This is a genomic window from Salmonella sp. A1325, assembly GCF_056991255.1.
Map to the genome: position 1 here is coordinate 426710 of NZ_JAMLWO010000001.1, position 57671 is coordinate 484380.

Sequence of the window (57671 nt, forward strand, 5' to 3'; positions counted from 1 at the left end):
TTTCGAGTCTGCTGCACGCAGCAAACTAAAAAATAAAATCAGTTAGCACAGCGCATTGCGCCAGCTCAGGCAGAAGTGAGAGACTAAAGTGCGTTACGCCAGTGCTGCTCGCCGATAAGCAGGAAAAAGGAGGTAGAGTGAAGATGCGTTTGCGTGGAGAAAAAAGCGCTGAACATATTGTCCATAATATTACAATTATCCGCAGTGTTGCTTCTCGTCATCGCGGATGATAATTGTCCTCGGTAGTTGAACACGCCTGATTTGTATCATAAGCCAGGAATTAACTCAAAATATTTTCACTTCTTTACCTGAAGTGTTTGATTTTAACCAGAACAGGTCGACCGACATCACATTATTATTCGTGTCGGCATCAGAAAACAGGGACTGATATGGCAAAACCGATCATCACGCTCAATGGTCTAAAAATCGTCATTATGCTGGGAATGCTGGTGGTTATTCTGAGCGGTATCCGCTTCGCCGCAGATATCATTGTTCCCTTTATTTTGGCGTTATTTATTGCAGTCGTTCTCAATCCCATTGTGCAACGGATGACCCGGTGCCGAATTCCGCGCGTTATCGCCGTATCATTGCTCATTGTGATTATTGTTATGTTAATGGTACTGCTACTGGCCTATTTGGGGACATCATTAAATGAACTGGCTCGTACCCTACCGCAATATCGCTCCTCATTGGTGATACCGTTGCAACGTATTGAACCGTGGTTACAGCGAGCAGGCATTGGCGTGTCGGTTGATGAGCTGGCGAAATATATCGATCCAAACGCCGCCATGACTCTGGTAACGAACCTTCTCACCCAGCTGTCCAATGCCATGTCGTCCATCTTTTTATTATTATTGACTGTGGTATTTATGCTGCTGGAGGTCCCACAATTGCCTGAAAAACTGCAGCAGATGATGAGCCGTCCGGTGGAGGGCATGGCGGCAATTCAACGCGCGCTTGATAGCGTTTCCCATTATCTGGTGTTAAAAACAGCTATCAGTATCGTGACGGGGCTGGTCGCATGGGGAATGCTGGCCGCGCTGGATGTCCGCTTCGCCTTTGTCTGGGGTCTACTGGCCTTCGCGCTGAACTATATTCCTAATATTGGATCGGTGCTCGCTGCCCTGCCGCCCATTATTCAGGTGCTGGTATTTAACGGGTTTTATGATGCGCTGCTGGTGCTGGCAGGCTATCTGCTGATTAATCTGGTCTTCGGCAATATCCTTGAGCCACGTATCATGGGACGTGGTTTAGGCCTTTCAACCTTAGTGGTATTTTTGTCGTTAATTTTCTGGGGCTGGCTATTAGGTCCGGTGGGTATGTTGCTCTCCGTTCCGTTAACCATCATTGTCAAAATCGCCCTCGAACAGACCACCGGCGGGCAGAGTATCGCCGTTCTGCTTAGCGATTTAAACAAAAGATAAAATGCAATACATACACAAAATCATTCAAGATGCCTCGCGGCGGCAAGGGAAGAAATCCCCGGGAGCATAGATAACGATGTGACCGGGGTTTCTGAGCGCAGCCAACAAAGAGGCGGTTTAAAGGATGAAGTGTATAAAAACGGCCTCCGAAGAGGCCGCCGCACGTTTAAAAGATTAAAGCGCTTTCAGAATTGCATCCACGCTGGCTTTGGCATCGCCAAACAGCATTTGCGTATTCTCTTTAAAGAACAGCGGGTTCTGCACACCAGCATAACCAGTATTCATTGAACGCTTAAAGACCACGACATTCTGTGCTTTCCACACTTCGAGAACCGGCATACCGGCGATCGGGCTGCGGGGATCGTCTTGCGCCGCCGGGTTCACCGTATCGTTCGCGCCAATCACCAGCACGGTATCGGTATCGGCGAAATCATCATTGATTTCGTCCATTTCCAGCACGATGTCATAAGGCACTTTCGCCTCCGCCAACAGCACGTTCATATGACCGGGCAAGCGCCCCGCCACCGGATGAATGCCGAAACGCACGTTGATACCGCGCGCACGCAGTTTTTCGGTGATTTCCGCCACCGGATACTGCGCCTGCGCCACCGCCATCCCGTACCCCGGCGTAATAATGACGGAGTGGGAGTTTTTCAGCATCTCAGCGGTCTCTTCCGCTGTGATTTCGCGATGTTCGCCAGCTTCCTGATCGTCGCCCGTTGAGGAGCCGTCAGTACCGAACCCACCAGCAATAACGCTGATGAAAGAGCGGTTCATCGCTTTACACATAATGTAAGACAGGATCGCGCCTGACGAACCGACCAGCGCGCCGGTCACAATCAGCAAATCGTTGCTCAACATGAAGCCAGCCGCCGCGGCAGCCCAACCGGAATAGGAGTTCAGCATTGAAACAACCACCGGCATGTCCGCCCCGCCGATAGAGGCGACCAGATGCCAACCAAACGCCAGCGCGATAATGGTCATCAGCAGTAGCGCCAGTACCTGTAGACCCACGCTTTCTGTGCGGACAAAAACCAGCAGCAACAGGAAAGAAACAACCATCGCCGCCAGGTTCATTTTGTGACGGTTAGGCAACATCAACGGCTTAGAAGAGATTTTGCCGCGCAGTTTACCAAACGCTACGATCGATCCAGTGAAAGTGACTGCGCCAATAAAGATACCGAGGAAGACTTCGGTCAGATGGATATTCACCAGCACCGGCGCCAGACTGGCGTCATGGTACAGATAGCTGTTAAAGCCAACCAGTACCGCCGCCAGGCCCACGAAACTGTGCAGAATCGCGACCAGCTCCGGCATCTCGGTCATCTCAACTTTTTTCGCCATGCGGATGCCAATCGCGCCGCCAATAATCATGGCGACCAGAATCCATGCCACGTTGCCGGTATCCGGCCCAAAAATGGTCGCCAGCAACGCGATCGCCATCCCGGCAATACCGAAGTTATTCCCCTGGCGGGACGTTTCATGCTTTGAAAGCCCGGCAAGACTGAAAATAAACAGGATCGCGGCAACAATGTATGCAGCTGTAACTAATCCTCCAGACATGTGTTACCCCTTAGTTTTTCCGGAACATTTTCAGCATACGCTGAGTCACGGTGAAGCCACCGAAAATATTAATGCTGGCGATAAGCACCGCGATAAAGCTCAGGAAGCTGACCCAGCCGCCCTGACCAATTTGCAATAATGCCCCGACAACAATAATCCCTGAAATTGCGTTGGTCACCGACATTAATGGCGTATGAAGCGCATGAGACACGTTCCACACCACGTAATAACCAACCACGCAGGCGAGCGCAAACACGGTAAAATGGCCGAGGAACTCTTTTGGCGCGACATCGGCCAGCCAGCCAAAAAGAATGATCGCCAGCGCCATTAACGCATACTTCCGCCAGGGTGAAGCGGGCTTTTCCGGCTCTTTTGGCGCAGGTGCTGCTTTAGGCGCGGCCTGTGGCTGCGCGGAAACCTGGATTGGCGGCGCAGGCCAGGTAATGTCGCCGTCGCGAATCACCGTCACGCCACGGATCACGACATCGTCAAAATCCACGTCAATATTGCCGTCTTTCTCTTTGCACAGCAGCTTCAGCAGGTTAACCAGGTTGGTGCCATAAAGCTGGGATGACTGCGTCGGCAAACGCCCCGGTAGATCGGTGTAGCCAATCACTTTCACGCCATTGTCCGTCGTCACAACCTGATTAGCGACGGTATATTCGCAGTTACCGCCATTCTGCGCGGCCAGGTCGACAATCACGCTGCCGGCCTTCATAGAATCGACCATATCGCGGGTAATCAGCTTCGGCGCTGGTTTGCCCGGAATCAACGCGGTGGTAACGATGATATCGACCTCTTTGGCCTGGGCGGCAAAGAGCGCCATTTCCGCTTTGATAAACGCCTCGGACATCACTTTGGCGTAACCATCGCCGCTACCGGCTTCCTCTTTAAAATCCAGTTCGAGGAACTCAGCCCCCATACTCTGGACCTGCTCTTTGACTTCAGGACGAGTGTCAAACGCGCGGACAATCGCCCCCAGGCTGTTTGCCGCGCCGATAGCCGCAAGACCGGCTACGCCCGCGCCAATCACCATCACCTTCGCCGGCGGCACTTTCCCGGCGGCGGTGATTTGGCCGGTAAAGAAGCGCCCAAATTCATGCGCAGCCTCTACAATGGCGCGATAACCCGCGATATTCGCCATTGAGCTTAACGCGTCGAGCGACTGCGCGCGGGAAATACGCGGCACGGAGTCCATCGCCATCACCGTGACCTTACGTTCGGCAAGTTTCTCCATTAACCCAGGATTTTGCGCAGGCCAGATAAAACTGACCAGCGTAGTCCCGGGGTTCAGTAAAGCGATTTCCTCTTCTTCAGGCGCATTAACCTTGAGAATAATTTCCGACTGCCAGATAGCATTGCCGTCTACAATATCCGCGCCAGCCTGCGCAAACGCTTTGTCGTCAAAACTTGCCAGTTGACCCGCCCCGCTTTCGATAGCGACGCTAAACCCCAGCTTCAGTAGCTGCTCTACCGTTTTCGGCGTCGCAGCGACACGGGTTTCATTGGGTAACCGCTCTTTTGGTATGCCAATTCGCATAAATGTTCCCTTCCATCGGTATTTTTGATGATGGTTTGTCAGTAAGCGCGAGAAGCGTACGCCTGCCCGCGTTTGAGGTAAATGTTACCCCAGCAGAATAAAACCGTTACAAACTCTCTATAACCTACTGAAAATAACGCCTGTGATCTAGCGCCAAAAAACAGAATTTTTTATCAAATTTGCAAAACATGAACGATTCAGCCGCTAAGCAGCCATAATGCCTTGAAAATGGCCTGCGAGGGCTGATAATTCGCTCAAATTTGACAGTAAAACATCATTAAACCACTGTCGATATCAAGAAATTAACATTAAATTAACTTATTAAATTCATGCGCTTCATGAGCTTAGCCGCCCGGACGCCGTTTTTTTCGACATATCGGTAAATGTTATCATCAAAGATAGGATACATGACACGATGCGTGAAAAATCCCGCAGACATCCATATGGTTTAAATGCAATAATCAGCCACGTTTCTAGTCAATAACAATACCAGTACCTGGTTTGCGCAAGGCGAAGGATTATTTTTATGAAGCTTAAGAACACTCTCCTGGCGTCGGCACTGCTTTCTGCGGCTGCTTTTTCTGTCCATGCAGCAACAGAACTGACGCCGGAGCAAGCGGCTGCACTAAAACCTTATGACCGCATCGTTATTACCGGTCGTTTTAATGCTATTGGCGATGCGGTCTCCGCCGTGTCCCGCCGCGCAGATAAAGAAGGCGCAGCCTCCTTCTATGTTGTCGACACCTCGGAGTTCGGCAACAGTGGTAACTGGCGTGTTGTGGCGGACGTGTATAAAGCCGACGCGCCGAAAGCCGACGCGCCCAAAAATCGTGTCATTAATGGCATCGTGGAATTACCGAAAGACCAGGCCGTACAATTAGAACCGTATGACACCGTCACCGTTCAGGGCTTCTACCGTAGCCAGCCGGAAGTTAACGATGCCATTACGAAAGCGGCGAAACAGAAAGACGCATACGCTTTCTATATTGTTCGTCAGGTGGATGCGAATCAGGGCGGAAACCAGCGCATCACTGCATTTATCTATAAACAAGATGCGAAAAAACGCATCGTCCAGAGCCCGGACGCTATTCCGGCAGACTCTGAAGCTGGCCGCGCCGCGCTGGCTCAGGGCGGCGAAGCTGCGAAGAAAGTCGAAATTCCAGGCGTCGCTACGTCAGCCTCGCCGAGCGCCGAAGTAGGCCGTTTCTTCGAAACGCAATCCACCAAAGGTGGGCGTTACACTGTCACACTTCCGGATGGCACAAAAGTTGAGGAGCTGAATAAAGCGACGGCTGCGATGATGGTGCCTTTCGACAGCGTTAAGTTCACCGGCAACTACGGCAATATGACAGAAATCTCCTACCAGGTCGCCAAACGCGCGGCGAAGAAAGGCGCTAAGTATTATCATATTACGCGTCAGTGGCAGGAGCGCGGCAATAACATCACCATCAGCGCCGACCTCTATAAATAAGGCGCGCGTCGCCATCAGGCTTTCTCGCCGGATGGCGGCATACCTGCCTTATCAGGCCTACACGATCGTTCAACGGCAGGCCTGATAATCCACCATCCGGCACTTTCTCGCGGGATGCCCGTTCCGTCAAATATCGCGATGAATCTCACTTTTCGCTTTTTTGGCGATAAATCTTATCCAGGCCGTTGCATGCGGTCCCTTCTCTCCGTAAAATCCCGCGCCTTAGTGGCTTTCACCATTTTTATGCGTTTTGCCATAATAATTATTCTTCCAATTTCATTTTTATAGCTGGATACCAATGGAAAAAAAACTGGGACTGAGCGCGCTGACCGCGCTGGTTTTAAGCTCAATGCTTGGCGCAGGTGTTTTCAGTCTGCCCCAGAATATGGCCGCCGTTGCCAGTCCGGCTGCGTTGTTAATTGGCTGGGCCATTACCGGCGTGGGGATACTCTTACTGGCATTCGCCATGTTAATCCTCACGCGCATTCGCTCCGAGCTTGACGGCGGTATCTTTACTTACGCCCGCGAAGGCTTCGGCGAACTGATTGGCTTTTGTTCTGCCTGGGGCTATTGGCTGTGCGCGGTCATCGCCAACGTATCCTATTTGGTTATCGTTTTTTCAGCGCTGAGTTTCTTTACCGATACGCCTGCGCTGCGTCTGTTTGGCGACGGTAATACCTGGCAGGCTATTGTTGGCGCTTCAGTCCTGCTCTGGATTGTCCATTTCCTCATCCTGCGCGGCGTACAAACGGCAGCCAGCATCAATCTGGTTGCGACTCTGGCGAAACTGTTGCCGCTCGGCGCGTTTATTGTGCTGGCTATCATGATGTTCAAACTGGATACCTTCACACTGGACTTCACCGGTGTTGAACTCGGTATTCCCGTATGGGAACAGGTCAAGAACACCATGCTTATTACGCTGTGGGTGTTTATTGGCGTTGAAGGCGCCGTCGTCGTCTCGGCCCGAGCGAAAAATAAACGCGATGTAGGCCGCGCCACGCTACTGGCGGTACTCGCAGCGCTGGGAATATATCTCCTGGTCACTCTGCTTTCTCTTGGTGTTCTTGCGCGTCCAGAACTGGCGGAGATGCGCAACCCGTCGATGGCCGGACTGATGGTAAAAATGATGGGGCCGTGGGGAGAAATTATTATTGCGGCGGGACTGATTGTGTCTGTCTGCGGGGCTTATCTAAGCTGGACTATCATGGCGGCGGAGGTACCGTTTCTGGCGGCAGCCTATAAATCCTTCCCGGGCATCTTCGCGCGACAAAATGCGCAAGGCGCGCCTTCTGCGTCGTTATGGCTCACCAATATCTGTGTGCAAATCTGTCTGGTACTGATCTGGCTTACCGGTTCAGACTACAACACGCTATTGACGATTGCGTCAGAAATGATTCTGGTGCCCTACTTTCTGGTCGGCGCATTTCTGCTGAAGATTGCAACGCGTCCCCTCCATCGGGCGGTCGGTATCGGAGCCTGTATTTATGGCTTATGGTTATTATATGCGTCGGGTCCCATGCACCTGCTGCTGTCCGTCGTACTGTACGCGCCTGGATTACTGGTTTTCCTGTATGCGCGTCGGACGCACAAGCATGACAATGTATTAAATCGTCAGGAAGTCGTGCTGATTGGTTTATTGCTGGTCGCAGCGGTTCCGGCTACGTGGATGCTGGTGGGTTAACAACCTCCCCATCGTAATATCCGTCTGTATTACGATGGGGAAACCACGGTCTTTGCCAATATTAATGCCATTTAATCCAGCAAAAAATCAGCAGCCACGCGCTTAGCCCCCAGCAGACCACCGCACCGCCAAGCGCGACGGGCAGGCGCATCACGCCGCTGAAATACCATAGCGTTGCAAGATAAATGAAATAAGGAATGATCGACCACATGCTAAAGACGATGGTGGTACGCATCGCGTCGATGCCCCGCTCGCTGGCCACGATATAGTGCGCGATAAGCGCAAACGTTGGAAACAGAGGAATTAATCCGGCGATATAATAATTTTTCGTTTTTGACAGAAGACCAATCAATACGACGACCAGCGCCCCCAGGGCAGCTTTAATCACGAGTCCCATTACCTTGCCTTAACACGCTAATAACAACAGCGTGTAGCATAACGGAACCTCTCTCGTTTAGAAAAGATTTATGGAAGGGAAAACAGAGGCGGTGTATGTTGGCGTTTTCTATTCTCCATTTATAATATGAACCGCATTGTATTTGTTGAAGACGACGCTGAAGTGGGTTCTCTCATTGCCGCTTATCTGGCGAAACATGATATTGATGTCATTGTTGAGCCGCGTGGTGACCGGGCGGAAGATCTTATCCTCACCACTCAGCCCGACCTGGTTTTACTGGATATTATGCTTCCAGGTAAAGATGGCATGACGATATGCCGCGATTTACGCCACCGCTGGCAAGGCCCGATTGTCCTGCTCACCTCGCTGGACAGTGATATGAATCATATTCTGGCGCTGGAGATGGGCGCCTGCGACTACATCCTTAAAACCACGCCTCCGGCCGTTTTGCTGGCGCGTCTGCGCTTACACCTGCGGCAAAGCGAACAAACGCAACAGGCAAAAAGTCTTCAGGAGAGCGCGCTTACGCCGCATAAAGCGCTGCGTTTTGGCGCGTTAACCATCGATCCCCTTAACCGGGCGGTCCAGCTCAACGGCGATTTCATATCGCTCTCCACCGCCGATTTTGAATTGCTCTGGGAACTGGCGACACACGCCGGACAAATTATGGATCGCGACGCGTTGCTAAAAACGCTGCGCGGCGTCAATTATGATGGTCTGGATCGCAGCGTGGATGTGGCGATTTCCCGCTTGCGTAAGAAACTGCTGGATAGCGCTGCTGAGCCCTATCGTATAAAGACCATTCGCAATAAAGGCTATCTTTTTGCCCCTCATGCCTGGGACGAAACGACGGGATAAGTTAGCCGATAGATTTTACCTGCCTTTATCAAGTCATAGTGGCGATGCTCATCACCGCCACTGTTCAAAAAACAGACATTGTATACATGAATGCTATTTTTATTAGTCGAAACGGCCCCTTTATTACCGTTTTCTCTGCGTTGTGGTTCATCATTACGTCTTTTTCGCTCAAGAAAATTAAATTAAAAAAACTCGAAGCCAGTTCACAAAATTGATAACAGAATGTCTGCCCGGCGCTATATTGCCGTCTTTTTTCACAAATTGTGAAATCAAACAAATCATAATCATGAATATATAATAACAAATATATTCACCGTAAATATATGCGTTTCCGATAGTAACTTTTGTATTAATTAATAACATATAAGAAAAGTTAGCATTTGCTGAAATAATATTATTCAGATTAGGATGCCTTTGATTCAACGAATCTGTAGAAGTTCAATCTTTTGCAAATAAGTTAAGTTTTTAAGGATAAAAAAATGAAAAGAAAAGTATTGGCACTTGTCATCCCGGCTCTGCTGGCTGCTGGCGCGGCACACGCCGCTGAAGTCTATAACAAAGACGGCAATAAGCTGGACCTTTACGGGAAAGTAGACGGCCTGCACTATTTCTCTGATGACTCTTCTAAAGATGGCGATCAGACCTATATGCGTTTCGGCTTTAAAGGCGAAACACAGATTAACGACCAACTGACCGGTTACGGCCAGTGGGAATATAACGTTCAGGCTAACACTACCGAAGGCGAAGGTGCTAATTCCTGGACTCGTCTGGCATTCGCCGGCCTGAAATTCGGCGACTACGGCTCATTCGACTATGGTCGTAACTACGGCGTCCTGTACGACGTGGAAGGCTGGACCGATATGCTGCCTGAGTTCGGCGGCGACTCCTATACTTACGCTGACAACTACATGACCGGTCGTGCTAACGGCGTGGCCACCTACCGTAACACTGATTTCTTCGGTCTGGTAGACGGTCTGAACTTCGCGTTGCAATATCAGGGTAAAAATGAAAGCCAAAGCGCTGACGATGTAAATATCGGTACCAATAACCGTAATAATGGCGACGATATTCGTTACGATAACGGTGATGGCTTCGGTATTTCTACTACCTATGATATTGGCATGGGCTTCAGCGCAGGCGCTGCGTATACCACTTCCGATCGTACTAATGAGCAAGTCAATGCTGGCGGCACGATTGCTGGCGGCGACAAAGCGGATGCCTGGACAGCTGGCTTGAAATATGATGCCAACAACATCTATTTAGCGACTATGTATTCTGAAACCCGTAATATGACGCCTTATGGTAAAACGGACACGGGTTATGCTGGCGGCGTAGCAAACAAAACGCAAAACTTCGAAGTTACAGCCCAATATCAATTTGATTTCGGTCTGCGCCCGGCGGTTTCTTTCCTGATGTCTAAAGGTAAAGATCTGACCTATAACAACGTTAATGGCGATGATAAAGACCTGGTTAAATATGCTGATGTAGGTGCTACCTACTATTTCAACAAAAACTTCTCCACCTATGTTGATTATAAAATCAACCTGCTGGATGATGACGACCAGTTCTATAAAGATGCCGGTATCAGCACTGATGATATCGTCGCGCTGGGTATGGTTTACCAGTTCTAATTATTCATTAATTCTTCCCAAGCCCGCCGTTTCGGCGGGCTTTTCTTTTTCTATCACCACCGTTCTAAAAACAGAACGCACTGTTCCCTGGGCACAGATTGAACAATTCTTGTTCGCTCTCTATGGTTTGCTTATCGCCCGACAAAAGGAACATGCTAATGATCAGTCTCGTCCCGCCTCTGCTTTCCAGAACCGCGCTTCTCTTTCTGCTCATGGCCACAGGCGCAGCCACCGCCGCCCGCCCGGCAGCGGATATTATTTTGCATAACGGTAATATCATCACTCTGAATGATGCCCAGCCGCAGGCCAGCGCGCTGGCGATTTCCGGCTCGCGGATTGTGGCGATTGGCGATGATACGGCGACAAATGAATGGCGCGGCGACCATACCCGTACCATCGATTTACAGGGTAAAACCGTGATACCCGGCCTGACCGATACCCATATCCACGCCATTCGCGGCGGACAAACCTGGACATTCGAAACCTACTGGTACGACAGCCCTTCGCTTAAAGACGCGCTGGATAAATTACGCGCCGACGCGAACCGTCGTCCCCACGATCAATGGTTAGCCGTAGTGGGATCGTGGATACCGGCGCAATTTGCAGAAAACCGGGCGCCGACGGTAGCCGAATTGAGCCACGCCCTTCCCGATCATCCGGCTTATATTCAGTATCTTTACGACTATGCGTTAGTGAATCAGCGCGGTATAGACGTACTTGGCCTTAACGACACCCCTCCTCCTGATTTAGCGGGAATCCGCGTAGAGCGCGACGCAAAAGGTAGCGCCACGGGGAAATTATTTGGTGACATCGCCGCGTTCAATCAGCTTTTTGCCAGCATAAGTAGTAACGCCGATCGTGAGGGTGGTCTGCGGCAATTTTTCGCTGATATGAACGCTCGCGGCGTGACCGGCATCATTGACCCCTCTGCCGGGCCTGCCGCCGCTTATGAGCCTTTATTTGCAATGCGAAACCAGGGGGATTTACCGCTGCGCGTGGGGTATCGCATTCCGGTACAGCCAGAAGCGAAAGGTCATGAAGCGCAGTGGTTCAGCAACCTGATGGCCTTTCGCCCGGCGCGTGCCGATGACGGGCAACTGGCTTTTCTTGGCCTGGGGGAAAGCCTGGTGGCCGGAATGAATGACGGCGTGCGGATGGCCCCAGGTTTTTCTTCCTCAGAGCAAGACAAAACCGCGCTTCGCCAGGTCGCGACGTTTGCGGCAAAACGGGGAATACCGCTTGAGATCCATGCATATACCGATGACAGCGCCGACGCGATATTGACGATTTTTGAGCAGGTAGCGCAGCAGTACGATCTGCGCCCTCTGCGCTGGTCTATTGCGCACCTGAATACCGGTTCGCCACAGACGCTTGAGCGAATGCGTAAGCTGGGTCTGGCATACACTGTGCAAATGGGGCCTTACTTTGAGGGGCTTGCCATCCGTGACGCCAACCCACCCGGCACGACGGACAATTCGCCGCCGGTTCGACTGGCGCTGGATAAAGGACTTGTCGTAGCTGGCGGCACCGATTCGACGCGTATTGGCATTGCCGGTGTCTGGCACGCCATCGAATATCATATCACCGGTATAGCGTCAGGCGGTTCCGTGCGTAAACCCGCCAGCGAGCGGCTCACGCGTCTGGAAGCGCTAGCGTTATATACACGTCATGCCGCCTGGCTCGCCTTTGCCGAACAACACCGCGGCCAGCTTAGCGTCGGAAAACAGGCCGATCTGGCGGTACTCAATCAGCCATTTATGACGATGCCGGAAAACAGGATTGATACCATTCGCGCTGTTTTGACGCTTGTCGATGGACGCATTGTTCACGAAAGTCCGGACCTTAACGCCGGACAATGAGGTTGTCAGTTGACGCAAAGCCTGCTTTTATAACCCACCAGCGGCGCTGACGGGAAATCTTTTCCGCCAGCGCCGCGATAGAGTTAATGTATTGATATCCGGTGGGCGTTGATGAAAAAGCTGTTTGTGCAGTTTTACCTTTTGCTGTTCGTCTGTTTTCTGGTCATGACCTTATTGGTCGGGCTGGTGTACAAATTCACCGCCGAACGCGCGGGCAGGCAATCGCTCGACGATCTGATGAAAAGTTCGCTCTATCTGATGCGCAGCGAACTGCGGGAAATTCCGCCGCGTGAATGGGGGAAAACGTTAAAAGAGATGGACCTGAACCTCTCTTTCGATTTACGCGTTGAACCGTTAAATCACTATAAGCTTGATGCCGCCACCACGCAGCGACTGCGTGAAGGCGATATTGTCGCGCTTGACGATCAATACACCTTTATTCAACGTATCCCGCGCAGCCATTACGTCCTGGCGGTTGGCCCGGTTCCCTATCTCTATTTCCTGCATCAAATGCGACTGCTGGATATCGCCTTAATGGCGCTCATTGCCTTTTCTCTCGCCTTTCCTGTGTTTATCTGGATGCGCCCGCACTGGCAAGAAATGCTCAGGCTCGAATCCGCCGCGCAGCGCTTTGGCGAGGGTCATTTGACTGAACGCCTGCACTTCGATAATGGTTCCAGTTTCGAACGTCTGGGCGTCGCGTTCAACCAGATGGCGGATAATATTAATGCTCTGATCGCCAGTAAAAAACAGCTGATTGACGGTATCGCCCACGAACTTCGCACGCCGCTGGTACGTTTACGCTATCGGCTTGAAATGAGTGAAAATCTGGCACCGCCGGAATCACAGGCGCTCAATCGCGATATTGGTCAACTGGAAGCGCTGATTGAAGAACTGCTCACCTATGCGCGCCTTGACCGACCGCAAAATGAACTGATGTTGACCGAACCCGACCTCCCCGCCTGGTTGCTCGCGCATTTGCAGGATGTGCAGAGCGTGACCCCGGAACGCGCCGTAAACCTTGTCACATGTGTAATCGGCGATTATGGCGCGCTTGATATGCGGTTAATGTCGCGAGTGCTGGATAACCTGCTGAATAATGCGTTGCGCTACAGTCGTACCACCGTTCAGGTCAGCCTGTTACTCGACGGCAGTCAGGCAACGCTGATAGTCGAAGATGACGGCCCCGGCATTGAAGCGGATGCGCGTGAGCGCATATTTGAACCTTTTGTCAGACTCGACCCCAGTAGAGACCGGGCGACAGGCGGCTGCGGGCTGGGACTCGCCATCGTACACTCTATCGCCCTGGCGATGGGCGGTAGCGTCGTCTGTGACGAGAGCGAACTGGGCGGCGCAAAATTTAGCTTTCACTGGCCGGTCTGGCACGCGATGCCCGACATGACCGCTGCCTGACGTATTTTGCACGCTGGTTGAGCGGCGGGAACTGTGCTATACAGATAGTATGTTGTAACTAAAGTGAGTAATACCATGTCACGCTACGATCTCGTTGAACGCCTGAATGGCACTTTTCGCCAGATAGAACAACACCTGGCGGCGCTGACGAATAATCTACAGCAGCATTCGCTACTTATCGCCCGTGTCTTTTCACTGCCGCAGGTGACCAAAGAGGCGGAACATGCGCCGCTGGATACTATCGAGGTAACGCAACATCTGGGAAAAGAGGCCGAAGCGCTGGCGCTACGTCACTATCGCCATTTGTTTATTCAACAGCAGTCCGAAAACCGCAGCAGTAAAGCCGCCGTCCGCCTGCCTGGCGTCTTATGCTATCAAGTGGATAATGCGACACAGTTAGATCTGGAAAATCAGGTACAGCGCATTAACCAGTTGAAAACCACCTTCGAGCAGATGGTTACGGTAGAGTCCGGTCTTCCCTCAGCGGCACGTTTTGAGTGGGTGCATCGGCATCTACCCGGCTTAATTACGCTGAACGCTTACCGCACGCTGACGCTTATCAATAACCCCGCCACCATACGTTTCGGCTGGGCAAATAAACATATTATTAAAAATTTAAGCCGGGATGAGGTTCTGAGCCAGTTGAAAAAAAGCCTCGCGTCGCCGCGCAGCGTCCCGCCGTGGACGCGCGAACAATGGCAATTCAAGCTGGAACGGGAATATCAGGATATCGCTGCCTTACCGCAGCAGGCCCGACTCAAGATTAAGCGTCCGGTTAAAGTACAGCCGATCGCCCGCATCTGGTATAAAGGCCAGCAGAAACAGGTGCAACACGCCTGCCCCACGCCGATTATCGCATTAATCAACACGGACAACGGCGCTGGCGTACCGGATATTGGCGGGCTGGAAAACTATGACGCCGATAATATTCAGCACCGTTTTAAACCACAGGCGCAGCCGCTGCGACTGATTATTCCGCGACTGCACCTGTATGTGGCGGATTAACGTCCCGGCGTCATACTGCCAACCATCAACTCCGGACGTACCCAGGCGTCGAACTCCTCGTCGCTAAGGTATCCTAATGCCACGGCTGAGGCTTTGAGCGTCAGCCCTTCTTTATGCGCCTTCTTCGCAATCTCCGCCGCTTTATCGTAACCGATGTGCGTATTGAGCGCAGTGACCAGCATCAGCGACTCATTCAGCAACTGCGTAATACGCTCGCGGTTTGGCTCGATTCCTGACGCACAGTGTTGATTGAAACTCGCCATGCCATCGGCCAGCAGGCGCACCGTTTGCAGAAAATTATGAATAACCATCGGACGATAGACGTTGAGCTCAAAGTTGCCCGATGCGCCCCCCATATTGATGGCCACATCGTTACCCATCACCTGGCAACATAGCATCGTTACCGCTTCACACTGGGTCGGATTCACTTTACCAGGCATAATGGAACTGCCTGGCTCATTCTCCGGGATAGCAATCTCGCCAATACCACAGCGCGGGCCGGACGCCAGCCAGCGAACATCGTTGGCGATTTTCATCAGCGAGGCCGCCAGCCCTTTTAATGCGCCATGCGCCTGTACCAACGCGTCACAGGTCGCCAGCGCTTCGAATTTATTCGGGGCGGTAACAAACGGCGCTGCGGTAATCGTCGCCAGTTCCTCGGCCACGCGCCGGGCATATTCCGGGTGGGTATTAAGCCCTGTCCCTACTGCGGTTCCGCCGAGCGCCAGTTCCGCGACGTGCGGTAAACTGTGCTCAATGTGCCTGAGGTTATGTTCCAGCATGGCTACCCAACCGGAAATCTCCTGGCCTAAGGTGAGCGGCGTCGCGTCCTGCAGGTGAGTACGGCCAATTTTGACAATATCGGCGAAAGCGTGGGATTTATCGCGAAGCGTATCCGTTAATGCGGATAATTGCGGGATAAGGTGTTCGCGTAACGCCAGTAACGCCGCCACGTGCATGGCGGTTGGGAACACATCGTTTGAGCTTTGACTCTTATTGACGTCATCATTGGGATGCACCTTGCGTTCCATACCGCGAACGCCGCCCAAAATTTCACTGGCGCGGTTCGCTAACACCTCATTCATATTCATGTTGCTTTGCGTACCGGACCCGGTCTGCCAAATCGCCAGCGGAAACTCATCAGCATGTTTTCCCGCCAGCACTTCATCAGCCGCCTGGATAATCGCGCTGGCTTTTTCCGCCGCCAACAACCCTAAGTCCTGGTTGACCTTCGCAGCAGCGCGCTTGGTCAACGCCAGAGCGTGAATGAGCGAGACGGGCATTTTCTCCGTGGAAATCCGAAAATGCTCCAGCGAACGTTGAGTCTGCGCCCCCCACAGTTTATCTGCCGGGACTTCAATCGCGCCCATTGAATCTTTCTCGCGGCGTACCGTTACCATTACCTGCTCCTTACTCAAGTTGATGAGATCATGTGTCGACATTGCTCACATGTTTGCGGTCTTATGAGTATTAACGATAACAACACAACGGTGTAGACCGGATAAGGCGCTTGCGCCGTTCTCCGGCAAAATAGCGAATCATGTTACCGCCCCGCAGGGCGGCGACATTACTTAACGCAGCGCGCGCACTGCGATGACTGAATCTGCTGGAAGAAATCGTTACCTTTATCATCCACCAGAATAAAGGCCGGAAAATCCTCCACTTCAATTTTCCAGATAGCCTCCATACCCAGTTCAGGATATTCCACGCACTCCAGGCGCTTGATACTGCCCTGCGCCAGAACGGCTGCCGGGCCGCCGATACTGCCCAGGTAGAAGCCGCCATGTTTCTTACAGGCATCGGTCACCTGCTGGCTGCGGTTGCCTTTCGCCAGCATGATCATACTGCCGCCCTGCGACTGGAGCTGATCAACATAAGAGTCCATCCGTCCTGCGGTAGTCGGCCCAAGCGACCCGGAGGCGTACCCTTCCGGCGTTTTTGCCGGCCCCGCATAATAGATAGGATGATCTTTGATGTACTGCGGCAAACCTTCGCCTCTGTCCATCCGTTCTTTCAGTTTAGCGTGCGCGATATCGCGGCCCACAATAATCGTGCCGTTCAGCGACAGGCGCGTTGATACCGGATACTGCGACAGTTGTTGCAGTATCTCGCTCATGGGACGGTTAAGATCAACGCGCACCGCCTCGCCCTCTCCCGCCTGGCGCAGCGCCTCAGGAATATATTTACCGGGATTGCGCTCCAGCTTCTCGATCCAGATCCCTTCCCGGTTGATCTTCGCTTTAATATTTCGATCCGCGGAGCAGGACACGCCCATACCTACCGGACACGATGCCCCGTGGCGCGGCAATCGGATGACACGAATATCGTGAGCGAAATATTTGCCGCCGAACTGCGCGCCTAAGCCAAGATTTTGCGCCTCAAGCAACAATTCTTTTTCCAGTTCAATATCGCGGAAAGCCTGCCCGTGTTCATTGCCTTCGGTCGGTAGCGCATCATAGTATTTTGCCGAGGCCAGCTTAACGGTCTTCAGGTTCGCTTCCGCCGAGGTGCCGCCAATGACAAACGCGATGTGATACGGCGGACAGGCGGCGGTGCCCAGCGTACGCATCTTATCAACGAGATAATTTTTGAGCTTACCCGGCGTCAGAAGCGCTTTTGTCTCCTGATAGAGGTAGGTTTTATTCGCCGATCCGCCGCCTTTAGCGATACAGAGGAATTTATATTCATCGCCATCGACGCTGTAGAGATCGATCTGCGCCGGCAGGTTAGTACCGGTATTGACCTCTTTGTACATATCCAGCGCCGCGTTTTGCGAATAGCGCAGGTTATCTTCGATATAGGTGTTATATACGCCGCGAGCCAGCGCTGCTTCATCACCTCCACCAGTCCAGACGCGTTGGCCTTTTTTGCCGACAATAATGGCCGTACCGGTATCCTGGCAGGTGGGCAACACGCCCTTGGCCGCGATATCGGAGTTTCGCAGGAATTGCAGCGCGACATATTTGTCGTTTTCACTGGCCTGCGGATCGCGCAGAATATCCGCCACCTGCTGCTGATGCGCGGGACGTAGCATAAAAGACGCATCGTGGAAGGCCTGACGCGCCAACAACGTTAGCGCTTCCGGCGCGACTTTCAGGATCTCCTGTCCTTCAAATTCGGCGACGGAAACATGTTCGCTGGTCAACAAGTAGTACTCGGTATCGTCCTTTTTGAGGGGAAAAGGGTCTTGATAAAAGAAGGGTTTGTTTGACATTGTGCTCTCACTTACCGCTCGGTATGGTTATTCTCTGGGCAGGTGTTCCATTGCCCGACTCAAAGCGAGTAACACTATCCTACACAATTTTTTAACAAAAACTGAGACAAGTACGACTTTTTACGCCCGGAGGTTACTTCATGCGGGTTTCTTGGTTTAATACCTCCCATTAATCTCCACATTGAAACAGGGCTTGATAATGCAAAAACTCATTAACTCAGTGCAAAACTATGCCTGGGGAAGTAAAACTGCGTTAACGGAACTTTATGGCATCGCCAATCCGCAGCAGCAGCCAATGGCTGAACTCTGGATGGGCGCGCATCCCAAAAGCAGCTCGCGAATCACCACCGCCAACGGCGAAACCGTCTCCCTGCGTGACGCCATCGAAAAGAATAAAACCGCCATGCTGGGCGAAGCGGTAGCCAACCGTTTCGGCGAACTGCCGTTTCTGTTTAAAGTACTGTGCGCCGCACAACCGCTCTCTATTCAGGTGCACCCGAATAAACGCAACTCCGAAATCGGTTTCGCGAAAGAAAATGCGGCGGGTATCCCCATGGATGCCGCAGAGCGGAACTATAAAGATCCTAACCATAAACCAGAGCTGGTTTTTGCCCTGACGCCTTTCCTGGCGATGAACGCGTTCCGCGAATTTTCTGACATTGTCTCTTTACTGCAACCTATCGCCGGCGCGCATTCCGCTATCGCCCACTTTTTGCAGGCGCCGAACGCTGAACGTCTGAGCCAGCTTTTCGCCAGCCTGTTGAATATGCAAGGCGAAGAAAAATCCCGCGCGTTAGCCGTACTCAAAGCGGCGCTTAACAGCCAGCAAGGCGAACCGTGGCAAACGATCCGCGTGATTTCAGAATATTATCCTGACGACAGCGGGCTTTTCTCTCCTTTGTTGCTGAATGTGGTCAAACTGAATCCCGGCGAAGCGATGTTCCTGTTTGCCGAAACGCCTCACGCTTATCTGCAGGGCGTTGCGCTGGAAGTCATGGCGAACTCCGATAACGTTCTGCGCGCTGGCCTTACGCCAAAATATATCGACATCCCTGAGCTGGTCGCGAACGTGAAGTTCGAACCTAAGCCTGCCGGCGAGTTGCTGACTGCCCCGGTAAAAAGCGGCGCGGAGCTGGACTTCCCAATTCCGGTTGACGATTTTGCTTTTTCACTGCACGACCTGGCGCTTCAGGAGACGAGCATCGGCCAACACAGCGCCGCGATTCTGTTCTGCGTTGAGGGTGAGGCGGTGTTACGTAAAGATGAACAGCGTCTGGTACTGAAGCCGGGTGAATCTGCCTTTATCGGCGCGGATGAGTCTCCGGTTAACGCCAGCGGCACGGGCCGTTTAGCGCGTGTTTATAACAAGCTGTAGCAACGTACTGAATTTTTTAACAACTCTTGCTAAGCTTATAACAGACGTAAAACTCCTCCAGGCGGTTTAATCCGCCTGGTTTCATTTTTATGGACAATTGATATGAAAAAAACACTGGTAGCTGCAGGTGTAGTGATTGCACTTGGCATCGTCTGGACAGGCGGTGCCTGGTATACGGGGAAAAAGCTGGAGAACCATCTTGCAGAAATGGTGACTCAGGCCAATGAACAGCTCAAGCGTACTGCGCCGGAGGCCGGTGTCGAATTAAGTTATCAAAACTACCAGCGTGGCGTGTTCAGTAGCCATCTGCAACTGGTTGTCAAACCGGTTGCCGGCGCAGACAATACCTGGTTGAAGCCCGGGCAAAGCATTGTGCTGGACGAGTCCGTTTCACATGGCCCCTTCCCGCTCGCCCAGCTCAAAACGCTCAATCTGATCCCTTCTATGGCGTCGGTAAAAACCACCCTGGTGAATAACGATGCGGCAAAACCCCTCTTTGATATCGCGAAAGGCGACACGCCCTTTGTTATCAATACCCGCATTGGTTATGGCGGCGATACCCGCTCCGATATCTCTCTCAAGCCGTTAAACTACGAGAATGCCGGTGAAAAGGTCGCCTTTAGCGGCGGCGAGTTCCAGCTTAACGCCGATAAAGACGGTAATGTGGTTTCGCTGTCGGGCGAAGCGCAGAGCGGCCTGGTCGATGCCGTTAACGAATATAATCAGAAGGTCCAACTCACCTTTAATAATTTGAAAACAGACGGTACCAGTAAGCTGGCAAGCTTTGGCGAGCGTGTAGGCGACCAAAAGTTAACGCTGGATAAACTGTCCATCGCCATTGAGGGTAAAGAGATGGCGGTGCTGGAAGGGATGGAAATTGCCGGCAAGTCCGATCTCGTCAACGACGGAAAAACCATTAACAGCCAGTTGGATTACTCGCTTAACAGCCTGAAAGTGCAGAATCAGGATTTGGGCAGCGGTAAATTAACGCTGAAAGTCGGTCAAATCGACGGCGAAGCCTGGCACCAGTTTAGTCAGCAATATCATGCGCAAACGCAGGCGCTGTTGAATCAGCCGGACGTGGCGCAGAATCCTGAGCTTTATCAGCAAAAAGTTACTGAAGCGTTCTTTAGCGCTCTCCCCGTGCTGTTAAAAGGCGATCCGGTACTGACCCTGGCGCCGCTTAGCTGGAAAAACGCCAAAGGGGAAACCACGCTGAATCTGTCGCTGTTCCTCAAAGATCCGGCAACCACAACGGCACAACCGCAAACGCTGGCGCAGGAAGTCGACCGCTCCGTGAAATCGCTGGATGCGAAACTGGCAATTCCAATGGACATGACGGTCGAGTTTATGACGCAGATAGCAAAGCTGGAAGGCTATCAGCAGGATGATGCGGAAAAACTGGCAAAACAGCAGGTGCAGGGGCTGTCCGCAATGGGTCAGATGTTCCGACTGACAACGCTGAAGGATAATACTATCGCCTCCAGTTTGCAGTACGCCAATGGCCAGATCACGCTCAACGGACAAAAAATGCCGTTGGAAGACTTTGTCGGCCTGTTTGGGATGCCGGCGCTTTCCGTTCCGGACGTTCCGGCGCTGCCTCAACAATAATCGCCTTGCCGGGTGTCGCGACGCTGCACCCGGTCTGCGCCGAACGACGCGCAGCCTCTACTTTTGCGTTACCAGGCGAGCGGCTATCGTTTGACTCCGCACATGGTGCTCGTCGTGAGCAATACGCTGCAATATTCGTTCGGCCAGGGTATAGCCTATTTCTCGCGCCGGCGTACTGGCCCAGATAATCGGCAGGTCGTCGAGGGCGTTCTCCGCCACATCAGCAAACGCCGCCAGCGACACCTGCTGCTCGAAATAACGATCGACACCGCTCTCGCCACTCTGTCGTCCGGCTCTCAGTAGGCCAAACCACGCCCCCATCGCAATGGTTTCGTTGTAACAAACGACAGCGCTAATGGTCGGATTGTATCGCAACAGCGCGGTAATGCTTTCTGCTGCCTGTTTCTGACTGGAAGCGCATTCCACGACCCACTCGCTGTGAAACGGTAGACCGTATTTTAACAACGTCGCGCAATAGCCGCCCACGCGCTCCGCGCGGGTTAAAGATGCGCTTTGTCCTCCCAGCCAGGCGATGCGCTGATGGCCCTGACGAATAAGGTACTCCGTCAGGAGCTGCGCCGCCTGCATGTTGTCAGGCCGAACGGTATCCGCATCATCAAGATAGCTGGCGCGTGACGCAAACACGACCGGAATTCCTTGTGCGTCGGCCTGCGCTCTCAGCGCTTCGCTACTGCCCGCCGCACCGGCGATCACCATGCCATCCACGCCCTGATTGAGCAACATGGTAAAACGCTGATTTAGCTGTTCGCCATCTTTCCCCCCGTGCAGGAGAAAAACCATACGGCCTTGCGCTTCCAGCGCTTCCGTTAACCCGGCGGTCAATTCGGCATAAAAGGGTGCCGATAAATCACGCACGATCAAACCGATAACGCCGCTTTGCCCGCCACGCAGCGCGGACGCCTGGCGGTTACGCACAAAACCCAGTTGTTCAATTGCCGCGTTCACGCGCTCGCCGGTCGCGGCCGATATTCGCCCCTTGCCGCTCAGCACTAAGGAAACGGTGCTCACCGACACGCCAGCCGCCAGCGCAACATCGTGGATAGTGATTTTTTTGGCGATAGCCATGTCAACAAATCGCTCCAGAATCTGACAGATAAAACGTTTTACCTATCCGTTATCTTTATACGCGTTATTATCGGTCAGTAATGTGATTAATGCCGCACTAAAATTTGATAAAACGTTTTATCTTTTCGCCATCATAACCTGACACCGGCCTTTATTAACAAGGAGTCGTTAGATGACGACGAAAACCACGCCAAAAATAACGCTATGGGAATTTTTCCAGCAACTGGGCAAAACGTTTATGTTGCCCGTCGCCTTGCTCTCGTTCTGCGGCATTATGCTCGGTATCGGCAGCTCGCTCAGTAGCCACGACGTTATCACCCTGCTCCCCGTGCTGGGTAATCCCTTGCTACAGGCTATCTTCACCTGGATGAGTAAAGTAGGTTCTTTTGCCTTTAGCTTCCTGCCGGTGATGTTTTGTATCGCGATTCCGCTTGGTCTGGCGCGGGAAAACAAAGGCGTCGCCGCGTTTGCCGGGTTCGTCGGTTATGCGGTCATGAACCTTGCAGTCAACTTCTGGCTCACGGCAAAAGGCATTCTGCCGACCACCGATGCGGCGGTGCTGAAAGCCAATAACGTACAAAATATTCTGGGCATCCCCTCTATCGATACCGGCATCCTCGGCGCCGTTATCGCTGGTATTATTGTCTGGATGCTGCATGAACGGTTTCATACCATTCGTTTGCCGGATGCGCTGGCTTTTTTCGGCGGTACGCGTTTTGTGCCTATCGTTTCCGCCGTTGTGATGGGGCTTGTCGGCCTGGTTATCCCGCTCGTCTGGCCGGTTTTTGCGATGGGAATTAGTGGACTGGGTCATATCATCAATAGCGCCGGCGACTTTGGACCGATGATTTTCGGCACCGGCGAGCGTCTGCTGTTGCCTTTTGGTCTGCACCATATTCTGGTAGCGCTGATTCGCTTCACCGAGGCGGGCGGTACGCAAGAGGTATGCGGGCATACCGTGAGCGGCGCATTGACTATTTTCCAGGCCCAACTCAGTTGCCCAACGACGCACGGCTTCTCTGAAAGCGCCACTCGCTTCTTATCGCAAGGCAAAATGCCGGCGTTTCTCGGTGGGTTGCCGGGCGCCGCGCTGGCAATGTACCACTGTGCCCGTCCAGAAAACCGCCCTAAAATTAAAGGATTATTGATTTCCGGTTTAATCGCCTGCGTTGTCGGCGGTACAACGGAGCCGCTGGAATTCCTGTTCCTGTTCGTAGCGCCGGTGCTGTACGTTATTCATGCTCTGCTGACCGGGCTGGGCTTTACCATCATGGCTATTCTCGGCGTCACTATCGGCAATACGGATGGCAATATTATTGATTTTGTGGTGTTTGGCATCCTGCATGGTCTGTCAACAAAATGGTATCTGGTTCCGGTAGTGGCGGCGATTTGGTTTGCGGTTTACTACCTCATTTTCCGCTTCGCCATTACACGCTTTAACCTCAAAACACCGGGGCGCGAAGCGGAGATCGCCACCAGCATTGAAAAAGCGATCGCTGGCGCGCCAGGAAAATCCGGCTACAACGTGCCTGCTATCCTGGCGGCATTAGGCGGCACGGAAAATATCGTGAGTCTGGACAACTGCATCACCCGCCTACGTCTGTCCGTGAAAGATATGTCGCTTGTCGATGTCCAGGCATTGAAGGACAATCGTGCGATAGGCGTCGTACAGCTCAATCAGCATAATTTGCAGGTGGTTATCGGCCCGCAGGTTCAGTCGGTAAAAGATGAAATGGTTGGTCTGATGAATACCGTTCAGGCATAAGGAAGAGATATGTTCGATTTTTCACAGGAAGTTGACCGTCGCGGGACATGGTGTACGCAGTGGGATTATGTCGCCGATCGTTTTGGCGAAGCCGATCTGCTCCCCTTTACGATCTCGGATATGGATTTTGCCACCGCGCCGTGTATCCTGGAGGCGCTAAACCAGCGCCTTTCCCACGGTGTGCTGGGCTATAGCCGTTGGAAAAATGAGGCGTTTTTAGGGGCGATTACCCACTGGTTTGCGACACGCCATCAGACCACGATAGATGCCCACTCCCTCGTATACGGCCCCTCCGTTATCTATATGGCGTCCGAGCTTATCCGCCAGTGGTCCGACGAAGGCGATGGCGTGGTAGTTCATACCCCCGCTTACGATGCTTTTTATAAGGCGATTGAAGGCAACCATCGCATCGTCACTCCCGTCCCGCTGGAGAAAGAAGGCAACGCCTGGTATTGCGATATGGCCAAACTAGAGGCGGCGCTGGCGCGTCCGGAAAGCAAAATCCTGCTGCTGTGCAGTCCGCAAAATCCCACCGGTAAAGTGTGGACGCGTGACGAGCTGGAAACGATGTCAACGCTGTGCGAGCGCCATGGCGTACGGGTGATTTCCGATGAAATTCACATGGATATGGTATGGGGAAACCAGCCGCATATTCCCTGGAGCAATGTCGCGCGCGGAGACTGGGCGCTGCTCTCCTCCGGCTCGAAAAGCTTCAACATTCCGGCATTAACCGGCGCTTATGGAATCATTGAAAATAGTGAAAGCCGTGAACGCTATCTGGCCGCCTTAAAAGGGCGCGACGGCCTCTCTTCGCCAGCGGTGCTCTCGCTCACGGCGCATATTGCCGCGTATCAGCACGGCGCGACGTGGCTGGATGCGTTACGCGCCTCGCTGGCGGCTAATATGCGCTATATTGAGCAGGCGCTGAATGGCGCCTTTCCGACGTTGAACTGGCAAGCGCCGCCATCGACCTATCTGGCCTGGATTGATCTCCGTCCACTCGGCATTGACGATCAAAAATTACAGCACACGCTCATTCATCAGGAGAAAGTCGCCATTATGCCCGGCGATACCTATGGCGCCGAAGGCCGGGGATTTGTGCGTCTGAATGCCGGATGCCCTCGACTGAAACTTGAAAAAGGCGTCAACGGATTGATTAACGCTATCCGCACCGTTCGCTGATACTGTCTACAAGCGGTGGGCTGACCCTTTATCCTAAGATGCGATAACAGAGACAACCCCCGTGAGCTGACTGGGGGCGCGTTAAAGAGAATGATACAAAATTTCTCCCGCGCTCTCGCGAAGTTGCAACGTAATGACTCCGTTTTTGCAAAATTTCCAGAGGATTATCAATCTGTAGTATAATGGTGCGCACTTTTATTAAAAATTGAGTGCGCCCATGATTGATATTACGCTTCCTTTGACTGACATCCACCGCCACCTTGATGGCAACATTCGCGCCCAAACAATTCTGGATCTTGGTCGGCAGTTCAACATCGCCCTTCCCGCCCAAACGCTGGAAACGCTGATTCCGCATGTCCAGGTCACCTCAACCGAACCCGATTTAGTGAGCTTTCTCACGAAGCTCGATTGGGGGGTAAAAGTCCTGGCATCGCTTGACGCCTGCCGCCGTGTGGCCTTTGAAAATATTGAAGATGCCGCACGTAACGGCCTGCATTACGTCGAGCTTCGCTTTTCGCCCGGCTATATGGCGATGGCGCATCAGTTACCGATCGCAGGCGTGGTTGAAGCCGTTATCGACGGCGTACGCGACGGCTGTAACACGTTTGGCGTCGAGGCGCGACTCATTGGCATTATGAGCCGTACCTTCGGCGAGGCGGCATGTTTACAGGAGCTTGATGCGCTGCTGGCGCACAGAGAGAAAATCACCGCGCTGGATTTAGCCGGTGATGAGCTGGGCTTTCCCGGCAGTCTGTTTTTGTCACACTTTAATCGGGCGCGCGATGCGGGCTGGCATATTACCGTTCACGCAGGCGAAGCCGCAGGGCCGGAAAGTATCTGGCAGGCGATTCGCGAACTGGGGGCCGAACGTATCGGACATGGCGTAAAAGCTGTCGAAGATCGCGCGTTAATGGATTTTCTTGCACAGCAGCGTATCGGTATTGAATCCTGTCTGACCTCGAATATTCAGACCAGTACCGTCGCATCGCTGGCAGATCATCCGCTCAAAACCTTCCTTGAGCATGGCGTTCTCGCCAGTCTTAATACGGACGATCCGGCTGTTCAGGGCGTAGATATTATCCATGAATATCACGTCGCCGCGCCAGCGGCAGGATTGAGCCGCGAACAGATTCGCCAGGCGCAGATTAACGGTCTGGAAATCGCCTTTCTGAGCGATGGCGAAAAACGTGCGCTGCGCGAAAAAGTGGCCGCGGCGTAAAATTGCTTTATTGATGCTAACGCCCTCTCTCCGCCTGCGGTTTAATGCTATCCCAGGCGGAGAAATGCGACATCTCAGGCAAGACACAGCGTCGCGCGATGTTTTGCCGATTCCATGCCCAGTTCAATCAACTCCATAATTTGAATCGCCTGACTTGCCGGCACGGGATTTTCACCGTTACCGTTTAACGCATCGCGGATGGCGGCATAATATGCCGGATAGTTACCCGGCAACGTAAGCCAGTTTTCTTCTTTGCGCGTCTCTCCCTTAACCAGGGTCAATACGCCGTCACGCATGTCGTATCCCCAGTCTTCCTGCGGTAAACGCTCGCCGTTTTTTAACCGTTCTTCCTGGGGATCGAGGCCATATTTTACATAGCTACCGCGCGAACCATGAACGATGTATCGCGCGGATTCCGCCGCGGCCAGCATCGTACCGTGCAAAATCACGCGGCGCTGGGGGTAGGATAAAATCGCGTGGAAATAATCTGTAGATTGCGCGCCCGGACGCAGTTGCGCTAAATCCACCGTCATGCTGACGGGCAGGCCAAAAAGTTGAATGGCCTGATCCAACAAGTGCGGCGCCAGATCGTACCAGATACCACTTCCCGGCCCGCCTTGTTCGCGCCAGCGGTCGCGCACCTGGGGACGGAATCGATCAAAGTGGGATTCAAACAAGGACACCTCGCCGAGCACGCCATCCGCCAGCAAGGCTTTCAGCGTCAAAAAATCGCTGTCCCAACGTCGGTTGTGGAAGACGGAAAGTACCCGGCCAGTACTCCGCGCAAGCGCATCCAATTCTCGCGCCTGTGACAGTGTCACGGTAAAAGGTTTATCAACCACCACATGCTTACCGGCTTCCAGCGCAGCTTTCGCCAGCGGGAAATGGGTATCGTTGGGCGTCGGGATCACGACCAGGTCGATATGCGGATCGTTAAATAAGTGTCGGGGCTCAGAGACCACGGAGACCGCCGGCCAGTCTGCTTTCACTTTTGTTTCATCGCTGCTGGATACCGCCGCAAGCTCTAGCCCTGGCGTTCCCATAATTAAGGGCGCATGAAAGGTTTTACTGGCGTAGCCATAACCGATTAACCCAACGCGGATTTTGTCATTCATCTCACTGCCTCCGGTTTTAGATATCGCTATTCCACACCATCGTGCGACTAGCCGCAATAGCGTCCTGACCATCAACGTAGCATCAAATGATTAACTTGTTACAGAACAAAGGCTGAAATCGTTTCCCTCCCTCTTGCCGACCGTTCGCCAGGAAAGTAACATTTACCCTCTGTGTTTATGGATAAATCAAAGCAAATGTCGTCAATAATGAATCGTCTTATTGAATTAACTGGGTGGATAGTTCTCGTTATCTCAGTCATTCTTTTAGGTATTGCCAACCATATTGACAATTACCAACCACCAGAGCCCACGGCTTCCGTCCAGAAGAAGTAAGCGTCAGATAATGTAAAGGCATTTTCGCGTGGTACGGTAAGCGGCGCCCCGGGGGGTGCAAAGAAAAGTCAAAAACCGGCAAAAAAAACGAAATATGTCCTATCTGGTCTGACGTTTATTGCCTGTTGTAGGAAAGCGCGTTAACCTTTCGCCCCAGGCGCCATGTGGCGCCTGACTCTTTACCGGTAAGAATATTCCCTTTTTACCTGCACCCCTGACCTCTCACTGGTGCGGTTTTGTTTATTTTTTATCAGTGACTACTCCGTTGGCATTATATTTAATATGGATCAACTTTATATGACTGTTCAGGATTATCTATTAAAATTCCGCAAAATTAGTTCGCTCGAAAGTCTGGAAAAACTGTTCGACCACCTTAACTATACCCTTACTGATGACATGGACATTGTTAATATGTATCGCGCTGCAGATCACCGCCGTGCCGAACTGGTTTCCGGAGGACGCCTGTTTGATGTAGGTCAGGTTCCGCAATCCGTCTGGCGCTATGTGCAATAAAGAAAGTAGCGTTTAACATCAAAAACCTTATAATATTTGCCCCAAAATGAGCGGCATGACCGTTAACGCGCGTAACCCCGGAGAAGATATGACTACAACACCGCCACAACGAATTGGAGGCTGGCTTCTTGGCCCGTTAGCCTGGCTGTTAGTCGCGTTGTTGAGCGCCTCGCTGGCGTTATTACTCTACGTTATGGCGCTTGCCACACCGCAAACGTTCAAGACGCTTAGCGGACAGGAAACCGGTAATTTACTGCTATGGGGCATTTCATTTATTACCGCTATCGCCATGTGGTACTATACCCTGTGGTTGACGATCGCATTCTTCAAGCGCAGACGCTGCGTGCCGAAGCATTACATTATCTGGCTGCTGGTGTCGGTGTTACTGGCGGTTAAAGCATTTGCCTTTTCGCCCGTCTCAGATGCCTTTGCCGTGCGTCAGTTACTCTTCCCACTGTTGGCGACGGCGCTCATTGTGCCTTATCTCAAACGTTCAGCGCGCGTTAAAACAACGTTTGTTAATCCGTAATAACCCTACAGTTAACCTGTTGTCGCCTGTGGTAGTTTGACAGATAATAGGCGGCTTTTTTATTTCAGGCCGAAACATGACTGATTACCTGCTGCTCTTTGTCGGAACTGTACTGGTCAATAACTTTGTACTGGTCAAATTCCTGGGCCTTTGTCCCTTTATGGGCGTATCCAAAAAACTGGAAACCGCCATGGGGATGGGCCTCGCGACGACCTTTGTCATGACGCTGGCGTCGATATGCGCCTGGCTTATCGACACCTGGATACTTATTCCGCTGGATCTGATTTATCTGCGGACGCTGGCCTTTATCCTCGTCATTGCTGTGGTCGTGCAATTTACCGAAATGGTTGTACGGAAAACCAGCCCGGCGTTATACCGCTTGTTAGGCATCTTCTTACCACTGATTACCACTAACTGTGCGGTTCTGGGCGTAGCGTTACTGAATATTAATCTCGGTCATCACTTTCTTCAGTCGGCGCTGTACGGGTTTTCCGCCGCCGTCGGTTTTTCATTAGTGATGGTTCTGTTCGCCGCCATCCGCGAACGCCTTGCCGTGGCGGATGTGCCCGCCCCTTTTCGTGGTAACGCGATAGCATTGATTACCGCAGGATTAATGTCTTTGGCCTTTATGGGCTTTAGTGGTTTGGTGAAGTTGTAATGAATACTATCTGGATTGCCGTTGGCGCCCTGACCCTTCTGGGCCTGGTGTTCGGCGCCATTCTGGGTTATGCCTCCCGCCGATTCGCGGTTGAAGATGATCCGGTTGTTGAAAAAATCGATGCGATTTTGCCGCAGAGTCAGTGTGGTCAGTGCGGCTATCCCGGCTGTCGCCCCTACGCCGAAGCCGTGGGTCTCCAGGGCGAGAAAATCAATCGTTGCGCGCCCGGCGGCGAAGCCGTCATGCTGAAAATGGCAGAGCTGCTAAACGTAGAGCCGCAACCATGCGATGGTGAAGAACAGCAGGCTGCGCCAGTACGTATGCTGGCAGTTATTGATGAAAATAACTGCATTGGCTGCACAAAATGCATTCAGGCCTGCCCGGTTGACGCCATCGTTGGCGCAACGCGCGCCATGCACACGGTCATGAGCGATCTCTGTACTGGCTGTAATCTGTGCGTCGATCCGTGTCCGACGCACTGCATCGAATTACGTCCGGTGAATGAGACGCCCGACAGTTGGAAATGGGATTTGAACACCATTCCCGTTCGCATCATTCCCGTGGAACAACATGCTTAAACTATTTTCCGCTTTCAGAAAAGATAAAATCTGGGATTTCGACGGTGGTATTCATCCGCCCGAAATGAAGACCCAGTCAAACGGCACGCCGCTGCGCCAGGTGCCTTTAGCGCCGCGCTTCGTTATCCCTTTAAAACAGCACATTGGCGCTGAGGGCGAGCTGTGCGTTAGCGTCGGCGATCGCGTGCTACGCGGCCAGGCGCTTACCCGTGGACGTGGGAGAATGCTGCCGGTACACGCGCCCACCTCCGGGACGGTTATCGCTATTGCCCCCCACTCGACGGCGCATCCTTCGGCGCTGGCGGAGTTAAGCGTCATCATTGATGCCGACGGCGAGGACCGCTGGATTGAACGCGAGGGCTGGTCTGATTACCGCGCCCACAGCCGTGAAGCGCTCATTGAACGCATTCATCAGTATGGCGTTGCCGGGCTTGGCGGCGCGGGTTTTCCCACCGGCGTTAAATTGCAGGGCGGCGGCGATAAAATCACTACGCTTATTATCAATGCCGCAGAGTGCGAACCTTACATTACGGCGGACGATCGTCTGATGCAGGACTGCGCCGCGCAGATTGTGGAAGGTATTCGCATCCTGGCGCATATTCTGCAACCGCGTGAGGTATTAATCGGCATTGAAGATAACAAACCGCAGGCTATTTCCATGCTGCGCGCCGTACTGGCTGACGCCCACGATATTTCGTTACGTGTGATCCCAACCAAATACCCTTCCGGCGGCGCAAAACAGCTCACCCAAATACTGACGGGAAAACAGGTTCCCCACGGCGGGCGCTCCTCTGATATTGGCGTGCTGATGCAAAACGTCGGTACGGCTTATGCCGTTAAACGCGCCGTGGTTGACGGCGAACCGATCACAGAACGCGTTGTCACCTTAACGGGTGAAGCGGTAAGCCGTCCGGGTAACGTCTGGGCTCGGCTCGGCACTCCCGTTCGTCATTTGCTTAACGATGCCGGGTTCTGCCCTTCTGCTGACCAGATGGTCATCATGGGCGGCCCGTTGATGGGATTCACCCTTCCCTGGCTTGACGTACCGGTCGTAAAAATCACCAACTGCTTGCTGGCGCCATCCGTGACTGAAATGGGAGCGCCTCAGGAAGAGAAAAGCTGTATTCGTTGCAGCGCTTGCGCTGACGCTTGCCCTGCCGACCTTTTACCGCAGCAGCTTTATTGGTTCAGCAAAGGGCAGCAGCATGACAAGGCTACCGCACACCATATTGCTGATTGTATAGAATGCGGTGCCTGCGCCTGGGTCTGCCCGAGTAATATTCCGCTCGTCCAATATTTCCGTCAGGAAAAAGCGGAGATTAATGCGATCAGGCTTGAAGAAAAACGCGCCGCCGAAGCCAAAGCACGTTTTGAGGCTCGTCAGGCAAGACTGGAGCGCGAAAAAGCCGCCCGCCTTGCACGTCATAAGAGCGCAGCGGTACAACCAGCGGCAAAAGATCAGGATGCCATTGCCGCTGCGCTGGCGCGGGTAAAAGAGAAACAGGCGCAGGCCACGCAACCGGTGGTTATTCAGGCGGGTAGTCTGCCAGACAATAGCGCCGTCATCGCGGCCCGTGAAGCGCGTAAAGCGCAAGCGCGCGCTAAACAAGCCGCTCATCCGATGGCTGACAGCGCGCTACCCGGCGACGACCCGCGTAAAGCTGCAGTGGAGGCAGCCATCGCCCGCGCCAAAGCCCGCAAGCAGGAGCAGCAGACCGGAAGCGAACCTGCCGAACCGGTCGACCCGCGTAAAGCTGCAGTGGAGGCAGCTATCGCCCGCGCCAAAGCCCGCAAACAGGAGCAGCAGGCCGGAAGCGAACCTGCCGAACCGGTCGATCCGCGTAAAGCCGCGGTGGAGGCGGCTATCGCCCGCGCCAAAGCCCGCAAGCAGGAGCAGCAGGCCGGAAGCGAACCTGCCGAACCGGTCGATCCGCGTAAAGCCGCGGTGGAAGCGGCCATCGCCCGCGCCAAAGCCCGTAAGCAGGAGCAGCAGACCGGAAGCGAACCTGCCGAACCGATCGATCCGCGTAAAGCCGCGGTGGAGGCGGCTATCGCCCGCGCCAAAGCCCGTAAGCAGGAGCAGCAGGCTGGAAGCGAACCTGCCGAACCGATCGATCCGCGTAAAGCCGCAGTGGAGGCGGCTATCGCCCGCGCCAAAGCCCGTAAACAGGAGCAGCAGACCGGAAGCGAACCTGCCGAACCGGTAGACCCGCGTAAAGCCGCGGTTGCTGCGGCTATCGCCCGCGTTCAGGCAAAAAAAGCAGCACAGCAGCAGGTTGTTAACGAGGACTAAATGGTATTCAGAATCGCAAGCTCGCCTTATACCCATAACCAGCGCCAGACATCGCGAATCATGTTGCTGGTATTAATCGCCGCTCTGCCGGGGATTGCCGCGCAGACGTGGTTTTTTGGTTGGGGAACGCTTTTCCAGATCGTTCTGGCTGCCATCACGGCGCTCGTCGCAGAAGCCATTGTCCTTAGACTGCGCAAACAATCGGTCGCCAGTCACCTGCAGGATTATTCCGCGTTATTGACGGGGCTTTTGCTGGCGGTCAGCATCCCTCCGCTTGCGCCCTGGTGGATGGTCGTGCTGGGAACCGGATTCGCCATTATTATCGCTAAACAGTTATATGGCGGGCTGGGACAAAACCCCTTTAATCCGGCCATGATCGGCTACGTGGTGCTATTAATTTCCTTTCCGGTGCAAATGACAAGCTGGTTGCCGCCTTATGAAATAGCCGCAACAACGCCCGATATGCTGGACACGTTGCGGATGATTTTTACCGGGCATACCGCCAGCGGCGGCGATATGACACTGCTACGTATTGGTATTGACGGTATCAGCCAGGCGACGCCGCTGGATACGTTTAAAACGTCCTTGCGCGCCGGACATTCCGTTGAGCAAATTATGCAGTACCCGATATACAGCGGCGCGCTGGCCGGCGTGGGCTGGCAGTGGGTTAACCTCGCCTGGCTTGTCGGCGGCGTATTCCTGCTGTGGCAAAAAGCTATCCGCTGGCATATCCCGGTCAGTTTTCTGCTGACGCTGGCACTATGCGCCGCGTTAGGTTGGCTTTTCTCGCCCGCTACGCTGGCCTCGCCGCAGCTTCATCTGCTGTCAGGCGCCACCATGCTGGGCGCATTTTTTATCTTGACGGATCCGGTTACCGCCTCCACGACCAACCGTGGACGTTTAATTTTCGGCGCGCTGGCTGGGGTATTAGTGTGGCTGATTCGTAGCTTCGGCGGCTATCCGGACGGCGTTGCTTTTGCTGTCCTGTTGGCGAATATCACGGTTCCTCTGATCGACTACTACACGCGCCCCCGCGTCTATGGACATCGCAAAGGATAAACCATGCTGAAAACGATTCGTAAACACGGTATTACGCTGGCGCTTTTTGCCGCAGGCTCTACGGGATTGACCGCGGTGATTAATCAGATGACAAAATCAACCATCCACGAACAAGCGCTGCAACAACAGCATGCCCTGTTCGATCAGGTATTGCCGCCAGATCGTTACAATAATAATCTGCAAGAGAGTTGTTATCTGGTCGATGCGCCCGCCCTCGGCAAAGGCACACACCGTGTTTTTATCGCTCGCAAGGATGATAAACCCGTAGCGGCCATCATTGAGGCCACCGCGCCAGATGGCTATTCCGGCGCTATCCAGCTTATTGTTGGCGCAGATTTCAACGGTACCGTCCTGGGGACGCGTGTGACGGAACATCATGAGACGCCAGGGTTAGGTGATAAAATTGAGCGCCGTTTGTCTGACTGGATTACCCACTTTAGCGGTAAAACCATCAGCGGTGAAAATGATACGCACTGGGCGGTGAAAAAAGATGGCGGTGATTTTGATCAATTTACCGGGGCGACAATAACGCCGCGCGCCGTAGTGAATGCGGTTAAACGCGCCGGGCTGTACGCCGAATCACTGCCCGCTCAGCTCCCCCATTTAACCGCCTGTGGAGAATAGCCATGAGCGAAATAAAAGACATTGTTGTTCAGGGGTTATGGAAAAATAACTCTGCTCTGGTGCAGCTACTTGGCCTGTGCCCTTTACTGGCGGTGACGTCTACGGCAACCAACGCTCTGGGACTGGGTCTGGCCACAACGCTGGTATTAACGCTGACCAACCTTACGGTGTCCGCACTACGTCGCTGGACGCCGGCAGAAATCCGTATCCCGATTTACGTCATGATCATTGCCTCGGTGGTAAGCGCAGTACAGATGCTGATCAATGCGTATGCGTTCGGTTTGTATCAGTCTTTAGGGATTTTTATTCCGCTGATTGTAACGAACTGCATTGTTGTTGGTCGCGCCGAAGCGTTTGCCGCGAAAAAAGGACCGTGGCTTTCCGCGTTGGACGGTTTTTCCATCGGCATGGGCGCGACAGGCGCGATGTTCGTGCTGGGCTCACTGCGCGAGATCCTCGGGAATGGTACGCTTTTCGATGGCGCGGATAGCCTGCTGGGAGGCTGGGCAAAAGTATTACGGGTCGAGATATTTCACACCGACTCGCCTTTCCTGCTGGCGATGCTGCCGCCAGGCGCGTTTATCGGTCTGGGGCTCATGCTGGCGGTAAAATATCTTATTGATGAAAAAATGAAGAAACGCCGCGCCGAAACCGCGCCTTCCGCTGTTCCGGCAGGTGAAACAGGGAAAGTCTGATGAACAAAGCAAAAAGGCTGGAAATTCTGACGCGCCTGCGCGACAACAATCCGCACCCCACAACGGAACTCAATTTCACGTCGCCGTTTGAGTTGCTGATTGCCGTGTTGCTTTCCGCGCAGGCAACCGACGTCAGCGTGAACAAGGCTACCGCCAAACTTTACCCGGTCGCCAATACGCCAGCCGCGATGCTGGAACTGGGCGTAGAAGGCGTGAAATCCTATATCAAAACCATCGGTTTATTTAACAGTAAAGCGGAAAACGTGATTAAGACCTGCCGTATTTTACTGGACAAGCATAATGGCGAAGTGCCGGAGGATCGGGCGGCGCTGGAAGCGCTTCCCGGCGTGGGGCGTAAAACCGCTAACGTGGTGCTAAATACCGCCTTCGGCTGGCCGACCATCGCCGTTGATACGCATATATTTCGTGTATGCAACCGAACACAGTTCGCACCGGGTAAAAATGTCGAGCAGGTAGAAGAGAAATTACTGAAAGTGGTGCCGAATGAGTTCAAAGTGGACTGCCATCACTGGTTAATTTTGCATGGCCGCTATACCTGTATCGCCCGAAAACCCCGCTGCGGCTCCTGCCTCATTGAAGACCTTTGCGAATACAAAGAAAAAGTCGATATTTGATATGCCCGGAGCGCGTCCGTCACGCCAGCGCGCTCCCACCTGCGGCCTGGATCTATTTTAGCCATCAATCATTCCAGTCTCTGTCCTTTTTCTGATGTAATGTGCTTTCGTTTTCCCTCCACGTCAGGTTAATCATTTTTTTAATCGCAAAAATTTCTATCTATCCGTGATCAGGATCACTTTGATAACTTCATGTGAAATTTAATGACATCTAAGGTTACATTTACAACCGGATAGACTGACGCCCTGTTTTCAATACAAAATATTACTCTGCCATTTTTTCAGATAATGGCCTATATCACTGCTTTTCACCTTAAATAGCAGAAGATATCGCCTTTCACCCAAACCAATGGCCTTTTTGCAGTGTAAAAATCTGCCATTCTTCAAATGAAGAAATTTAACGCTGGATAACATTTCTGACATCGGACGATTCAACCAGAAGAGTTATATGTAACAGATTATTACAAAGCTCTTGTCTGGAGAGGAAAGATAGTGAACATTACCTGCCGTTTCCCCTCCAATATAACAATCGGACGGATGAGTCTGACTCATCACGCGCCAGACAATCCCTGTTAATACGGGGCGTAAAAAAGAGGTAAAAGTGTCTACTGCAAACAAAAAACCAACTGAAAGCGTCAGTTTGAACGCTTTCAAACAACCGAAGGCGTTCTATCTCATCTTCTCGATAGAGTTATGGGAGCGTTTTGGTTATTACGGCCTGCAAGGCATTATGGCCGTCTACCTGGTAAAACAACTGGGTATGTCAGAAGCGGATTCCATCACCCTTTTCTCTTCCTTCAGTGCGCTGGTGTACGGCCTGGTCGCCATTGGCGGTTGGTTAGGTGATAAAATTCTGGGCACCAAACGCGTTATTATGCTGGGTGCCGTGGTGCTGGCTATCGGTTATGCGCTGGTCGCATGGTCTGGTCATGACGCTGGCATCGTCTATATGGGCATGGCGGCTATCGCTGTGGGTAACGGTCTGTTTAAAGCTAACCCGTCTTCCCTGCTGTCTACCTGTTACGCGAAGGACGATCCGCGTCTCGACGGCGCATTTACGATGTATTATATGTCCGTCAACATCGGCTCCTTCTTCTCTATGCTGGCTACGCCGTGGCTGGCGGCGCGTTATGGCTGGAGCACCGCGTTTGCGCTTAGCGTCGTCGGTATGCTGATAACCGTCGTTAACTTTGCTTTCTGCCAGCGCTGGGTGAAAAGCTACGGTTCCAAACCCGACTTTGAACCGATCAACTTCCGTAATCTGCTGCTGACAATCGTGGGTATTGTCGTTCTGATTGCGGTCGCCACCTGGCTGCTGCACAACCAGGATATCGCGCGTATGGTGCTGGGCGTAATCGCTCTTGGCATCGTCATTATCTTCGGTAAAGAAGCGTTTTCCATGCACGGCGCGGCTCGCCGTAAAATGATCGTCGCCTTTATTTTGATGCTGCAGGCGATTATCTTCTTCGTACTGTACAGCCAGATGCCGACGTCGCTGAACTTCTTTGCCATTCGTAACGTCGAGCACTCTATTCTCGGTATCGCGTTCGAACCGGAACAGTATCAGGCGCTGAACCCATTCTGGATCATTATCGGCAGCCCGATTCTGGCTGCTATCTATAACAGGATGGGCGATACGCTGCCGATGCCAATGAAATTCGCCATTGGTATGGTGCTGTGTTCCGGCGCGTTCCTGATTCTGCCGCTGGGCGCCAAATTTGCGAACGATGCCGGCATCGTATCCGTAAACTGGCTGATCGCAAGCTACGGCCTGCAAAGTATCGGTGAGCTGATGATCTCCGGTCTGGGACTGGCAATGGTCGCACAGTTGGTTCCGCAGCGTCTGATGGGCTTCATCATGGGTAGCTGGTTCCTGACAACGGCAGGCGCTAACATCATCGGCGGTTATGTCGCCAACCTGATGGCTGTGCCGAGCGACGTGACTGACCCACTGATGTCCCTGGAAGTCTATGGTCGCGTATTTATGCAGATTGGCATAGCAACCGCCGTTATCGCCATCCTGATGCTGCTGACAGCGCCTAAGCTGAACCGTATGACCCAGGACGATGATAACGCTGAAAAAGGCTCTAAAGCCGCTACAGTTTAATTTTCCGGGAAACAACATTCAGGCCGCTAACTGTGCGTTAGCGGCTTTTTTTTTGCTCGTCCCCGCACTACCATACTTTAAACCTCAGCAAAAAGGAGTTACCGATGAAACTGTTCTACAAACCGGGTGCCTGCTCTCTTGCTTCCCACATTACCCTGCGCGAAATTGGCAAAGACTTTACGCTTGATGGCGTCGATCTCGCAAAAAAACGCCTGGAAAATGGTGATGATTACCTGGCAGTCAACCCTAAAGGACAGGTTCCGGCTCTGCTGCTGGATGACGGCACACTGTTGACTGAAGGCGTCGCCATTATGCAGTACCTCGCAGACAGCGTTCCCGACCGCCAGCTTCTGGCGCCGGTAAGTAGTCTTGCTCGCTATCATACGCTGGAATGGCTCAACTATATTGCAACGGAACTGCATAAAGGCTTTACCCCGCTGTTCCGCCCTGACACGCCGGAAACACTTAAACCCGCCGTTCGCGCCGGTCTGGAAAAGAAATTGCAGTATGTGGATGAGTCGCTTTCAGACGACCAGTGGATTTGCGGCCAGCGTTTTACCATCGCAGACGCTTATCTGTTTACCGTATTGCGTTGGGCCTATGGCGTAAAACTGAATATGGACGGGTTGACGCATATTGATAGTTATATGCAGCGTGTCGCAAAAAGACCGACCGTTGCGGCAGCGCTTAAAGCGGAAGGACTGAATTAATGTCATGTTGCCGGATAGCTCACTGTAGCGCCATCCGGCCTCTTTTTAGCAGCAATAATTACAGCCGCGTTGCGCTGAAGTAATGTTCAGGGTTAGCGATCCTGTCCTGGGCCGCCACGACCTGCAGTTCGTACTCCTGCATCGTTTTGGTGGCGATCATAATCTCATAGACTGCCGCCGTAACGTGCTCCAGCGCCTGCTGCAACGTCGCGCCCTGCAAAAGTTTGACCAGCAATAAACCACTGGTGACATCGCCAACGCCAACCGGCTGACGTGAGCCGAAATCCACCAGCGGACGGCTAATATGCCAGGCTTCCTGTGCCGTCACCAGCAGCATTTCAAAGCGTTCTGAACTGTAACCGGCGCGGGCGAGATGTTTTACCAGTACAATTTCTGGCCCCTGAGCAATCAGTTCACGCGCCGCCTGCACGGCGTCATTCACATTATTCACGCTATGTTTGCTGAGAATTTCCAGTTCAATCAGGTTAGGCGCGATAATATCGCTGGCGGGTAGCGCATAACGCACATGGAACTCTGCGACGCCAGGCGCCACGATACAGCCCTTTTCCGGATGCCCCATCACGGGATCGCAGAAATATTTTGCCTGCGGATTTGCCGCTTTAACCTGGCGCACAATACCGAGAATGTGTTCTCCCTGCTCGGCAGATCCCAGGTAACCGCTAAGTACGGCGTCGCAGTGCGCTAACTGGCCAATGTCCGCAATCCCCTGGACAATCTCAGTCAGATGGCTGGGCGGCATGACACAGCCGGTCCATTTACCATATTGCGTGTGGTTAGAAAACTGAACGGTATTCAGCGGCCAAACATTCGCGCCAAGACGGCGCATGGGAAATTCGGCGGCGCTGTTGCCCGCATGTCCGAAAACAACATGGGACTGGATAGCGAGGATATTCTTCATTTTTTTACCTGAACATCAAAAATAAGGGAGTGATTTCTCACTCCCTGTTACTTAATGCCTTATTTCCAGCAAATCAGACAATAGTTCTTTTTGCCGCGACGTAATAAGGTATAGCGGCCAAACAGACGGTCCTCATCGTTAAAGATGTATTCAGGATCGGATTGTTTCTCACCATTGATAGTGACAGCGTTGGAGGCGATAGTCTTACGCGCCTGACCACGCGACGGCTGGAGTTCGGCGTCTACCAACGCCTGCATCAGGTCGGCGCCTTTTTCCATTTCAACCATCGGTACGCCGTCCTGCGCCAACTGCTCAAAGTCAGCTTCGCTCAGCGCGCTCAGTGAACCGCTGAACAGGCATTCAGTGATCCGTTTCGCCGCAACCAGCCCCTCTTCACCATGAACCAGGCGCGTCACCTGCTCGGCCAGCACATACTGCGCGCGCGGCGCTTTACCGCTGTTTTTATCTTCTTCTTCCAGGGCATTGATCTCTTCAATATCCATAAAAGTGAAGAATTTCAGGAAGCGATAAACATCGGCATCTGCGGTGTTAATCCAGAACTGGTAGAATTTGTACGGACTTGTTTTCTTCGGATCCAGCCAGACAGCGCCGCCTTCGGTTTTACCGAATTTCGTGCCGTCAGCTTTGGTGATCAGCGGAACGGTCAAACCAAATACCTGATTCTGGTGCAGGCGACGGGTCAGGTCGATACCGGAAGTGATGTTCCCCCACTGGTCAGAACCGCCAATCTGTAAGGCAACGCCGTGCAGTTTATTCAGACAAGCGAAGTCGTACCCCTGTAGCAGGTTATAAGAGAACTCCGTGAAAGAGATACCCTGATCGTCACGGTTCAGACGCTGCTTCACCGCTTCTTTGTTGATCATCTGATTAACGGAAAAATGTTTACCGATATCGCGCAGGAAAGTCAGCACATTCATGCTGCCGAACCAGTCATAGTTATTGGCCGCGATGGCGGAGTTTTCGCCGCAATCAAAGTCCAGGAATGGGGCAACCTGTTTACGAATTTTCGCCACCCACTCCTGAACGGTCTCTTCAGTGTTCAGTTTACGCTCGGCGGCTTTGAAGCTCGGGTCGCCAATCAGACCGGTCGCGCCGCCTACCAGCGCAACAGGTTTGTGCCCTGCCTGCTGGAAGCGTTTCAGGCATAACAATGGAACCAGATGCCCCAAATGCAAGCTGTCAGCGGTAGGATCGAAGCCGCAATAGAGCGCGATCGGGCCTTGCGCCAGTCGCTCTGCCAACGCGTCTTCGTCCGTCACCTGGGCTACCAGCCCCCGCTCTTGCAATTGTTTAATCAAGTTACTGCTTGCCATCAAAATCTCCATGTATAAAACGACTGCACCTTTGCCGGTACACGACTTTTCGCCAGACGCGAAAGAGACATAGCATAAAACGGCGGATTCATCCGCACCAGTGCTTAAAACAAGATTTTTGCATCTTTAGGGCGCAAGACGGTCGATTTTCCATGCGCCGTCGTCGCGTTGGTATAAAAAGCGATCGTGCAGACGATGTTCGCCGCCCTGCCAGAACTCCATCTGTTCGATACTCACGCGAAAACCGCCCCAGAAGCTGGGTAACGGCACTTCGCCCTGTTGAAACTTCTGCTTGAGCTCCAGGAATTTGCTTTCGAGGATACCGCGCGCGGAAATGCGGCTGGATTGTTTAGAGACCCATGCGCCGATCTGGCTGTCGCGCGGACGGCTGTGGAAATACCTCACCACCTCAAGTGTGGAGAGACGCTCGGCTTTGCCTGTCACCATCACCTGGCGTTCAAGCATATGCCAGGGAAATAACAGGCTGATACGCGGATTGTGCTCAATCTGATGCGCCTTGCGGCTTCCCAGGTTGGTATAAAAGACCAGGCCTTTTTCATCATAATGCTTGAGCAACACAATACGCTGGTACGGTTGCCCCTTGTCATCTACGGTCGCCACGACCATTGCCGTCGGATCGGCCAGTCTGGCGTCGCACGCTTGCCCAAGCCAGCGCTCGAATAAGGTTAACGGTTCAGCGGGTAAATCGCGGCGACGCAAGCCGCCTTTCGTGTATTCACGGCGCAGATGCGCGATCTGCTGCAATTGGTCGTTATCAGACATGGCGTTGATCAGAAATAAACAGTGGGTGGCGCTATTGTGCGCCCCCATACTGAAAATCTCAACGCTTCGGATTTTGTAACTGACAGTTATTAAGCACAATTCTGTCTCGTTTATAGACCGTGGCGCTCTCGCCTTGCGACCAGAAAACATAAATCCCGTCGGTATAACGCGCGCCCGAGGCCGAGATTCCTTGCTTCAGGGTCAGCAGCTTATTGTCATAAACAAAACTGACCTCTTCACGCGGGTTATTGACTTTAACGGTAAGCGGCTTCTCATCACACTGGTATTCCAGCGTATCCGTTTGCATACGTTCAACAAATTGTTGATAAACGCTACAGCCGGTCAGCAGCACAGGTAAACACATTATTGCGATCTTTTTCATAGGCATATCCCGAAAGCTCTCCTGCTTCTGGAAGGGCAAACGCCCCTTCCTGACCTTGCTAGTTTACCGATATAGAGTCCGGGAAAAATTCAGTTAACTCTGAGTTATTGGGTTAGCCGGGTAAATAGCGCCTAAAACACTGGCTTCTGTAGCCCCCGTCACGGAAGGTAAATTTCCCGGCAGGCCCGCGAGCGTTCGCCAGGCAAGCCATGCAAAGGCCAGCGCTTCCATATCATCGCCGCTAATCCCCGCCTTATCGGTGGTCGAAACCTCGATACCGGGCAACAGCGCCGCCAGACGGGCCATCACTAACGGATTCCGGCTTCCGCCGCCACAGACCATCAGCCGCTCGCAGCCGCCATTGAGCAGCACCTGTTGGGCGATGGAGACCGCCGTCAGCTCAGCCAGCGTGGCCTGTACATCGCGCGCGTCTGCGCCAGGGAAAGCCGTAAGATGACGTTCTAACCAGCCATAGTTGAAATATTCGCGTCCTGTACTTTTGGGCGCCGACGCAGCAAAGTACGGATCGCGCAACATCTTTTGCAGCAAGGGAAGAATAACCTGACCTTCTTTCGCCCATGCCGCGTCTTTGTCGTAGGGCTGCGCGCATTGTCGCCAAATCCACGCATCCATCAACATATTACCCGGCCCCGTGTCGTACCCGCGCACCGCCTGCCCGGGGAAAAGCAGAGATAAATTGGCGATGCCGCCGATATTCAGGACCATACGTTTTTCCGTCGGATGTCCCAACAGCGCGTGATGGAAAGCGGGCACCAGCGGCGCGCCTTGTCCGCCCAGCGCAATATCCCGCCGCCGAAAATCGCCGACCACTGTAATCCCCGTATGGGCGACGATGTGATTATTATCGCCAATTTGCAGCGTATGCGGGGCCTCGCCGGTCGGCTCATGCCAGACCGTTTGCCCATGACAACCAATGGCGACGATATCCCGCGGCTGCAAACGTTGTTGCGCTAACAGCGCATTAACCGCCTGTGCAAAAAGTCGGCCTAACTGGGTATCCAGCTGGCCGAGTTGCGAGAGCGTAAGCGGCTGTCCCTGGCAAATATCGAGAATGCCTTTTTTCAGATGAACGGGAATGGGCCAGGTGAGACTTGCCTGTTGCGCTACCATTGTTTCATCAATTGCCGCCAGTACAACATCCACGCCATCAAGGCTGGTCCCGGACATAACGCCAATAAAACGGCCCGATTTCATACCTCTTCCTTATTAAGCTGGGTTAAGCCTTAACACTCGGCATAACGTATTTTGCAATGCGATGCCCGCGTCACGTTTTTTGCCGTGCCGTCCACGGATATCAATGACCTATCTTTTCTTGCTTCCCACTTCGTTTAAGATTAGTTAATTAACTTCTGATTATGATTTTTACATTCTTTTGGCAGAAGATATGACCTTAACTGCATAAATGCCATATAATTTAGCTATAGGGATGCTGAAATAGCGTTTCGTGAAGAACAGGAGATGGGTAAATGATTAAACGTGTACTGGCCGTTTCACTGATGGGGTTATCCTTAGCGGGGTGTGTTAACAATGATAGCCTTTCGGGTGATGTTTATACCGCATCCGAGGCTAAACAAGTTCAGAATGTAACGTACGGTACTATCGTTAACGTTCGTCCGGTTCAAATTCAGGGCGGTGATGATTCTAACGTGATTGGCGCTATCGGCGGCGCGGTGTTGGGCGGATTCCTCGGCAACACTATCGGCGGTGGTACGGGTCGTTCACTGGCGACCGCGGCAGGCGCGGTGGCTGGCGGCGTAGCGGGCCAGGGCGTCCAGAGCGCAATGAATAAAACCCAGGGTGTGGAACTGGAAATTCGTAAAGACGATGGCAACACCATTATGGTTGTGCAGAAACAAGGAAATACGCGTTTCTCGGCAGGTCAGCGTGTCGTGCTGGCCAGCAATGGCAGCCAGGTTACTGTCTCTCCACGCTAAACCAGGCTTTACGTGTGGTCACATGGCCACACGTATGCCCCTGCACCTCAATCGTGAGAGTGCAATTCCATAATGTTGTGTTCAAGTTTGGCGATAAGTTTAATCAGAAGCTCAATCTCCTCTGAAGAAATCCCAGCCAAAATTTCACCGCGCGTTTTATGAATGACCGCTTCCATCTCAGCGATCAGCGGCTCCGCTTTTTCGGTCAGTTTAATGCGCTTAGCGCGACGATCGCTGGCGCAGGTTTGCCGCGAAATTAGCCCCTTATCTTCAAGTTGATCCAACGTGCGTACCAGCGATGGCTGCTCAATGCCTATCGCTTTAGCCAATTGAATCTGCGACTGGTCAGGCGGCAATTGATGAATATTGTGCAACGTGACCCAATGTGTCTGCGTCAATTCCAGAGGCTTGAGGCGATGGTCAATCAGAGCACGCCAAATGCGCACCAACCGTGCCAGATCAGAACCTAGTGGCGATTCCAATTTCATCTCCTTATAATTAGCTTGCTAAGTTATTATGCTGATTTTAGAATAGTGTGCAGTATTTGTATTCTCAAAACAAATGTATTGCTAAATTTGCTTACCAATAGACATTTTTTCAGACATAGTGCGCACCTGGCACCTGTAGCTTCAGTTTTGGCTAAAACTAAAGCATTGATGTCTGACGCAAAGGAACATTGCTTGTGAAGTGTATACTCAACGCCACAGGATTGCCCTTACAAGATCTCATGTTGGGAGCATCTGTTTACTTTCCGCCATTCTTTAAAGCCTTTGCGCTTGGGTTCGTTATCTGGTTGTTTATTCACCGACTCCTGCGTGACCGGATATACTCTGATGAAATCTGGCATCCCCTGTTAATGGATCTCTCCCTCTTTACGCTTTGCGTATGTCTGGGCCTCGTTTTACTGATCGCGTGGTAAATATGTCGTTAAAAACAATAAAATATTTTTCTACTCTCATTGTCGCCGTTGTCGCCGTTCTGGCCGCGTGGTGGTTATGGAATTACTATATGCAATCGCCATGGACGCGCGATGGTAAAATCCGCGCGGAACAGGTCAGCGTAACGCCGCAGGTTTCTGGCAGCATTACCCAACTCAATATCAAAGATAATCAGTTCGTCAACGCCGGGGACGTTCTCTTTGTCATTGATAAAACGCCCTTCCATATTGCAGAACTTAACGCGCAGGCGCAGTTGGCCAAAGCGCAGTCCGATCTGGCAAAAGCGAATAATGAAGCCGATCGACGTCGACATTTATCGCGTAACTACATCTCTGCTGAAGATCTGGATAGCGCCAATCTGAATGTTAAAGCGATGCAGGCCAACGTAGATGTCGCACTGGCAACGTTAAAACAGGCGCAGTGGCAGCTTAGCCAGACGGAAGTAAAAGCGCCGGTATCCGGCTGGGTGACCAACCTTTCCACACGTACCGGTGATTATGCCAGTACCGGTAAGCCGCTTTTCGCCCTGGTAGATAGCCATTCATTTTATGTAATGGGATATTTCGAAGAAACCAAACTACGCCATATCCGCGAAGGTGAGCCTGCATTAATAACACTGTATAGTGGCAATATTAAGTTACAGGGTCACGTTGGCAGCATCGGGCGCGCTATTTACGACCAAAGCGTGGAAAGCGACTCCGGTTTAGTGCCCGATATCAAACCCAACGTACCGTGGGTACGTCTGGCGCAACGCGTACCGGTACGTATCGAATTTGACGCTTTGCCGCAGGATATCACGCTCGTCTCCGGCACTACCTGCAGCGTAGCCATTGGACAGCGGTAATGAAACTCTCCCTGCCGGCCCTGCGAAATACGCCCTGGTTTAAAGCGACCTCCGGCCAGTGGCGTTACGCGTTGCGCAATACCATTGCTATGTGTCTCGCGCTGACATTCGCTTATTATCTCAATCTGGATGAGCCCTACTGGGCGATGACTTCGGCCGCAGTGGTGAGCTTTCCGACCGTAGGCGGCGTAATCAGTAAAAGTCTGGGGCGTATTGCCGGGAGTTTACTCGGCGCGACCGCCGCGTTGATTATTGCCGGCCATACGCTGAATGAACCCTGGTTGTTCTTATTTAGCATGGCTGCCTGGATCGGTTTTTGTACCTGGGCCTGCGCGCATTTTACCAATAATGCCGCTTATGCTTTCCAGTTGTCCGGCTACACGGCGGCAATCATCGCGTTCCCGATGGTTAATATTGTAGAAATCACGCAGTTGTGGGATATCGCCCAGGCACGTGTATGTGAAGTTATCGTCGGCATCCTCTGTGGCGGCATGATGATGATGATCCTACCCAGCACATCGGATGGCACTGCCCTGCTCACCGCGTTGAAAAACATGCATGCGCGCTTGCTGGAACATGCCAGTCTACTTTGGCAGCCGGAGACTACCGACGCCATCCGCTCCGCGCATGAGGGCGTCATTGGGCAAATCCTGACCATGAACCTGCTGCGTATTCAGGCCTTCTGGAGTCATTACCGTTTTCGCCGCCAGAATGCATTGCTAAATGCATTGCTACACCAGCAATTACGGCTAACCAGCGTGATCTCCAGTCTGCGTAGAATGCTTTTAAACTGGCCGACGCCACCGGAAAACAGCCGCGAAGTCATTGAACAACTCTTAGCTGAGTTGGCGAAACCGCGCGCGGACAGCTACACCGTGGCGCGGATTATTGCGCCGCTACGCCCGCAGGATGAACAGGATTATCGTCACCTCGCGTTCTGGCAGCGATTACGCTATTTTTGCCACTTATATCTGCGCAGCAGCCGTCAGTTATATCTGATTGAAAGCGGCGCGCCGGTGGATCAAATCCATATCCGCCGCACTCCCGGCCTTGCGCGGCATACGGATAACGCAGAGGCCATCTGGAGCGGTGTGCGTACCTTTTGTACGCTCACGGTGATTGGCGCCTGGAGTATTGGCGCTCAATGGGAATCAGGACCCGGCGCATTAACCCTGGCGGCGATCAGTTGCGTTCTCTACTCCATCGTCGCCACGCCGTTTAAGTCGCTCACCTTATTGATGCGTACTTTAGTGCTGCTGTCCTTATTCAGCTTCGTGGTGAAATTTGGCCTGATGGTGCAAATCACCGATCTGTGGCAATTCTTACTTTTCCTTTTTCCGCTGTTCGTCACGATGCAACTGCTTAAACTGCAGATGCCTAAGCTGGCGGGACTGTGGGGGCAGCTTATCGTTTTTATGGGCTCATTCATCGCCGTGACCAATCCGCCGGTGTACGACTTCGCCGACTTCCTTAACGATAATACCGCCAAGATCGTCGGCGTCGCGATTTCCTGGCTGGCGTTTGCGATTTTACGCCCCGGTTCCGATGCCGTAAAAAGCCGCCGCCATATCCGCGCGCTACGCCGGGATTTCGTCGATCAGCTTAGCCGTCACCCTTCCCATAGCGAAAGCGAGTTTGAATCGCTGACCTATCATCACGTCAGTCAGCTCAGCAATAGCCAGGATGCGCTGGCGCGCCGGTGGTTATTACGTTGGGGAGTGGTACTGCTGAACTGCTCGCATGTGGTGTGGCAGCTGCGCGCCTGGGAGTCGCGTTCCGATCCGCTTTCCCGGGTGCGGGATATTTGTATATCCCTGCTGCGCGATGTGATGAGCGAGCGCGGCGTGCAGCAACGCCCGCTTGCCGTCACGCTACAGGAATTACAGCGTATCTGCGACACGCTCGCACATCATCATCAGCCCGCCGCGCATGAACTGGCGGCGATTATCTGGCGTTTACACTGTTCGCTGTCGCAGCTGGAACAGGCTCCAGCGCAGGGAACGCTGTCTCCGGGTTATTTAATGACGCCGCAGGCGTAACGCATTCCGCCGCCGCCGAGCGGTTTCGGCTGATCGGACATGTTATCGCCGCCCACATGGATCATGAGCGCTTTATCTTTCACTTCATCAAGAGACTTCAGACGCGGCGCAATAACCGGTTCGGTGGCGATACCATCATTATTAACGACTAACACCGGGAGGTCGCCCAGATGCCCCTGGCCTTCCGGTCCTTCATGCTTGCCGGTATTTTGTGGGTCCAGATGACCACCAGCGGCTTCTGCGGCAACCGCTTTGCCGTCTTTAATCGCGGGCTGGCAGCTATCTTTGGCATGAATGTGAAAACCATGCTCGCCCGGCGGTAACGCTTTAAGGTGTGGGGTAAATTTTAAGCCGCCTTCGGTTTCATCGATGACGACGGTGCCGATAGACTGTCCTACGCCTTGCGCCGTCACCAGATTCATCTCTACTTTCTCGCTGGCGGCCTGCGCCCCCGCACAGGCCAGCAGCGTCACCATCGCTAAACTTAATCGCTTCATAAAACCTCCGTTACATGTGGTCGCCTGTTAAGTGTAAACCACTGGCGAAAACATGAACGGAAAGTCAACGAGTTGGCGATTACGGCACGTCATAACCCAGTGCCGCCTTGCGGATTCGGAACCACTGTTGACGCGACAATGACAGCGTTTCCGCTTCTAGTGCGGCGCGTACGCGTTCGATTTTACCCGAGCCAATAATCGGCAGCGGCTGCGACGGCAAACGTAAAATCCAGGCATAGACCACCTGTTCAATAGAACTGGCGTTGAGTTCTTGCGCGATAACGGAAAGTTCCTGGCGCAACGGCTGATAAGCCTCATCATTAAACAGCCGACCGCCGCCAAGACATGACCAGGCCATCGGACGAATACGCAGTTGCTGTAATTGATCTAATGTGCCGTCCAGCAACAAAGGCTGATGAACCGGCGAGATCTCCACCTGATTGGTCGCCAGGGTGAACGGCAGGCGCGATTGCAGCAACGTAAATTGCGCTGGTGTAAAATTAGAAACGCCAAAATGGCGTACTTTGCCGCTTTGGTGCAGATGTTGAAACGCCTCGGCGACGTCATCCGCATCCATTAACGGATCGGGACGGTGAATTAACAACATATCCAGATAATCTGTCGCTAGATTTTTTAATGACTGTTCGGCGCTCAGAATAATATGCCGGCGATCGGTAATATAATGACCGAGCCTATTTTCCGCTCTGGCGGTGGTCGCAATACCGCATTTGGTAACGATTTGCAGTTTTTCCCGCAAATGCGGCGCCAGCGTTAGCGCCTCGCCAAACGCCGCTTCGCACTGATAACCGCCATAAATGTCCGCATGGTCAACGGTAGTGACGCCCAAATCCAGATGTTCTTCGATAAAACTCACTAACTGACGCGCGGACATATTCCAGTCCATCAGACGCCAGTAACCCATGACAAAACGCGAAAACTCCGGGCCTTGTGGAGCGATGGTGACACGCTGAACCATAACAGATTCCTCATAGAGAATAATGAGGTTGAGTATACGCAATTCCGCGTTTAAAAGAGTGAAGGTTGTTGAGGATCTTCCGATGGGAGAGGCTTGTTTGCGCGTATTTTACGCAAGAAACGCTGGCGACAAAGCCGCAGTACATTTTGTTTCTCGGCATCGCTCATTTTTTGCCAGTTAAACCGTTCGTCGCGGCTGCGCATACAGCCCCGACAAAAGCCACGCTCATCAGACTGACAGATACCGCGACATGGGCTTGCTACAGGAAAAAACTCCAACTGCTCGGCCACATCCCCTCCTCAACGTTTGGCGCTTATGACTATTGAAGACGCTAACTGACATTATGGCAACTCTGCTTGCAGTAGACCGACTGGTCTACTATACTACCTGCTATGAATAAGCAAACCGAACACGATACCCGCGAACATCTGCTGGCCACCGGCGAGCAGCTTTGTATGCAGCGGGGTTTTACCGGCATGGGGCTTAGCGAGTTGCTCAAAACCGCCCAGGTGCCTAAAGGGTCGTTTTATCACTACTTTCGCTCGAAAGAAGCCTTCGGCGTCGCCATGCTTGAGCGACATTATGCCTGCTATCATCAGCGTCTTACGGCGCACTTCACCTCCGGTCCCGGTAATCATCGCGATCGTCTTCTCGCCTGGTATCAGGAAACGTTAAAGCAGTTTTGCCAGCAAGGCGCCATCAGCGGTTGCCTGACAGTGAAACTGTCAGCGGAGGTCTGCGATCTGTCGGAGGATATGCGCTCTACGATGGATAAAGGGGCGCAGGAGATCATGGCACTGCTTGCACGCGCGCTGGAAGATGGCCGTAATAGCCACTGTTTACATTTCACCGGCCAGCCGTTGCCACAGGCGCAGGTACTTTATGCCCTGTGGCTGGGCGCCAATTTGCAGGCCAAAATATCCCGTAGCGCCGCGCCGCTGGAAAATGCGTTGGCGCATGTTAAGACCATCATTGCAACGCCTGAGCAGTAACAGGCGTTTTTATTTCCTTTATTACAAGACGACCGGTCTACTTATATCAGGAGCCACTATGTCATCAGCAAAATTGTTTACCCCCCTCAAGGTGGGTGCCATCACGGCGACAAATCGCGTATTTATGGCGCCTTTGACGCGTTTGCGGAGTATTGAACCGGGCGACATTCCTACGCCGTTAATGGCGGAATATTACCGTCAACGCGCCAGCGCCGGATTGATCATCAGCGAAGCCACACAAATCTCCGCACAGGCGAAAGGCTATGCCGGCGCACCGGGATTACACAGCGATGAGCAGATCGCCGCCTGGAAAAAAATCACTCAGGGAGTTCATGCTCAGGGCGGCCATATAGCGGTGCAACTGTGGCATACTGGCCGTATTTCGCACGCCAGCCTGCAACCAGGCGGACAAGCGCCCGTCGCGCCATCCGCTATCAATGCGGGAACCCGCACCTCTTTGCGTGACGAAAACGGCCAGGCCATCCGCGTAGAGACTTCCACGCCGCGCGCGCTGGATACTCACGAGATTCCAGGGATCGTCAACGATTTCCGCCAGGCTATTGCCAATGCCCGAGAGGCAGGCTTCGATCTGGTGGAGCTGCACTCCGCGCACGGTTATCTGCTGCACCAGTTCCTCTCACCGTCTTCTAATCACCGTAGCGATCAGTACGGCGGCAGCGTAGAGAATCGCGCCCGTCTGGTGCTGGAGGTGGTTGATGCAGGCATTAAGGAATGGGGCGCGGACCGTATCGGCATCCGCCTTTCTCCTGTCGGCACTTTCCAGAATGTCGATAACGGCCCGAATGAAGAGGCTGACGCCCTTTATCTGATTGAAGCGTTAGGCAAACGCGGCATTGCTTATCTGCATATGTCTGAACCAGACTGGGCGGGCGGCGAACCGTACAGCGACGCGTTCCGTGAAAAAGTGCGCGCGTGTTTCCACGGTCCCATCATCGGCGCTGGCGCCTATACGCCAGAAAAAGCGGAAGATCTGATCGAAAAAGGGTTGATTGACGCCGTGGCGTTTGGTCGCGATTACATCGCTAACCCGGATCTGGTGGCGCGTCTGCAACGTAAAGCGGAACTTAATCCACAGCGTCCCGAAAGTTTTTATGGCGGCGGCGCGGAAGGCTACACTGACTACCCTACTCTGTAATTTCATTGATAGCGGCCGCACATCGCCGCTATACTTTGAATATCTTGACTATTTTAAGGACAACGAAAATGCGTTTATTGCATACTATGCTGCGCGTCGGCGATTTGCAGCGTTCCATCGCTTTTTACACCAACGTTCTGGGCATGAAATTGCTGCGTACCAGTGAGAATCCGGAATACAAATACTCACTGGCCTTTGTGGGATATGGTCCGGAAACGGAAGAAGCGGTTATCGAACTAACCTATAACTGGGGCGTTGAGAGCTACGACATGGGCAATGCGTACGGGCATATCGCGCTGAGCGTTGACAATGCTGCTGAAGCCTGTGAACGCATTCGTCAGAACGGCGGCAACGTGACCCGTGAAGCGGGGCCGGTAAAAGGCGGTTCGACCATCATCGCCTTCGTTGAAGATCCGGATGGCTATAAAATCGAATTGATTGAAGCTAAAGACGCAGGCCGCGGTCTGGGTAACTGATCCCCCGCCGGGCGCAGGTCACTGCGCCCGTTGTTTTACTGCATCCCGGCGTAAAATTTGCCATAATACGCGCTGCATTTTTTCGTATTAAGAGACTCAGATGTCCGATAACGCTCAACTTTCCGGTCTGTGCGACCGTTTTCGTGGTTTTTATCCTGTCGTCATCGACGTTGAAACTGCAGGATTTAACGCTAAAACCGATGCGCTGCTCGAAATCGCCGCCATCACGCTGAAAATGGATGAACAAGGCTGGCTGATGCCGGACATGACGCTGCATTTCCATGTGGAGCCATTCGCTGGAGCCAACTTACAGCCGGAAGCGCTCGCGTTTAACGGTATCGATCCCTCTAACCCGCTACGCGGCGCGGTGAGTGAATATGAGGCGCTACACGCTATTTTCAAAATGGTGCGTAAAGGTATCAAAGAAAGCGGTTGTAGCCGCGCCATTATGGTCGCGCATAACGCCACTTTTGATCACAGTTTTATGATGGCCGCCGCAGAGCGCGCCTCGCTGAAACGTAACCCGTTTCATCCGTTCGTCACCTTTGATACCGCGGCATTGAGCGGACTGGCGCTGGGACAAACGGTGTTATCAAAAGCGTGCCTGGCGGCAGGTATGGAGTTTGACGGCGAAAAGGCCCATTCCGCTTTGTATGATACCGAGCGGACAGCGGTACTGTTTTGTGAAATCGTCAATCGCTGGAAGCGCCTGGGCGGCTGGCCGTTACCTTTGCCGACGGACAAATAACGTGGCTAACGACGCCGCTCTTGCTTACTATGGCAGTAAAAAAGCGACCTTTACAGGTCGCTTTCCCCTTTCACAGATTACTCTGCGTCCGGCTCCTGAGTTTTATATTTTGCCGCAGTTTCTTTAATAAGCTGCTGCAACTCACCACGCTGATACATTTCAATCACAATATCACACCCGCCGACCAGCTCGCCGTCCACCCACAGTTGTGGGAATGTCGGCCAGTTGGCGTATTTCGGTAATTCAGCGCGAATATCCGGGTTTTGCAGGATATCAACATAGGCAAAACGTTCCCCGCAGGCTGAAAGCGCCTGAACGGCCTGCGCAGAGAAACCACAGCTTGGCAGTTTCGGTGAACCTTTCATATACAGGAGAATCGGGTTTTCAGCGATCTGGCGCTGAATTTTTTCGATAGTGGTGCTCATTGTCTCGCTTCCTTAAACTACTTTTACGACCGAAGCCTGTCATTGTAACGGGTCAGGCTGGCAACGGAAAATAACATTTTCATCATGCCTTATTATTTTACCGTCTGCGGGAATAAGTTGTATACAAAATATCTTTTAAGCGGGTTGCCACGCAGTGATTTGTAGATAACGCGTTCGTGTTTAGCATTAATTGCTATTTTTTTTACATCTGTTAACGAAACACAGCTTCAGAAACCAAAAGCAATTACCAATCTGTGCTTTTGTAGATTAGAATTATCAGGTTTTGTAAATCATACGCAGGCATGAATCGCCTGCCTTTAACAGAGGATTGCTCAGTGGCGCGGATAAACAAAATCTCGATCACGCTCTGTGCTTTACTTTTTACTACTCTCCCTTTTACGCCAATGGCCCATGCTTCCAGGCAAGCCAAAGCGACGCCTGCTGTTTCTCATGTCACGAAAACGGCAGATAAAAAGAAAAGCACAACGAAAAAGATCAGTAAGACCAACAAAAAAAACGTAAAAAAAACCTCAAAAACCAGCCGTTCTTCTTCCGCTTCTACGCCAAAACGTACCACCGCCTCCACGAAATCTCGTCATACGACGCATCGTCGTAACAGAACCGCGCCCACGTCAATCGCCGCCCTCGACGTAACGGAAAAATGCACGACGCGTAAAGGCCGTAAGCCGCACTGCGTGAAGGGGAAAGGAACATTGCCGGTCTCTATTGCCGATGCGCATCGTGCAAAAGTACAAAAAGCGACGAAAACCGCGATGTCCAAGCTCATGAATCAGATTGGTAAACCGTATCACTGGGGAGGCGCGTCGCCGCGCACCGGTTTTGATTGCAGCGGTCTGGTGTATTATGCCTATAAAGATTTAGTGAAGATCCGTATCCCCCGAACGGCGAATGAGATGTATCACCTGCGTGACGCGGCGCCCATTGAGCGTAGCGAGTTGAAAAACGGCGATCTGGTGTTCTTCCGTACGCAGGGGCGCGGCACCGCCGATCACGTTGGCGTCTATGTCGGCAACGGTAAGTTTATCCAGTCTCCGCGCAGCGGTCAGGAAATTAAGATCACCTCACTGAACGAAGAGTACTGGCAGCGTCATTATGTCGGCGCCCGTCGGGTGATGACGCCTAAAACAATTCGCTAATATTTTATCCTGTCGTTTAACGACAGGATAACTTCTTCTTTTGCGCCACCTCTCAATTTGCTACCCTATCCTTACGCGCACCAGGGTTATTGTGCGTGCGCAATATTAATAATAAGGAGAGAAGCAATGTCGTTCGAATTACCTGCATTACCGTATGCCAAAGATGCTCTGGCACCGCATATTTCTGCTGAGACGCTGGAATATCACTATGGCAAACATCATCAGACTTACGTGACCAATCTTAACAATTTGATCAAAGGCACGGCGTTTGAAGGCAAATCGCTGGAAGAGATCGTGCGAGCCTCCGAAGGCGGTATCTTTAATAACGCCGCTCAGGTATGGAACCACACCTTCTACTGGAACTGCCTGGCGCCAAACGCTGGCGGCGAACCGACCGGGAAACTGGCTGATGCTATCGCGGCATCTTTTGGCAGCTTCGCGGAATTTAAAGCGCAGTTCACCGATGCCGCTATCAAAAACTTTGGTTCCGGATGGACATGGCTGGTAAAAAGCGCTGATGGCAAACTGGCTATCGTTTCTACCTCAAATGCCGGTACGCCGCTGACTACGGATGCAACGCCGTTGCTGACGGTTGATGTGTGGGAACACGCGTATTACATCGACTACCGCAACGCCCGTCCAAACTATCTGGAGCATTTCTGGGCGCTGGTTAACTGGGAATTTGTTGCGAAAAATCTCGCCGCATAAGTCTGAGTACGCAGAAGGTACGCCTTCTGCGTTTTAGAGAGGGATAGAATAGAGGAGACGCCCACCCTCAGAAGAGAGGAAATCAGTGCAGAGCGGCCGTTAATCCACCTGCGACAATCACGCCCAGAACAATCAGCGTAGTAATCAACGAAAATTTCAGGTCGGTACTCATCAAGTTTTCTCCTTTTTATTCCCACACAAAAAGTGATATAGCGCATTTTTGCACATTCCCGCACAAAAATCTCTCATGTTTTATATTGATAACTGTTTTTAACGCTTCCCCTTTTCCTCAAGATCAGACAAAATTCCAGGCTTACTGAATTAGCGTAACGGCCATTGACCCCTTCCTGACGTTCCGTGTCGTTTTTCCGGCGTGCCGCAACCCTGATGTTGCGATTAGGGTGTGTGTAGGCAAACGTTTACCTGGCGTTTCTCAGGAGCTTAGCGAGGGTCTGGAGTGAAATGTAATGGCAACAATTAAAGATGTAGCGAAACGAGCAAACGTTTCCACTACAACTGTATCACACGTAATCAACAAAACGCGTTTTGTCGCTGAAGAAACGCGTAACGCGGTCTGGGCGGCAATTAAAGAGCTGCACTACTCTCCCAGCGCCGTCGCGCGTAGCCTGAAGGTTAACCATACCAAGTCGATAGGCTTACTGGCGACCAGCAGCGAAGCGGCCTATTTTGCCGAAATTATCGAGGCAGTTGAAAAAAACTGTTTCCAGAAAGGCTATACGCTGATTTTAGGCAACGCCTGGAATAACCTGGAAAAACAGCGCGCCTACCTGTCCATGATGGCGCAAAAGCGCGTGGATGGCCTGCTGGTGATGTGTTCTGAGTATCCAGAACCTCTGCTTTCCATGCTGGAAGAGTATCGCCATATTCCGATGGTGGTGATGGACTGGGGTGAAGCGAAGGCCGATTTTACCGACACGGTGATTGATAACGCCTTTGCAGGCGGCTATATGGCGGGTCGTTATCTGGTTGAGCGCGGCCACCGGGATATTGGCGTTATTCCCGGCCCGCTGGAGCGCAACACCGGCGCGGGCCGGCTCGCAGGCTTTATGAAAGCCATGGAGGAGGCGCTGATCAACGTGCCGGACAACTGGATTGTTCAGGGCGACTTCGAGCCGGAATCCGGTTACCACGCGATGCAGCAAATTTTATCGCAGTCACATCGCCCTACCGCCGTTTTCTGCGGCGGCGATATTATGGCGATGGGCGCGCTTTGCGCGGCTGACGAAATGGGGCTTCGCGTACCGCAGGACGTTTCGGTGATCGGTTATGACAATGTGCGTAACGCCCGTTTCTTCACCCCGGCGCTGACGACGATTCACCAGCCCAAAGACTCTTTAGGCGAAACCGCATTTAATATGCTATTGGATCGCATCGTCAATAAGCGTGAAGAGTCACAGTCTATTGAAGTTCATCCACGCCTGGTTGAGCGTCGCTCGGTCGCTGACGGCCCGTTCCGCGACTATCGGCGTTAATCCCCGCTGTCGGGAGCCTCTTCTGGCTCCCGCAGCCACTCCCGATTCAACGTTTCGCTATCGCCCAAATAGTCCAGCAGCCATGCCAGCGCGGGCGAGGCCTCGTTTTGCTGCCACGTCACGCAACAGGCCGCATCGGGAAACGGATTCTCTAACGTCAGCGCCACCCATTTTCCGCTGTCTATCCACTGTCGGGCAAAATGCGTCGGCACCATTCCCACGCATAGTCCTGCCGACAGGCAGGTTGCCGATGACTCCCAGTCCGGTACGACGACCCTTTTTTGGTTATCCAGCAGCCAGGTAATCCGTTTCGGTAAGGTTCGCGAAGTGTCTTCCCTGACCAGCGACGGCCAGTTGCGCAGGGTATCGTCGCTTAACGGCCCAGGCATTGACGCCAGCGGATGATCGCTTGCCACTACGCAGCTCCAGCTCAGGGTCCCCATATCCCGAAAAGCGTAACGTCCCCCTACCGGAATCGCCTGCGTCGCCCCAATCGCCAGTTCGACACGCCCGTCGGAGAGCGCGTCCCAGACGCCGTTAAACACCTCCTGAAAAACCAGCAGTTCCACATCGTCAAAATGACGATAGAAATCGACGATCATCTGCCGGGTACGTTCAGGTCTGACGATATTGTCCACCGCAATAGCTAACTGCCCGCGCCAGCCATTAGCAATTTGCTGACACTGCTGGCGAGTGATCTGCATTTTTTTGATAACAGAACGCCCTTCTTTTAAAAACCAGACGCCAGCAGGCGTCAGTTCAACATCACGGTGACGTCGTACAAAAAGCGGTACGGCCAGCCACTCCTCTAGCTGACGAACGGTGTAGCTGACTGCTGAAGGCACACGGTGCAGTTCCTGCGCCGCCGCGCTAAAACTGCCATTGCGCGCCACGGCGTCAACCACTTCAAGCGAGTATTCCGACCACATAATTTGCCTACAAAAATTTTGAATTCACTGGACAAATATTAACGTTTCACAACCGTAATTTCACTCCCTACACTCTGCGACAATGTCTGTCTGATAAGAAAGAGAAACAAATATGCAACCTGGAAAAGGTTTTTTAGTCTGGTTAGCCGGTCTTAGCGTGCTGGGATTTCTGGCTACGGACATGTACCTGCCCGCATTTGCCGCCATACAGGCGGATTTACAAACGCCTGCCGCCGCTGTCAGCGCCAGCCTCAGCCTGTTTTTAGCTGGCTTTGCCGTCGCGCAACTCCTCTGGGGACCGCTATCGGATCGTTATGGCCGTAAACCGATTTTACTGCTGGGGTTATCTATCTTTGCGCTCGGAAGTCTGGGGATGCTGTGGGTAGAAAGCGCGGCAGCACTGCTGACGCTGCGCTTTGTGCAGGCCGTCGGCGTTTGTGCGGCAACGGTAATCTGGCAAGCGCTGGTGACCGATTATTATCCTTCGAAAAAAATTAATCGTATCTTCGCCACTATCATGCCTCTGGTGGGATTATCCCCGGCGCTTGCGCCCTTACTGGGAAGCTGGATACTGACGCATTTCTCATGGCAGGCGATTTTCGCCACCCTGTTCGTGATTACGTTGTTGCTGATGTTACCGGCGCTGCGCTTAAAACCATCGGTAAAAGCGCATACCGAGGGACAGGATAAACTCACTTTCGCGACGTTGTTACGCTCTAAAACCTATCGCGGTAATGTGCTGATTTATGCCGCCTGTTCCGCCAGCTTTTTTGCGTG

The 57671-nt window shown here is 52.7% G+C and carries 57 protein-coding genes (1 of these 57 cut by a window edge); 37 read left to right on the forward strand and 20 right to left on the reverse strand.

Annotated features, from left to right (window positions below; genetic code table 11):
- Nucleotides 1-83 precede the first annotated feature (83 nt).
- Complete coding sequence (locus NAZ64_RS02230) at nt 84-254, reverse strand: protein YdgV (RefSeq protein WP_001539987.1); 171 nt, start codon at nt 252-254, stop codon at nt 84-86.
- A 135-nt stretch (nt 255-389) separates the two neighbouring features.
- On the opposite strand from NAZ64_RS02230, the gene NAZ64_RS02235 reads away from it, so the two are divergent.
- A complete protein-coding gene (locus tag NAZ64_RS02235) occupies nt 390-1424 on the forward strand; it encodes an AI-2E family transporter (protein ID WP_115286044.1) in 1035 nt (344 codons plus the stop codon).
- A gap of 174 nt (nt 1425-1598) precedes the next feature.
- Here NAZ64_RS02235 and pntB read toward each other — a convergent pair whose 3' ends face one another.
- Together pntB and pntA are read right to left on the reverse strand one after the other, a co-directional pair.
- Nucleotides 1599-2987 (reverse strand): Re/Si-specific NAD(P)(+) transhydrogenase subunit beta, encoded by a 1389-nt coding sequence (gene pntB / locus NAZ64_RS02240; protein WP_220569212.1) that lies wholly within the window; start codon nt 2985-2987, stop codon nt 1599-1601.
- A 10-nt stretch (nt 2988-2997) separates the two neighbouring features.
- On the reverse strand, nt 2998-4527 hold the full coding sequence (pntA, locus tag NAZ64_RS02245; RefSeq protein WP_001219360.1) for a Re/Si-specific NAD(P)(+) transhydrogenase subunit alpha: 1530 nt from the start codon (nt 4525-4527) through the stop codon (nt 2998-3000).
- A 526-nt stretch (nt 4528-5053) separates the two neighbouring features.
- Between pntA and ydgH the strand changes: the two genes are divergently transcribed.
- Entirely contained in the window at nt 5054-5998 is a 945-nt protein-coding gene (ydgH, locus tag NAZ64_RS02250; RefSeq protein WP_000769292.1) for a DUF1471 family protein YdgH, read from the forward strand.
- A gap of 298 nt (nt 5999-6296) precedes the next feature.
- The gene (locus NAZ64_RS02255) at nt 6297-7679 is read left to right on the forward strand and encodes an amino acid permease (RefSeq protein WP_000412353.1); all 1383 of its coding nucleotides are present in this window, start codon (nt 6297-6299) and stop codon (nt 7677-7679) included.
- Between the two features lie 61 nt (nt 7680-7740).
- Here NAZ64_RS02255 and NAZ64_RS02260 read toward each other — a convergent pair whose 3' ends face one another.
- Nucleotides 7741-8076: a GlpM family protein gene (locus tag NAZ64_RS02260; protein WP_000524877.1), complete on the reverse strand. Its 336-nt coding sequence runs from the start codon at nt 8074-8076 to the stop codon at nt 7741-7743.
- 126 nt (nt 8077-8202) lie between these two features.
- On the opposite strand from NAZ64_RS02260, the gene rstA reads away from it, so the two are divergent.
- The 5 genes from rstA to tus all read left to right on the forward strand — a co-directional run bounded on the left by rstA (nt 8203) and on the right by tus (nt 14842).
- Nucleotides 8203-8934, forward strand: coding sequence for a two-component system response regulator RstA (gene rstA / locus NAZ64_RS02265; RefSeq protein WP_001080048.1), 732 nt, complete (start codon nt 8203-8205; stop codon nt 8932-8934).
- Between the two features lie 479 nt (nt 8935-9413).
- Nucleotides 9414-10565, forward strand: a complete 1152-nt coding sequence (gene ompS2 / locus NAZ64_RS02270; protein ID WP_094964512.1) for a porin OmpS2 — start codon at nt 9414-9416, stop codon at nt 10563-10565.
- Nucleotides 10566-10717: 152 nt separating this feature from the next.
- Entirely contained in the window at nt 10718-12424 is a 1707-nt protein-coding gene (locus tag NAZ64_RS02275; protein WP_483640865.1) for an amidohydrolase, read from the forward strand.
- Nucleotides 12425-12535: 111 nt separating this feature from the next.
- On the forward strand, nt 12536-13837 hold the full coding sequence (gene rstB / locus NAZ64_RS02280; RefSeq protein ID WP_078057580.1) for a two-component system sensor histidine kinase RstB: 1302 nt from the start codon (nt 12536-12538) through the stop codon (nt 13835-13837).
- A 75-nt stretch (nt 13838-13912) separates the two neighbouring features.
- Entirely contained in the window at nt 13913-14842 is a 930-nt protein-coding gene (tus, locus tag NAZ64_RS02285) for a DNA replication terminus site-binding protein (protein WP_220569214.1), read from the forward strand.
- Here the strand turns inward: tus and fumC are convergent.
- Together fumC and fumB are read right to left on the reverse strand one after the other, a co-directional pair.
- On the reverse strand, nt 14839-16242 hold the full coding sequence (fumC, locus tag NAZ64_RS02290) for a class II fumarate hydratase (RefSeq protein ID WP_000259117.1): 1404 nt from the start codon (nt 16240-16242) through the stop codon (nt 14839-14841). The genes tus and fumC overlap by 4 nt on opposite strands.
- A gap of 167 nt (nt 16243-16409) precedes the next feature.
- Nucleotides 16410-18056, reverse strand: a complete 1647-nt coding sequence (gene fumB, locus NAZ64_RS02295; RefSeq protein ID WP_000066609.1) for a class I fumarate hydratase — start codon at nt 18054-18056, stop codon at nt 16410-16412.
- A 199-nt stretch (nt 18057-18255) separates the two neighbouring features.
- Here fumB and manA point away from each other — a divergent pair, with 199 nt between their 5' ends.
- The gene (gene manA, locus NAZ64_RS02300) at nt 18256-19431 is read left to right on the forward strand and encodes a mannose-6-phosphate isomerase (RefSeq protein ID WP_001170618.1); all 1176 of its coding nucleotides are present in this window, start codon (nt 18256-18258) and stop codon (nt 19429-19431) included.
- A 102-nt stretch (nt 19432-19533) separates the two neighbouring features.
- A complete protein-coding gene (locus NAZ64_RS02305; protein WP_483640866.1) occupies nt 19534-21042 on the forward strand; it encodes a YdgA family protein in 1509 nt (502 codons plus the stop codon).
- 57 nt (nt 21043-21099) lie between these two features.
- Here the strand turns inward: NAZ64_RS02305 and NAZ64_RS02310 are convergent, their stop codons facing one another.
- Nucleotides 21100-22128 (reverse strand): Mal regulon transcriptional regulator MalI, encoded by a 1029-nt coding sequence (locus tag NAZ64_RS02310; RefSeq protein WP_000951918.1) that lies wholly within the window; start codon nt 22126-22128, stop codon nt 21100-21102.
- Between the two features lie 172 nt (nt 22129-22300).
- Here NAZ64_RS02310 and malX point away from each other — a divergent pair, with 172 nt between their 5' ends.
- The 3 genes from malX to add all read left to right on the forward strand — a co-directional run bounded on the left by malX (nt 22301) and on the right by add (nt 26294).
- The gene (gene malX, locus NAZ64_RS02315) at nt 22301-23893 is read left to right on the forward strand and encodes a maltose/glucose-specific PTS transporter subunit IIBC (RefSeq protein WP_000208903.1); all 1593 of its coding nucleotides are present in this window, start codon (nt 22301-22303) and stop codon (nt 23891-23893) included.
- Nucleotides 23894-23902: 9 nt separating this feature from the next.
- On the forward strand, nt 23903-25075 hold the full coding sequence (locus NAZ64_RS02320; RefSeq protein ID WP_024798052.1) for a MalY/PatB family protein: 1173 nt from the start codon (nt 23903-23905) through the stop codon (nt 25073-25075).
- Nucleotides 25076-25292: 217 nt separating this feature from the next.
- Nucleotides 25293-26294, forward strand: a complete 1002-nt coding sequence (gene add, locus NAZ64_RS02325) for an adenosine deaminase (protein WP_000565565.1) — start codon at nt 25293-25295, stop codon at nt 26292-26294.
- A gap of 74 nt (nt 26295-26368) precedes the next feature.
- On the opposite strand, the gene NAZ64_RS02330 is transcribed toward add, so the two are convergent.
- The gene (locus tag NAZ64_RS02330; RefSeq protein ID WP_483640867.1) at nt 26369-27409 is read right to left on the reverse strand and encodes an oxidoreductase; all 1041 of its coding nucleotides are present in this window, start codon (nt 27407-27409) and stop codon (nt 26369-26371) included.
- 207 nt (nt 27410-27616) lie between these two features.
- Between NAZ64_RS02330 and blr the strand changes: the two genes are divergently transcribed.
- The 12 genes from blr (at nt 27617) to gstA (ending at nt 38143) form a co-directional block, all read left to right on the forward strand.
- Nucleotides 27617-27742 carry a division septum protein Blr gene (blr, locus tag NAZ64_RS02335; RefSeq protein WP_001708800.1) on the forward strand — a complete coding sequence of 42 codons (126 nt, stop codon included), beginning with the start codon at nt 27617-27619 and terminating at the stop codon, nt 27740-27742.
- Nucleotides 27743-28039: 297 nt separating this feature from the next.
- The gene (ydgT, locus tag NAZ64_RS02340; protein ID WP_000217946.1) at nt 28040-28255 is read left to right on the forward strand and encodes a transcription modulator YdgT; all 216 of its coding nucleotides are present in this window, start codon (nt 28040-28042) and stop codon (nt 28253-28255) included.
- A gap of 88 nt (nt 28256-28343) precedes the next feature.
- Nucleotides 28344-28784, forward strand: coding sequence for a DUF2569 domain-containing protein (locus NAZ64_RS02345; protein WP_000214061.1), 441 nt, complete (start codon nt 28344-28346; stop codon nt 28782-28784).
- Nucleotides 28785-28860: 76 nt separating this feature from the next.
- Nucleotides 28861-29442 carry an electron transport complex subunit RsxA gene (gene rsxA / locus NAZ64_RS02350; RefSeq protein ID WP_000133179.1) on the forward strand — a complete coding sequence of 194 codons (582 nt, stop codon included), beginning with the start codon at nt 28861-28863 and terminating at the stop codon, nt 29440-29442.
- Entirely contained in the window at nt 29442-30020 is a 579-nt protein-coding gene (gene rsxB / locus NAZ64_RS02355) for an electron transport complex subunit RsxB (RefSeq protein WP_001092600.1), read from the forward strand. The genes rsxA and rsxB overlap by 1 nt, the downstream gene beginning before the upstream one ends.
- Complete coding sequence (rsxC, locus tag NAZ64_RS02360; protein ID WP_220569217.1) at nt 30013-32313, forward strand: electron transport complex subunit RsxC; 2301 nt, start codon at nt 30013-30015, stop codon at nt 32311-32313. The genes rsxB and rsxC overlap by 8 nt, the downstream gene beginning before the upstream one ends.
- A complete protein-coding gene (gene rsxD, locus NAZ64_RS02365; protein WP_000231891.1) occupies nt 32314-33372 on the forward strand; it encodes an electron transport complex subunit RsxD in 1059 nt (352 codons plus the stop codon).
- A gap of 3 nt (nt 33373-33375) precedes the next feature.
- The gene (gene rsxG / locus NAZ64_RS02370) at nt 33376-33996 is read left to right on the forward strand and encodes an electron transport complex subunit RsxG (RefSeq protein ID WP_000920822.1); all 621 of its coding nucleotides are present in this window, start codon (nt 33376-33378) and stop codon (nt 33994-33996) included.
- Between the two features lie 2 nt (nt 33997-33998).
- Entirely contained in the window at nt 33999-34691 is a 693-nt protein-coding gene (locus NAZ64_RS02375; RefSeq protein WP_001289628.1) for an electron transport complex subunit E, read from the forward strand.
- Nucleotides 34691-35326 carry an endonuclease III gene (nth, locus tag NAZ64_RS02380; protein WP_001030318.1) on the forward strand — a complete coding sequence of 212 codons (636 nt, stop codon included), beginning with the start codon at nt 34691-34693 and terminating at the stop codon, nt 35324-35326. Before NAZ64_RS02375 ends, nth begins: the two co-directional genes overlap by 1 nt.
- A gap of 601 nt (nt 35327-35927) precedes the next feature.
- Nucleotides 35928-37433 (forward strand): dipeptide/tripeptide permease DtpA, encoded by a 1506-nt coding sequence (gene dtpA, locus NAZ64_RS02385; RefSeq protein WP_000100909.1) that lies wholly within the window; start codon nt 35928-35930, stop codon nt 37431-37433.
- A gap of 104 nt (nt 37434-37537) precedes the next feature.
- The gene (gene gstA, locus NAZ64_RS02390) at nt 37538-38143 is read left to right on the forward strand and encodes a glutathione transferase GstA (RefSeq protein ID WP_220569218.1); all 606 of its coding nucleotides are present in this window, start codon (nt 37538-37540) and stop codon (nt 38141-38143) included.
- 58 nt (nt 38144-38201) lie between these two features.
- Here gstA and pdxY read toward each other — a convergent pair whose 3' ends face one another.
- From pdxY to anmK, 5 genes are all read right to left on the reverse strand, one after another.
- Complete coding sequence (gene pdxY, locus NAZ64_RS02395) at nt 38202-39062, reverse strand: pyridoxal kinase PdxY (protein WP_000789736.1); 861 nt, start codon at nt 39060-39062, stop codon at nt 38202-38204.
- Nucleotides 39063-39121: 59 nt separating this feature from the next.
- Nucleotides 39122-40396 carry a tyrosine--tRNA ligase gene (gene tyrS / locus NAZ64_RS02400; protein WP_000168626.1) on the reverse strand — a complete coding sequence of 425 codons (1275 nt, stop codon included), beginning with the start codon at nt 40394-40396 and terminating at the stop codon, nt 39122-39124.
- A gap of 126 nt (nt 40397-40522) precedes the next feature.
- Nucleotides 40523-41179: a pyridoxamine 5'-phosphate oxidase gene (pdxH, locus tag NAZ64_RS02405; protein ID WP_001282334.1), complete on the reverse strand. Its 657-nt coding sequence runs from the start codon at nt 41177-41179 to the stop codon at nt 40523-40525.
- A 58-nt stretch (nt 41180-41237) separates the two neighbouring features.
- Nucleotides 41238-41567, reverse strand: coding sequence for a C-type lysozyme inhibitor (mliC, locus tag NAZ64_RS02410; RefSeq protein ID WP_001132086.1), 330 nt, complete (start codon nt 41565-41567; stop codon nt 41238-41240).
- Nucleotides 41568-41654: 87 nt separating this feature from the next.
- Nucleotides 41655-42776, reverse strand: coding sequence for an anhydro-N-acetylmuramic acid kinase (gene anmK / locus NAZ64_RS02415; RefSeq protein ID WP_000835021.1), 1122 nt, complete (start codon nt 42774-42776; stop codon nt 41655-41657).
- A gap of 272 nt (nt 42777-43048) precedes the next feature.
- On the opposite strand from anmK, the gene slyB reads away from it, so the two are divergent.
- On the forward strand, nt 43049-43516 hold the full coding sequence (gene slyB / locus NAZ64_RS02420) for an outer membrane lipoprotein SlyB (protein ID WP_000597179.1): 468 nt from the start codon (nt 43049-43051) through the stop codon (nt 43514-43516).
- Between the two features lie 47 nt (nt 43517-43563).
- On the opposite strand, the gene slyA is transcribed toward slyB, so the two are convergent.
- Nucleotides 43564-44004 (reverse strand): transcriptional regulator SlyA, encoded by a 441-nt coding sequence (slyA, locus tag NAZ64_RS02425; RefSeq protein ID WP_000764551.1) that lies wholly within the window; start codon nt 44002-44004, stop codon nt 43564-43566.
- A gap of 194 nt (nt 44005-44198) precedes the next feature.
- On the opposite strand from slyA, the gene NAZ64_RS02430 reads away from it, so the two are divergent.
- The 3 genes from NAZ64_RS02430 to NAZ64_RS02440 are packed head-to-tail and all read left to right on the forward strand — an operon-like array spanning nt 44199 to nt 47337.
- Entirely contained in the window at nt 44199-44435 is a 237-nt protein-coding gene (locus NAZ64_RS02430; RefSeq protein WP_000649755.1) for a DUF1656 domain-containing protein, read from the forward strand.
- A gap of 2 nt (nt 44436-44437) precedes the next feature.
- Nucleotides 44438-45298 carry an efflux RND transporter periplasmic adaptor subunit gene (locus NAZ64_RS02435; protein WP_001527784.1) on the forward strand — a complete coding sequence of 287 codons (861 nt, stop codon included), beginning with the start codon at nt 44438-44440 and terminating at the stop codon, nt 45296-45298.
- Nucleotides 45298-47337: an FUSC family protein gene (locus tag NAZ64_RS02440; RefSeq protein ID WP_061377344.1), complete on the forward strand. Its 2040-nt coding sequence runs from the start codon at nt 45298-45300 to the stop codon at nt 47335-47337. The genes NAZ64_RS02435 and NAZ64_RS02440 overlap by 1 nt, the downstream gene beginning before the upstream one ends.
- Here the strand turns inward: NAZ64_RS02440 and sodC2 are convergent.
- The 3 genes from sodC2 to NAZ64_RS02455 form a co-directional block, all read right to left on the reverse strand.
- The gene (gene sodC2, locus NAZ64_RS02445; RefSeq protein ID WP_115286051.1) at nt 47313-47834 is read right to left on the reverse strand and encodes a superoxide dismutase [Cu-Zn] SodC2; all 522 of its coding nucleotides are present in this window, start codon (nt 47832-47834) and stop codon (nt 47313-47315) included. The genes NAZ64_RS02440 and sodC2 overlap by 25 nt on opposite strands.
- Before the next feature lie 79 nt (nt 47835-47913).
- Nucleotides 47914-48810, reverse strand: coding sequence for an aldo/keto reductase (locus NAZ64_RS02450; protein WP_000250721.1), 897 nt, complete (start codon nt 48808-48810; stop codon nt 47914-47916).
- A gap of 50 nt (nt 48811-48860) precedes the next feature.
- On the reverse strand, nt 48861-49100 hold the full coding sequence (locus NAZ64_RS02455) for a DUF1289 domain-containing protein (protein WP_001538148.1): 240 nt from the start codon (nt 49098-49100) through the stop codon (nt 48861-48863).
- Between the two features lie 102 nt (nt 49101-49202).
- Between NAZ64_RS02455 and NAZ64_RS02460 the strand changes: the two genes are divergently transcribed.
- From NAZ64_RS02460 to rnt, 4 genes are all read left to right on the forward strand, one after another.
- Nucleotides 49203-49802, forward strand: a complete 600-nt coding sequence (locus NAZ64_RS02460; RefSeq protein WP_001041823.1) for a TetR/AcrR family transcriptional regulator — start codon at nt 49203-49205, stop codon at nt 49800-49802.
- Nucleotides 49803-49860: 58 nt separating this feature from the next.
- Nucleotides 49861-50958: an alkene reductase gene (gene nemA / locus NAZ64_RS02465; protein WP_220569219.1), complete on the forward strand. Its 1098-nt coding sequence runs from the start codon at nt 49861-49863 to the stop codon at nt 50956-50958.
- Nucleotides 50959-51026: 68 nt separating this feature from the next.
- Entirely contained in the window at nt 51027-51434 is a 408-nt protein-coding gene (gene gloA / locus NAZ64_RS02470; protein WP_001237787.1) for a lactoylglutathione lyase, read from the forward strand.
- 100 nt (nt 51435-51534) lie between these two features.
- Entirely contained in the window at nt 51535-52182 is a 648-nt protein-coding gene (rnt, locus tag NAZ64_RS02475; RefSeq protein ID WP_001282270.1) for a ribonuclease T, read from the forward strand.
- Nucleotides 52183-52259: 77 nt separating this feature from the next.
- On the opposite strand, the gene grxD is transcribed toward rnt, so the two are convergent.
- A complete protein-coding gene (grxD, locus tag NAZ64_RS02480; RefSeq protein ID WP_000108176.1) occupies nt 52260-52607 on the reverse strand; it encodes a monothiol glutaredoxin 4 in 348 nt (115 codons plus the stop codon).
- Between the two features lie 335 nt (nt 52608-52942).
- On the opposite strand from grxD, the gene NAZ64_RS02485 reads away from it, so the two are divergent.
- Together NAZ64_RS02485 and sodB are read left to right on the forward strand one after the other, a co-directional pair.
- Nucleotides 52943-53764 (forward strand): C40 family peptidase, encoded by an 822-nt coding sequence (locus NAZ64_RS02485; protein ID WP_023223549.1) that lies wholly within the window; start codon nt 52943-52945, stop codon nt 53762-53764.
- 126 nt (nt 53765-53890) lie between these two features.
- Nucleotides 53891-54472, forward strand: coding sequence for a superoxide dismutase [Fe] (gene sodB / locus NAZ64_RS02490; RefSeq protein WP_000007294.1), 582 nt, complete (start codon nt 53891-53893; stop codon nt 54470-54472).
- An 82-nt stretch (nt 54473-54554) separates the two neighbouring features.
- Here the strand turns inward: sodB and cydH are convergent, their stop codons facing one another.
- Nucleotides 54555-54644: a cytochrome bd-I oxidase subunit CydH gene (gene cydH / locus NAZ64_RS02495; protein WP_000102277.1), complete on the reverse strand. Its 90-nt coding sequence runs from the start codon at nt 54642-54644 to the stop codon at nt 54555-54557.
- 295 nt (nt 54645-54939) lie between these two features.
- On the opposite strand from cydH, the gene purR reads away from it, so the two are divergent.
- The gene (purR, locus tag NAZ64_RS02500) at nt 54940-55965 is read left to right on the forward strand and encodes an HTH-type transcriptional repressor PurR (protein WP_000190992.1); all 1026 of its coding nucleotides are present in this window, start codon (nt 54940-54942) and stop codon (nt 55963-55965) included.
- Here the strand turns inward: purR and punR are convergent.
- A complete protein-coding gene (gene punR / locus NAZ64_RS02505) occupies nt 55962-56894 on the reverse strand; it encodes a DNA-binding transcriptional activator PunR (RefSeq protein WP_000269523.1) in 933 nt (310 codons plus the stop codon). The two genes, purR and punR, sit on opposite strands and share 4 nt — an antisense overlap.
- A 112-nt stretch (nt 56895-57006) precedes the next feature.
- Here punR and punC point away from each other — a divergent pair, with 112 nt between their 5' ends.
- A protein-coding gene (punC, locus tag NAZ64_RS02510; protein ID WP_076935191.1) for a purine nucleoside transporter PunC crosses the window boundary here: on the forward strand, nt 57007-57671 show its 5' portion. Its footprint extends 502 nt past the window's final position; only the first 665 of its 1167 coding nucleotides appear in the window; it begins with the start codon at nt 57007-57009; its stop codon lies off the right edge, out of view.

Excerpts from the sequence above, each read along its gene's own strand:
- NAZ64_RS02235 (WP_115286044.1), top strand. The coding sequence starts at position 390 with ATGGCAAAACCGATCATCACGCTCAATGGTCTAAAAATCGTCATTATG.
- pntB (WP_220569212.1), bottom strand. The coding sequence starts at position 2,987 with ATGTCTGGAGGATTAGTTACAGCTGCATACATTGTTGCCGCGATCCTG.
- pntA (WP_001219360.1), bottom strand. The coding sequence starts at position 4,527 with ATGCGAATTGGCATACCAAAAGAGCGGTTACCCAATGAAACCCGTGTC.
- ydgH (WP_000769292.1), top strand. The coding sequence starts at position 5,054 with ATGAAGCTTAAGAACACTCTCCTGGCGTCGGCACTGCTTTCTGCGGCT.
- NAZ64_RS02255 (WP_000412353.1), top strand. The coding sequence starts at position 6,297 with ATGGAAAAAAAACTGGGACTGAGCGCGCTGACCGCGCTGGTTTTAAGC.
- NAZ64_RS02260 (WP_000524877.1), bottom strand. The coding sequence starts at position 8,076 with ATGGGACTCGTGATTAAAGCTGCCCTGGGGGCGCTGGTCGTCGTATTG.
- rstA (WP_001080048.1), top strand. The coding sequence starts at position 8,203 with ATGAACCGCATTGTATTTGTTGAAGACGACGCTGAAGTGGGTTCTCTC.
- ompS2 (WP_094964512.1), top strand. The coding sequence starts at position 9,414 with ATGAAAAGAAAAGTATTGGCACTTGTCATCCCGGCTCTGCTGGCTGCT.
- NAZ64_RS02275 (WP_483640865.1), top strand. The coding sequence starts at position 10,718 with ATGCTAATGATCAGTCTCGTCCCGCCTCTGCTTTCCAGAACCGCGCTT.
- rstB (WP_078057580.1), top strand. The coding sequence starts at position 12,536 with ATGAAAAAGCTGTTTGTGCAGTTTTACCTTTTGCTGTTCGTCTGTTTT.
- tus (WP_220569214.1), top strand. The coding sequence starts at position 13,913 with ATGTCACGCTACGATCTCGTTGAACGCCTGAATGGCACTTTTCGCCAG.
- fumC (WP_000259117.1), bottom strand. The coding sequence starts at position 16,242 with ATGGTAACGGTACGCCGCGAGAAAGATTCAATGGGCGCGATTGAAGTC.
- fumB (WP_000066609.1), bottom strand. The coding sequence starts at position 18,056 with ATGTCAAACAAACCCTTCTTTTATCAAGACCCTTTTCCCCTCAAAAAG.
- manA (WP_001170618.1), top strand. The coding sequence starts at position 18,256 with ATGCAAAAACTCATTAACTCAGTGCAAAACTATGCCTGGGGAAGTAAA.
- NAZ64_RS02305 (WP_483640866.1), top strand. The coding sequence starts at position 19,534 with ATGAAAAAAACACTGGTAGCTGCAGGTGTAGTGATTGCACTTGGCATC.
- NAZ64_RS02310 (WP_000951918.1), bottom strand. The coding sequence starts at position 22,128 with ATGGCTATCGCCAAAAAAATCACTATCCACGATGTTGCGCTGGCGGCT.
- malX (WP_000208903.1), top strand. The coding sequence starts at position 22,301 with ATGACGACGAAAACCACGCCAAAAATAACGCTATGGGAATTTTTCCAG.
- NAZ64_RS02320 (WP_024798052.1), top strand. The coding sequence starts at position 23,903 with ATGTTCGATTTTTCACAGGAAGTTGACCGTCGCGGGACATGGTGTACG.
- add (WP_000565565.1), top strand. The coding sequence starts at position 25,293 with ATGATTGATATTACGCTTCCTTTGACTGACATCCACCGCCACCTTGAT.
- NAZ64_RS02330 (WP_483640867.1), bottom strand. The coding sequence starts at position 27,409 with ATGAATGACAAAATCCGCGTTGGGTTAATCGGTTATGGCTACGCCAGT.
- blr (WP_001708800.1), top strand. The coding sequence starts at position 27,617 with ATGAATCGTCTTATTGAATTAACTGGGTGGATAGTTCTCGTTATCTCA.
- ydgT (WP_000217946.1), top strand. The coding sequence starts at position 28,040 with ATGACTGTTCAGGATTATCTATTAAAATTCCGCAAAATTAGTTCGCTC.
- NAZ64_RS02345 (WP_000214061.1), top strand. The coding sequence starts at position 28,344 with ATGACTACAACACCGCCACAACGAATTGGAGGCTGGCTTCTTGGCCCG.
- rsxA (WP_000133179.1), top strand. The coding sequence starts at position 28,861 with ATGACTGATTACCTGCTGCTCTTTGTCGGAACTGTACTGGTCAATAAC.
- rsxB (WP_001092600.1), top strand. The coding sequence starts at position 29,442 with ATGAATACTATCTGGATTGCCGTTGGCGCCCTGACCCTTCTGGGCCTG.
- rsxC (WP_220569217.1), top strand. The coding sequence starts at position 30,013 with ATGCTTAAACTATTTTCCGCTTTCAGAAAAGATAAAATCTGGGATTTC.
- rsxD (WP_000231891.1), top strand. The coding sequence starts at position 32,314 with ATGGTATTCAGAATCGCAAGCTCGCCTTATACCCATAACCAGCGCCAG.
- rsxG (WP_000920822.1), top strand. The coding sequence starts at position 33,376 with ATGCTGAAAACGATTCGTAAACACGGTATTACGCTGGCGCTTTTTGCC.
- NAZ64_RS02375 (WP_001289628.1), top strand. The coding sequence starts at position 33,999 with ATGAGCGAAATAAAAGACATTGTTGTTCAGGGGTTATGGAAAAATAAC.
- nth (WP_001030318.1), top strand. The coding sequence starts at position 34,691 with ATGAACAAAGCAAAAAGGCTGGAAATTCTGACGCGCCTGCGCGACAAC.
- gstA (WP_220569218.1), top strand. The coding sequence starts at position 37,538 with ATGAAACTGTTCTACAAACCGGGTGCCTGCTCTCTTGCTTCCCACATT.
- pdxY (WP_000789736.1), bottom strand. The coding sequence starts at position 39,062 with ATGAAGAATATCCTCGCTATCCAGTCCCATGTTGTTTTCGGACATGCG.
- tyrS (WP_000168626.1), bottom strand. The coding sequence starts at position 40,396 with ATGGCAAGCAGTAACTTGATTAAACAATTGCAAGAGCGGGGGCTGGTA.
- pdxH (WP_001282334.1), bottom strand. The coding sequence starts at position 41,179 with ATGTCTGATAACGACCAATTGCAGCAGATCGCGCATCTGCGCCGTGAA.
- mliC (WP_001132086.1), bottom strand. The coding sequence starts at position 41,567 with ATGCCTATGAAAAAGATCGCAATAATGTGTTTACCTGTGCTGCTGACC.
- anmK (WP_000835021.1), bottom strand. The coding sequence starts at position 42,776 with ATGAAATCGGGCCGTTTTATTGGCGTTATGTCCGGGACCAGCCTTGAT.
- slyB (WP_000597179.1), top strand. The coding sequence starts at position 43,049 with ATGATTAAACGTGTACTGGCCGTTTCACTGATGGGGTTATCCTTAGCG.
- slyA (WP_000764551.1), bottom strand. The coding sequence starts at position 44,004 with ATGAAATTGGAATCGCCACTAGGTTCTGATCTGGCACGGTTGGTGCGC.
- NAZ64_RS02435 (WP_001527784.1), top strand. The coding sequence starts at position 44,438 with ATGTCGTTAAAAACAATAAAATATTTTTCTACTCTCATTGTCGCCGTT.
- NAZ64_RS02440 (WP_061377344.1), top strand. The coding sequence starts at position 45,298 with ATGAAACTCTCCCTGCCGGCCCTGCGAAATACGCCCTGGTTTAAAGCG.
- sodC2 (WP_115286051.1), bottom strand. The coding sequence starts at position 47,834 with ATGAAGCGATTAAGTTTAGCGATGGTGACGCTGCTGGCCTGTGCGGGG.
- NAZ64_RS02450 (WP_000250721.1), bottom strand. The coding sequence starts at position 48,810 with ATGGTTCAGCGTGTCACCATCGCTCCACAAGGCCCGGAGTTTTCGCGT.
- NAZ64_RS02460 (WP_001041823.1), top strand. The coding sequence starts at position 49,203 with ATGAATAAGCAAACCGAACACGATACCCGCGAACATCTGCTGGCCACC.
- nemA (WP_220569219.1), top strand. The coding sequence starts at position 49,861 with ATGTCATCAGCAAAATTGTTTACCCCCCTCAAGGTGGGTGCCATCACG.
- gloA (WP_001237787.1), top strand. The coding sequence starts at position 51,027 with ATGCGTTTATTGCATACTATGCTGCGCGTCGGCGATTTGCAGCGTTCC.
- rnt (WP_001282270.1), top strand. The coding sequence starts at position 51,535 with ATGTCCGATAACGCTCAACTTTCCGGTCTGTGCGACCGTTTTCGTGGT.
- grxD (WP_000108176.1), bottom strand. The coding sequence starts at position 52,607 with ATGAGCACCACTATCGAAAAAATTCAGCGCCAGATCGCTGAAAACCCG.
- sodB (WP_000007294.1), top strand. The coding sequence starts at position 53,891 with ATGTCGTTCGAATTACCTGCATTACCGTATGCCAAAGATGCTCTGGCA.
- cydH (WP_000102277.1), bottom strand. The coding sequence starts at position 54,644 with ATGAGTACCGACCTGAAATTTTCGTTGATTACTACGCTGATTGTTCTG.
- purR (WP_000190992.1), top strand. The coding sequence starts at position 54,940 with ATGGCAACAATTAAAGATGTAGCGAAACGAGCAAACGTTTCCACTACA.
- punR (WP_000269523.1), bottom strand. The coding sequence starts at position 56,894 with ATGTGGTCGGAATACTCGCTTGAAGTGGTTGACGCCGTGGCGCGCAAT.